General features: G+C 61.9%; 38 protein-coding genes, 1 pseudogene and 1 riboswitch. Of the genes and pseudogenes, 18 read left to right on the top strand and 21 right to left on the bottom strand.

Annotated features, from left to right (window positions below; all coding sequences use genetic code 11):
• Positions 1–652, top strand: a pseudogene (locus ABL914_RS08635) (hypothetical protein); the annotation flags it as partial.
• Positions 653–658: 6 nt separating this feature from the next.
• Here the strand turns inward: ABL914_RS08635 and ABL914_RS08630 are convergent.
• Both ABL914_RS08630 and ABL914_RS08625 read right to left on the bottom strand, forming a co-directional pair.
• A complete protein-coding gene (locus tag ABL914_RS08630; protein ID WP_391562778.1) occupies positions 659–1,633 on the bottom strand; it encodes a S1/P1 nuclease in 975 nt (324 codons plus the stop codon).
• Between the two features lie 3 nt (positions 1,634–1,636).
• Positions 1,637–2,296 carry a GcrA family cell cycle regulator gene (locus ABL914_RS08625; RefSeq protein ID WP_391562777.1) on the bottom strand — a complete coding sequence of 220 codons (660 nt, stop codon included), beginning with the start codon at positions 2,294–2,296 and terminating at the stop codon, positions 1,637–1,639.
• A 77-nt stretch (positions 2,297–2,373) separates the two neighbouring features.
• On the opposite strand from ABL914_RS08625, the gene ABL914_RS08620 reads away from it, so the two are divergent.
• Positions 2,374–3,258: an ABC transporter permease gene (locus ABL914_RS08620; RefSeq protein ID WP_391562776.1), complete on the top strand. Its 885-nt coding sequence runs from the start codon at positions 2,374–2,376 to the stop codon at positions 3,256–3,258.
• 2 nt (positions 3,259–3,260) lie between these two features.
• Here ABL914_RS08620 and ABL914_RS08615 read toward each other — a convergent pair whose 3' ends face one another.
• Positions 3,261–3,737, bottom strand: a complete 477-nt coding sequence (locus ABL914_RS08615) for an Lrp/AsnC family transcriptional regulator (protein WP_391562775.1) — start codon at positions 3,735–3,737, stop codon at positions 3,261–3,263.
• A 142-nt stretch (positions 3,738–3,879) separates the two neighbouring features.
• Between ABL914_RS08615 and ABL914_RS08610 the strand changes: the two genes are divergently transcribed.
• From ABL914_RS08610 to ABL914_RS08560, 11 genes are all read left to right on the top strand, one after another.
• On the top strand, positions 3,880–4,899 hold the full coding sequence (locus ABL914_RS08610; RefSeq protein WP_391562774.1) for a 1-aminocyclopropane-1-carboxylate deaminase: 1,020 nt from the start codon (positions 3,880–3,882) through the stop codon (positions 4,897–4,899).
• 93 nt (positions 4,900–4,992) lie between these two features.
• Positions 4,993–5,640: an acetyltransferase gene (locus ABL914_RS08605; RefSeq protein ID WP_391562773.1), complete on the top strand. Its 648-nt coding sequence runs from the start codon at positions 4,993–4,995 to the stop codon at positions 5,638–5,640.
• Positions 5,637–7,406: an AMP-binding protein gene (locus ABL914_RS08600; protein ID WP_391562772.1), complete on the top strand. Its 1,770-nt coding sequence runs from the start codon at positions 5,637–5,639 to the stop codon at positions 7,404–7,406. The genes ABL914_RS08605 and ABL914_RS08600 overlap by 4 nt, the downstream gene beginning before the upstream one ends.
• A gap of 2 nt (positions 7,407–7,408) precedes the next feature.
• Positions 7,409–8,203 carry a hypothetical protein gene (locus ABL914_RS08595; RefSeq protein ID WP_391562771.1) on the top strand — a complete coding sequence of 265 codons (795 nt, stop codon included), beginning with the start codon at positions 7,409–7,411 and terminating at the stop codon, positions 8,201–8,203.
• A complete protein-coding gene (locus ABL914_RS08590; RefSeq protein WP_391562770.1) occupies positions 8,200–9,273 on the top strand; it encodes an MBOAT family O-acyltransferase in 1,074 nt (357 codons plus the stop codon). The genes ABL914_RS08595 and ABL914_RS08590 overlap by 4 nt, the downstream gene beginning before the upstream one ends.
• Positions 9,270–9,425 carry a hypothetical protein gene (locus ABL914_RS08585; RefSeq protein ID WP_391562769.1) on the top strand — a complete coding sequence of 52 codons (156 nt, stop codon included), beginning with the start codon at positions 9,270–9,272 and terminating at the stop codon, positions 9,423–9,425. The genes ABL914_RS08590 and ABL914_RS08585 overlap by 4 nt, the downstream gene beginning before the upstream one ends.
• Positions 9,425–10,456, top strand: a complete 1,032-nt coding sequence (locus ABL914_RS08580; RefSeq protein ID WP_391562768.1) for a ketopantoate reductase family protein — start codon at positions 9,425–9,427, stop codon at positions 10,454–10,456. The genes ABL914_RS08585 and ABL914_RS08580 overlap by 1 nt, the downstream gene beginning before the upstream one ends.
• Positions 10,457–10,520: 64 nt before the next feature.
• Positions 10,521–11,498 (top strand): NAD(P)H-dependent flavin oxidoreductase, encoded by a 978-nt coding sequence (locus tag ABL914_RS08575; protein WP_391562767.1) that lies wholly within the window; start codon positions 10,521–10,523, stop codon positions 11,496–11,498.
• 13 nt (positions 11,499–11,511) lie between these two features.
• Positions 11,512–12,762 (top strand): acetyl-CoA C-acetyltransferase, encoded by a 1,251-nt coding sequence (locus ABL914_RS08570; RefSeq protein WP_391562766.1) that lies wholly within the window; start codon positions 11,512–11,514, stop codon positions 12,760–12,762.
• Between the two features lie 72 nt (positions 12,763–12,834).
• Complete coding sequence (locus tag ABL914_RS08565; RefSeq protein ID WP_391562765.1) at positions 12,835–14,217, top strand: FAD-binding oxidoreductase; 1,383 nt, start codon at positions 12,835–12,837, stop codon at positions 14,215–14,217.
• On the top strand, positions 14,214–15,002 hold the full coding sequence (locus tag ABL914_RS08560) for an enoyl-CoA hydratase/isomerase family protein (RefSeq protein ID WP_391562764.1): 789 nt from the start codon (positions 14,214–14,216) through the stop codon (positions 15,000–15,002). Before ABL914_RS08565 ends, ABL914_RS08560 begins: the two co-directional genes overlap by 4 nt.
• Positions 15,003–15,073: 71 nt before the next feature.
• Here ABL914_RS08560 and ABL914_RS08555 read toward each other — a convergent pair whose 3' ends face one another.
• Positions 15,074–16,621 (bottom strand): acetolactate synthase large subunit, encoded by a 1,548-nt coding sequence (locus ABL914_RS08555; RefSeq protein WP_391562763.1) that lies wholly within the window; start codon positions 16,619–16,621, stop codon positions 15,074–15,076.
• A gap of 114 nt (positions 16,622–16,735) precedes the next feature.
• On the opposite strand from ABL914_RS08555, the gene ABL914_RS08550 reads away from it, so the two are divergent.
• The gene (locus ABL914_RS08550; RefSeq protein ID WP_391562762.1) at positions 16,736–17,962 is read left to right on the top strand and encodes an NAD(P)/FAD-dependent oxidoreductase; all 1,227 of its coding nucleotides are present in this window, start codon (positions 16,736–16,738) and stop codon (positions 17,960–17,962) included.
• On the opposite strand, the gene ABL914_RS08545 is transcribed toward ABL914_RS08550, so the two are convergent.
• The 12 genes from ABL914_RS08545 to ABL914_RS08490 all read right to left on the bottom strand — a co-directional run bounded on the left by ABL914_RS08545 (position 17,959) and on the right by ABL914_RS08490 (position 30,333).
• Complete coding sequence (locus ABL914_RS08545; RefSeq protein WP_391562761.1) at positions 17,959–18,582, bottom strand: trimeric intracellular cation channel family protein; 624 nt, start codon at positions 18,580–18,582, stop codon at positions 17,959–17,961. The two genes, ABL914_RS08550 and ABL914_RS08545, sit on opposite strands and share 4 nt — an antisense overlap.
• Entirely contained in the window at positions 18,579–19,256 is a 678-nt protein-coding gene (locus tag ABL914_RS08540; RefSeq protein ID WP_391562760.1) for a PepSY domain-containing protein, read from the bottom strand. The genes ABL914_RS08545 and ABL914_RS08540 overlap by 4 nt, the downstream gene beginning before the upstream one ends.
• Before the next feature lie 179 nt (positions 19,257–19,435).
• Entirely contained in the window at positions 19,436–20,851 is a 1,416-nt protein-coding gene (gene lpdA / locus ABL914_RS08535; protein WP_391562759.1) for a dihydrolipoyl dehydrogenase, read from the bottom strand.
• A gap of 10 nt (positions 20,852–20,861) precedes the next feature.
• The gene (odhB, locus tag ABL914_RS08530) at positions 20,862–22,070 is read right to left on the bottom strand and encodes a 2-oxoglutarate dehydrogenase complex dihydrolipoyllysine-residue succinyltransferase (RefSeq protein WP_391562758.1); all 1,209 of its coding nucleotides are present in this window, start codon (positions 22,068–22,070) and stop codon (positions 20,862–20,864) included.
• An 11-nt stretch (positions 22,071–22,081) separates the two neighbouring features.
• Positions 22,082–24,907, bottom strand: a complete 2,826-nt coding sequence (locus ABL914_RS08525; RefSeq protein WP_391562757.1) for a 2-oxoglutarate dehydrogenase E1 component — start codon at positions 24,905–24,907, stop codon at positions 22,082–22,084.
• A 114-nt stretch (positions 24,908–25,021) separates the two neighbouring features.
• Entirely contained in the window at positions 25,022–25,912 is an 891-nt protein-coding gene (sucD, locus tag ABL914_RS08520) for a succinate--CoA ligase subunit alpha (protein ID WP_391562756.1), read from the bottom strand.
• Positions 25,913–25,964: 52 nt separating this feature from the next.
• Positions 25,965–26,474 carry a hypothetical protein gene (locus ABL914_RS08515; protein ID WP_391562755.1) on the bottom strand — a complete coding sequence of 170 codons (510 nt, stop codon included), beginning with the start codon at positions 26,472–26,474 and terminating at the stop codon, positions 25,965–25,967.
• 29 nt (positions 26,475–26,503) lie between these two features.
• The gene (locus ABL914_RS08510) at positions 26,504–27,016 is read right to left on the bottom strand and encodes a hypothetical protein (RefSeq protein ID WP_391562754.1); all 513 of its coding nucleotides are present in this window, start codon (positions 27,014–27,016) and stop codon (positions 26,504–26,506) included.
• Positions 27,017–27,054: 38 nt separating this feature from the next.
• Positions 27,055–27,504 carry a hypothetical protein gene (locus ABL914_RS08505; protein WP_391562753.1) on the bottom strand — a complete coding sequence of 150 codons (450 nt, stop codon included), beginning with the start codon at positions 27,502–27,504 and terminating at the stop codon, positions 27,055–27,057.
• Between the two features lie 29 nt (positions 27,505–27,533).
• Positions 27,534–28,496 (bottom strand): malate dehydrogenase, encoded by a 963-nt coding sequence (gene mdh / locus ABL914_RS08500; RefSeq protein ID WP_391562752.1) that lies wholly within the window; start codon positions 28,494–28,496, stop codon positions 27,534–27,536.
• A gap of 241 nt (positions 28,497–28,737) precedes the next feature.
• Positions 28,738–29,052, bottom strand: coding sequence for a hypothetical protein (locus ABL914_RS08495; protein ID WP_391562751.1), 315 nt, complete (start codon positions 29,050–29,052; stop codon positions 28,738–28,740).
• A gap of 129 nt (positions 29,053–29,181) precedes the next feature.
• Positions 29,182–30,333, bottom strand: coding sequence for a cell wall hydrolase (locus tag ABL914_RS08490; protein WP_391562750.1), 1,152 nt, complete (start codon positions 30,331–30,333; stop codon positions 29,182–29,184).
• A 182-nt stretch (positions 30,334–30,515) separates the two neighbouring features.
• Positions 30,516–30,730: riboswitch (cobalamin riboswitch) on the top strand.
• Positions 30,731–30,750: 20 nt separating this feature from the next.
• Between ABL914_RS08490 and ABL914_RS08485 the strand changes: the two genes are divergently transcribed.
• From ABL914_RS08485 to ABL914_RS08470, 4 genes are all read left to right on the top strand, one after another.
• Positions 30,751–32,694 carry a TonB-dependent receptor plug domain-containing protein gene (locus ABL914_RS08485; protein WP_391562749.1) on the top strand — a complete coding sequence of 648 codons (1,944 nt, stop codon included), beginning with the start codon at positions 30,751–30,753 and terminating at the stop codon, positions 32,692–32,694.
• A 242-nt stretch (positions 32,695–32,936) separates the two neighbouring features.
• Positions 32,937–33,665 carry an ABC transporter substrate-binding protein gene (locus tag ABL914_RS08480; RefSeq protein ID WP_391562748.1) on the top strand — a complete coding sequence of 243 codons (729 nt, stop codon included), beginning with the start codon at positions 32,937–32,939 and terminating at the stop codon, positions 33,663–33,665.
• Entirely contained in the window at positions 33,662–34,621 is a 960-nt protein-coding gene (locus ABL914_RS08475) for a FecCD family ABC transporter permease (protein WP_391562747.1), read from the top strand. The genes ABL914_RS08480 and ABL914_RS08475 overlap by 4 nt, the downstream gene beginning before the upstream one ends.
• Positions 34,618–35,352 (top strand): ABC transporter ATP-binding protein, encoded by a 735-nt coding sequence (locus tag ABL914_RS08470; RefSeq protein ID WP_391562746.1) that lies wholly within the window; start codon positions 34,618–34,620, stop codon positions 35,350–35,352. Before ABL914_RS08475 ends, ABL914_RS08470 begins: the two co-directional genes overlap by 4 nt.
• A gap of 69 nt (positions 35,353–35,421) precedes the next feature.
• Here ABL914_RS08470 and ABL914_RS08465 read toward each other — a convergent pair whose 3' ends face one another.
• The 5 genes from ABL914_RS08465 to ABL914_RS08445 all read right to left on the bottom strand — a co-directional run bounded on the left by ABL914_RS08465 (position 35,422) and on the right by ABL914_RS08445 (position 41,975).
• Positions 35,422–37,608, bottom strand: a complete 2,187-nt coding sequence (locus ABL914_RS08465; RefSeq protein WP_391562745.1) for a M3 family metallopeptidase — start codon at positions 37,606–37,608, stop codon at positions 35,422–35,424.
• A 72-nt stretch (positions 37,609–37,680) separates the two neighbouring features.
• Positions 37,681–39,705, bottom strand: coding sequence for a M13 family metallopeptidase (locus tag ABL914_RS08460; protein WP_391562744.1), 2,025 nt, complete (start codon positions 39,703–39,705; stop codon positions 37,681–37,683).
• Positions 39,706–39,847: 142 nt separating this feature from the next.
• Positions 39,848–41,035 (bottom strand): hypothetical protein, encoded by a 1,188-nt coding sequence (locus tag ABL914_RS08455; protein ID WP_391562743.1) that lies wholly within the window; start codon positions 41,033–41,035, stop codon positions 39,848–39,850.
• A gap of 4 nt (positions 41,036–41,039) precedes the next feature.
• Positions 41,040–41,450: a hypothetical protein gene (locus ABL914_RS08450; RefSeq protein ID WP_391562742.1), complete on the bottom strand. Its 411-nt coding sequence runs from the start codon at positions 41,448–41,450 to the stop codon at positions 41,040–41,042.
• A gap of 147 nt (positions 41,451–41,597) precedes the next feature.
• A complete protein-coding gene (locus ABL914_RS08445; RefSeq protein ID WP_391562741.1) occupies positions 41,598–41,975 on the bottom strand; it encodes a hypothetical protein in 378 nt (125 codons plus the stop codon).
• Positions 41,976–42,209: the final 234 nt, after the last annotated feature.

The raw sequence follows: 42,209 nt of genomic DNA, 5'->3' as shown, positions 1-42,209 counted from the left end.
GCCCGGCCCCGTGGGTTCCCAGCATCAAATTGGCATCATCGGGCGGGGATCGGGGCTTTCTGCGAGCCACACGATCAACGGCCACTCGGTCGCGTTTCGGCTGCGCTATGGCAATGTCCGGTTTCTGTTCACCGGCGATCTCAATCAGGAAGCTGGCGAGCGTTTGCGCAAAGCGCTGCCAAACGCGTCGCTGCGGTGCGAAATCCTGAAGGCCCCGCATCACGGATCAGCCGATTTCGATATGGAGTTCCTGAAAGAGGCCGGGCCAGTCGTCTCGCTGATCTCATCGGGTGATGAAAGCGCGCAAAAGGAATACATCCACCCGCGCGCGACGCTGATGTCGGCGCTGGGCAAGGCCAGCCGCACCACGCCCGGGGTAATCTTCTGCACAGAGCTGGCGGCGTTCTTCAGCTATATGGGCCGGATCGCGGTGCCGATCCCGGACAAGCCGGGGCAGACCCGGATGGTTGACAGTTTTGAACGGACCAACTTTGGGATCATTCACGTCCGCACCGATGGGGAACGGGTGCTGGCGTTCACCCATTCGGGACGCGAAGGAATGAACGAGGCTTATCGGTTTACCGTATCACCCAACGGTGAAGTGACCTTTGCCGATGAAGCCAGCAAAATCAGCGCGCCCAAAGCTGCCTGATCAAGGTTAAACCGGGCAGGACCAGTTGGCAGTTTTGGCCTGGCCAATCGCGCGGGCCAGCATATCGGCGATCCGGTAGCCGCCGGTCGCGATCCGGCGCTGCGCGATCCGGATCGCCAGCGCCTGTTCCGCTTCGCTGATCGGCGCGGCCCGATCCTTGTCGGGTGAGGCCAGCAGATAGCTGCCCTGATAGGCGACCTTGCCGGCAAGTTCCGCGCTTTCATCAAGAATGCTGGCAAACACGGTTTGGGGATCGCCCTGCCGTGATAGCTCGCGCGAAAGCCGCTGGCGCGGCCACAGCGCGGTTAGCGCCTCGGCCCAGCTGGGCGCGCCGGCAGGCAGAGCCGCGCCGCTATCGTCCAGGGTCATGTCCCAGTATTGATGCAGATCGGTGACGACCCCATTGGGCCGTTTGACCCAGGCCAGCCCGCCGGCGCGGTCGGTCATACTGAAATCGCCGGTCATCTGATGGCCGGCATGGAGCGGCTGCTGCACATCGCCAACGATGTGGATCAGCCAGCCGATCGCCTTGGCTCGCTCTGCCGCAGGGGCGCAGGGATTGGCCAGCTTGGCGTAATTATAGCCAAACCCAAACGCGGCATTGCCGTTTTCAAACGGCCACAGCCAGGTCCGGCCATGCACCACCCGCAGTTGATAGTGCCAATCGGGATGATCTTCCGGGCCGCCGCGCACATCATCAGGCCAGCGTGCCAGGGTTTCAAACAGCGCGCGTTCCTGCTGATCGGCGGGCAGGGCTGCAATCGCCGGGGCAAAGCGGGCAAAATCCGGATGTTGCCGGATCAGCGCCATCAGTTCGGTCAGTTCAGCCGGGTGGCTGCGCTTCAGATCTTGCCAGGCAATCGCCCCGGTGGTCTGATGGCCCAAATTGGACCAGGCCAGCGCCGAACCAGAAACCAAGGCAGCGCCAAGCGCGGCAAAGCCGGCCAGCGACTGCCATAGCAAGGCCCGGCGAGCCTTCACGGACTAGCGAACCCGCGGGCCGCCAAACGGCAGCGGCGGGGGAGGGCGGCGATGACCGCGCGGCAATTGCGCTTGATAGGCGCGCCCGCAGTGCTGGACGCAATAGGGGAAGCCGGGGTTCACTTTATCACCGCAGAAATGGAAATCAGGTTCACCAGGATGGCCCATTGGCCAGCGGCAAATTCGGTCATTCAGTTCCAGAAGGCTGGTCTTCTCAGCCATTTCCGGGCTGGGCTTGGCCGGAACCAGCCGGCGCGGCGGCGCTGGCGGGATCGGGGCCTGCTGATCGCCGGGGCCCTGACGCAGGAATCCACCCGGACCAACCGAAACAATCCGCGGCATATCGCTCTTGGGAATGGGCTGGCTGCCATCACCGCTGGGTGCAGCGGCGGGCGCGGCGGTGCGCGGCGCTGCCGGGGCAGCGCGCGGCGCGGCCGGCGCTGGCCGCGGCGCGGCGGCCTTGGGCGCTTTTGCGGCGGGCGAAGCGGCTTCCTTTTCGTTGGCTTTGACCGGGCTGGGGCGCGCCTTCAGGCCAAGCCGATGTGCCTTGCCGATCACGGCATTGCGGCTGACCCCGCCCAATTCATCGGCGATCTGGCTGGCGGTGGAGCCACCTTCCCACATCTTGGTCAGCTTTTCGATCCGTTCGTCGGTCCAGCTCATGTGCCCGTTTTCTCTTTCTACAGCGGCATTGCGCCGCGCTATTGCAAGGTGGCCGTGGCGGCGATAGTCGCACCAGCATGGCCAATCAACCCAAACCCGCTGCCGAACCCGCAAAGCCCGCTGCTGCTGCAGCGGTGGCTCCCGGATTTCCGACAAGGGGAGTGCCCGTTTTCAGCTCGATCAACCGGCTGGGGCTGTGGACCCTCTATATGAAGGAAGTGCGCCGGTTTTTCAAGGTCCAGACCCAGACGATCTGGGCCCCGGCGATGACCACGCTGCTTTACCTGATGATCTTTACCGTCGCGATGGGCGGCGGCGGTCGGCAAGTGCTGGGGGTTTCCTTTGCCAGCTTCATTGCGCCGGGGCTGATCGTGATGGGCATGATGGGCAATGCCTTTGCCAATACCAGCTTCAATTTTCTGGCCGGCAAGATCCAGGGCACGATCGTCGATTACCTGATGCCGCCGCTTTCGAACGGTGAACTGATCATCGGCCTGATCGGTGCAGCGGTAACCCGCGCGGTGCTGGTCGGCCTGGCGATCAGCGCGGCGATGCTGCTGTGGCCTGGCGTTCACCTGGCGGTTGCCCATCCGTGGGCGGTGGTATGGTTCGGCCTGATGGGATCGGTGCTGCTGGCCGTGATCGGGCTGATTACCTCGGTTTGGGCAGACAAATTTGATCACGCTGCAATGATCAGCAATTTCGTGATTACGCCGCTGACGATGCTTTCAGGCACGTTCTATGTGATCGACAATCTCTCACCAGCGTTTCAGGCAGTCAGCCGGGTCAACCCGTTCTTCTACGTGATCTCGGGCTTCCGTTTTGGTTTCCTGGGGCAAAGCGATATTGGTGCCACCAACGCGGCGGTGATGAACGGGGCGATCTATGTCGGTGTGCTCAACGTGGTGCTGGGCGCGGCACTTTACTGGCTGCTTAAAAGCGGGTGGAAGCTGAAGAGCTGACCCTAGAAATCCAGTGGGGCATTTTCCTTCACTTCCTTCATGACAAAGAAAGTCCGGGTCTGGCGTACGCCGGGCAGGGTCAGCAAGCGGCCGCCGTGGAGCGCGTTGAAATCGGCGATATCGCGCACCCGGATTTTCAGCAGGTAATCGAAATCCCCCGCGACCAGATTGCAATCGAGCACCTGTTTGAGTTTCAGCACCGCGCTTTCGAACGCGGCAAAGCTTTCTGGTGTTGAGCGATCGAGCACCACGCCGACCATCACCAGTGTTCCCAGGCCAACCACACCGGGCTCTATCGCGGCGCGAAACCCGCTGATTGCGCCGCTTTGGGTTAACCGCTGGACCCGGCGGTGGCAGGTGGCCGGGCTGATATTGGCCAATTCGGCCAGATCCTGATTCGATCGGCGGCCATCGATTTGCAGCAAGCGCAGAAGATTGCGATCGATCCGGTCAATTTCGTGATTGGATAATTGTTCCATTTTTGGCGCCAGTTTAAAAGTAAAATTCCGTCAAATTACTAATATCAGACCATATCGCGTTTTGAAATCGTCAATTTTGCAAGCACCTTTCGCATTGCATCGGCTAGCCTTGGGCCGAATCGTCAATGCTACGGAGCCTGCAATGTCCCTCCTCACCAAATTCGAACGCTATCCGCTGACTTATGGGCCGACCCCGATCGAGCACTTGCCACGGCTGTCTAAGGCGCTGGGCGGAAAGGTGGAGATCTGGGCCAAGCGCGATGACTGCAATTCGGGGCTGGCCTTTGGCGGCAACAAGCTGCGCAAGCTTGAATACATCGTCCCCGATGCGATTGCGAGCGGGGCCGATACGCTGGTCTCAATCGGGGGGGTGCAATCGAACCACACCCGGATGGTGGCCGCCACTGCCGCCAAGATCGGGATGAAATGCGTGGTGGTGCAAGAGAAATGGGTGCCCCACCATGATGCCGTCTATGATCGGGTGGGCAATATCCTGCTGACCAGATTGATGGGGGCCGACAGCCGGCTCGTCGATGAAGGCTTCGATATCGGGATCCGGCAAAGCTGGGAGGATGCGATCCAATCGGTGATTGACGCGGGCGGCAAGCCCTATCCAATCCCGGCCGGGGCCTCGGTCCACAAATTCGGTGCGCTAGGCTATGTTGGCTTTGCCGAAGAAGTTGCGAACCAAGAGGCCGAGCTGGGTTTCAAATTCGATTACATCGTGGTCTGTGTGGTCACCGGATCGACCCAGGGCGGGATGATCGTGGGCTTTGCGGCGCAAGACCGGGCAACCCAGGTGATCGGGATCGATGCATCGGGCACGCTGGAACAGACCCGCGCGCAGGTGCGCAGCATCGTTGATAACACCGCGCAGCTGGTCGGCCTGGGCCGAAAGGTTCGCGAGGACGAGATCGTGATCAATCCAGACTATGCCTACCCGGCTTACGGCGTTCCCTCTGACGAAACCAACGATGCGATCCGGCTGGCCGCGCAGACCGAGGCGATGATCACCGATCCGGTCTATGAAGGCAAATCGCTGCAGGGGATGATCGATCTGACGCGCAAGGGCTTTTTCCCAGATGGGGCCCGCGTGCTCTATGCGCATCTGGGTGGGGCGCCTGCGATCAACGGCTATTCTTACTACTACAAGGACGGCTAAAGCCGCTTTATGTCAGGTGCTTGCAAGGTCTTGGTGGATTAGTTCTTAAAGCGCCTTTCGCAGGCCGGATGAATGCACCACCTTTGGTGCACGATGATTCTGTTTGGGGCACGATCACCGCTGGTTGTCGATTTTGAAGAGACACTGGCGCGCAAGGGGATTGCGTTGGCGGCTAGCGTCAGCGTGGGCGGCGCTGCGCGGGTGATTGATCGAACGCGGCTGATCGATCTGGCCGAATTCGTGCCCGAAAGTGGCGCTGAATTTCTGGCCCCGGCATTCGCGCCGCTGCGCCGCGCCGCACTGATCGCCCAGGCCGAAGCGCTGGGGCTGATCAAGGCCGCTGCGCTGATTGATCCCACCGCAGTGCTGCCGCGATCGATCCGGATCGGGGCGGGCAGTTATATCAATGCCGGGGTTGTGATCGGGGCCATGTCGATGCTGGGCGAAGGCGTGCTGATCAACCGCGCGGCATCGCTGGGGCATCACACGGTGCTGGCCGATCTGGTCAGCGTGGGACCGGGGGCCACTCTGGCCGGGAACATCCATGTTGGTGCGGGATCGGTTATTGGCGCAGGCGCGGTTGTGCTGCCCAATGTCCGGATCGGTGCGGGAACGATTGTTTCGGCAGGCGCTGTGGTGCGCAAACACGTGCCCGATGGCGTGCTGGTGATTGGCAATCCGGCGGCCGAACGGCGTTTTAATCCGCGCCTTTCATCGCTTAATGTTGAAGACGGCGAATGACCTTGCGGGCGCTGTGGGACAATGCCCTGGCCGGCGGAAATGCCGATTGGATGGCGCTGCCCGATGGGCCGATCGGCTATGCCCAATTTGTCCAGATAGTGCGCCGCTGGTGCGCATGGTTCGATGCGGCGGGGCTTGCGCCGGGCGATCGGGTGCTGATCCGCACGGCAAATGATGTGGTGGCCGCCAGCGGCTTTATTGCGGCGATGCTGGATGGGCTGGTACCGGTACTTATGACCGGCGACACCCCCGATCTGCGCGCGCTGGCAGTGGCGCGCACGGTGGCCGCCAGGGGCTTTGCTGCCGATGCCGGGGCACTGCCGGAACTTGATCCAGGCTGCGGCGCAATCGAACTGGGCGGCGCTGCCGAAACGCGCGGCTGGTTTTCCCGCAAGGGCCCTGATCCGCTGCATGGCCTGCCCGATCCCGCTGCGCGCAATCCGCATTTGCCGGGTGATCCGGCGGGCCTTGCCTATATCCTGTTTACATCGGGCACCACCGCCAGCCCCAGCGGGGTGCAGATCACCCGCGGAAACCTGTTTGCCAATCTGGCCACGCTTTCGCGGCTGTTTGAATACGGGCCGCAATCGCGGATCTTCAACGATATGATTCTGGCCCATGCCGATGGGATGATCCAGGGCCCGGTGATGGCCTTGGCCAATCGCTGCGCAGTGATCCGATCGGGCGGGTTCACGATTGCCGGAATGGAAAGCTGGCTGGGCCGGGTGCGGCAAGCGCGCGCCAGCCATGTGATCACAGTGCCGACCATCTGGGCTATGATCGATGCCTATGCGGCCCATGATGATTATTTCGATGCACCGGAATGCACCAGCCTGCTGTCGGTTGCGGCCAAGCTGGACGCACATTTGTGGGAACGGCTGGAAACCCGGTTTTCCCGCCCGGTCTATAACCAGTACGGGCTGACCGAAACGGTTGCATCTGCGCTCTACGCCGGGCCGCAGGCAGAGATGGGGGCGTTTGGGACGGTGGGCAAGCCGGCCGATTGCGCGGCCCGGATCGATCCCGCGACAAGCGCAGCCGAGGGTGAGCTGCAACTGAAGGGAGCGCACATATTCGCAGGCTATTGGCAGGATCCGGATCGCACTGCGCAAAGCTTTACCGCTGATGGCTGGCTCAAGACCGGAGACCTGGCGCGGCTGAGCGCGGACGGCAGCTTTGAAGTGCTCGCCCGGATCAAATCGGTGATCATGATGGGCGGCTTCCTGATCCGCCCGGACGAAATCGACGAAGCGATGCTGCGCCACCCTGCGGTGCGCGAAAGCGTGACCGTGGGGATCGAAGACGCGATGTTTGATGAGGTGCCGGTTACCGCGGTGGTCTGTCATCATCCGATCGGCGAAGCCGCGCTCACCGCGCATGCCCGCACCTATCTGGAAGGGCAAAAGGTGCCCAAGCGGATCGTGGTGCTGGATGCGATCCCGCGCGGGGCAAGCGGCAAGGCGCAGCTGGCGGCATTGCGCGATCTGCTGGGCGCGGCCATCGGTATGCGCAGCGCTGCGCCGCCGCCGGATGGAAATCTGGAAAGCCAGGTTATCGCGCTTGCGGGTGAACTTTTTCGCACCGATCCGGCCGCAATCAGCCTGGCTTCGCGGCCCGGACAAGTGCCCGGATGGGACAGCTTTTCGCAGCTCAACTTTGTGATGGCGGCCGAAGACCGCTTTGGCGTGGCAGTGCCTGCTGCACTGGTCGCACAGATCGTCAGCATCGGCGATATGGTCAAGGCGATCCGGCAGTTGCAGGGATGACGTTGCGGCAGGTTATTCTGGCCTGGCTGCTCGTGCCAGCCGCGGTGCTGGCCGCATTGCTGGCCGAAGCCTGGCTGGCCCCGCACCCAGCCAGCCGGTTTGACGGCGCCGGGGTTGCGGTTATCGGATCTTCGCTGATGGCCCATGCGGTGCCCGAACGCGGCCAACTGCCCGATGGACGCAGGTTCCGCCGGTTTGGTATTGCGGTTCCGTCAGAAGAGCAGCTGCTGGCAGTGCTGAACGCCGCGATCGGCGAAAAGACCCCGCTGATCGTGATCGAGGTTGCCCCGTGGATTGTCGATTTCCGGTTTGAGGCTGAGCAGCAATGCACCGCGCCCGCCGCCGGGCTGCGCCGCGCGGTGCACAATGGGCAGGTGGCGCTGGTCGATCGGCTGCGCAATCTGTTTGGGCTGCGCGGCAGCCTGGATGGGATGGGAGAGCCGCATAATCTGGATCGCGGCCAGCTGATCAGCGAAGAATACATTGCCACTTTCTATCCACTGCGCTTCCATCCACCGTGCCAGCAAGGCGCTTTGCAATCCGCCGTGCAGCAGGCTCAGCGCCAGGGCAGCCAGATTGTGCTGGTGCTGATGCCGCGCGCGCGGGCAGGGGAAGCCGCGCTGGGCACGGCGCAGGCGCGGCAATTGGATGCGGCCGCGCAAACGCTGGCCAGATCGCTTGATGTGCGTTTGCTGGTTCCATCGGGCCCGTGGCGCGATACAGACTTTGCCGATCATGCGCATTTCGGCGCAGCTGGCCGGGCCCGGTTCATGGCGCAACTGGCGATGCTGCGATGATCACGCTGTCCACCATGATTGTCTTGGCCGCGCTGCTGGCGGTGCCGCTGGCCTGGCTGGTGCCGGGACCACGCGGGATCGATGCTGTGGCCGTTCTGGCGGCCATGGTGCTGGCCTGGGTATCGCCGCTTGGCGCGGCCTGGATCGCTGGATTTTCGATCCTGCTTCCCCCGGCGATGCGCTGGGCCGAACGGCACGGCGGACGCGGCTGGTTGGCGGCAGTGGCGGTTGGCCTGGCACTGGCCGTTTTCGCATCGGCGCAGCTCAGCCATGGCATCGCCTGGGTTGGGGGGGCATTTTTTACGCTGCGGCTGATCCATGTGATCGCCGAATGGTGGATGGAGAAAATCCCGGCGCCGGGCATCGCCGCACACTTGCGCTATCAACTGTTCCTTCCGGCATTGTTCGTTGGCCCGGTCCACCGCTTGCCGGCGTTTGAGCGGCAATGCGCCCGCCGCCGCTGGGATTGGCCGCAGTTTCTGAGCGGGGCCGAACGGGTGCTGCTGGGCGCCGTTTCGGCCGAGCTGATCGGCAATGTTCTGATCCAGCACGGGCGGGCGAATATTGATGCCGCGCTGCAGCAGGTATCGCCGTTCCTGCTCGATTGGGTGTTGTCCGCATTCGATTGGATCGCGCTCTATTTCACATTCGCCGGGATGAGCGCGATTGCGCTGGGCATCGCGGCGATGATGGGGATCGTGCTGGAGGAAAATTTTAACAAGCCATGGCGCGCGCGCGATCTGTTGGATTTCTGGTCACGCTGGCATATCAGCTTGACCAATTGGTGCCGCGATTATGTCTATCGGCCGATCATGGCGTTGACCCGCAACACCGCAATCGGGCTTGTCGCCGCGATGCTGGCAATTGGGTTGTGGCACGAGATTTCGGCCTATTATGTGCTGTGGTCGGTGTGGCAATCGCTGGGTGTGGTGCTAAGCCGCACTGTGCTGCCCAGATTGACCGTGCCGGTTTCGCCGCACCTGCGCGCAGTGCTTGCGCCTGTTGCAATCCTGGGCTGGCTGGCGCTGGCCCGGCCTGTGATCACCCTGCTGTTTAAGGCTGTGCAATGACCCCGCTGGCCAGGATCTTCGCCCGGTATCTGCCTGCGTCGCTGGTCGGCCCAGCGCTGGCACTGGCCTATGGGGCGATGACGATTGCCGTTCTGGTCGCCAGCAGCAATGGCACCGCGCCGATTATCTATATCGATGTCAGGGGCCAGTGATGGCGCGTTTGCTGGTTCTTGGTGCCAGTTATGGCTTGCTGCCGGGGGTCCGGCTGGCGCTGACCGGGCATCATGTGACCTTTGTTGGAAAGGCCGATGAAATTGCCGCAATGGCCAGGGCGCCGCTGCGGCTGCTGGTGCCCGATCGGCGCGGCCGGGCAGGTTTCGATCTGGAAGCTCCCGCGCCAAACATCACGCTGACAACGCCTGAACAGGCCGATCCTGTGGCTGCCGATCTGGTGCTGCTGGCGATGCAGGAACCGCACTATGCCGATCCAGCTATCGCAGCGCTGCTCAGCCGGATCGGGCAGACCGGGCGGCCCTGCCTGTCAATCATGAACCTTCCCCCGCCGCCATTCCTGGCCCGGCTGGGGATTGCCGCAGAGGCGCTGGACGGGGTCTTTTCCAGCGCGCTGGCCTGGACCCGGCTTGATCCCGATCAGCTTACCCTGGCCTGCCCGGATGCGCAGGCGCTGCGGCTTGATCCGGCCCGGCCCGGGGAACTTACGGTGACGCTGCCATCAAACTTCAAGGCTGCGCCGTTCGCCCGCGCGGCCGATCAGGCGCTGCTTGAAACGCTGGCGCGCGATTGGGCCGGGTTCAAGCATCACGATCTGCGTCCGCCGGTGCAATTGCTGGCCCAGCACAGCATCCATGCTCCGCTGGCCAAATGGCCGATGCTGATCGCCGGGAACTGCCGCTGCCTGACCGATCAGGGGCTGCGCTCAATCGGAGCGGCGGTGCACGGCGATCTGGCTGCCAGCGAAGCGCTTTACGAGGTGGTCTATAATCTGGCGCTTGCCTTGGGCGCGCGCGCGGCTGATCTGGTGCCGTTCAGCGCCTATGCCAAGGCCGCCCATGGGCTGACCCGGCCCAGCTCGTTGGCGCGCGCACTGGCGGGCGGGGCGATCCGGGTAGAACGGATTGATCTGCTGGTCTTGCGGCTGCTGGAACGCTGCGGGCTTGATCCTGCGCAATTGATCCCGATTGTCAGGGCAATCGATGCACGGCTGGCCGCAAACGCGCGTTAGCGATTGCACAATTTAATCGAACGGTTAAACAAGCTGGCGAGTCAATTGGCGAGGGAGCTTGCGTATGGCAATCAGGACGCGGATCACCGAAATGCTGGGGATCGAACACCCGGTGGTGCAAGGCGGCATGCAATGGGTGGGCGTAGCCGAAATGGCCAGCGCGGTATCCAATGCCGGCGGGCTTGGCATCCTGACCGGGCTGACCCAGCCCAACGCCGGGGCACTCGCCGCCGAAATCGAACGCTGCCGGGGGATGACCGACAAGCCGTTTGGCGTGAACATGACCGTTTTCCCAACGATCAATCCGCCCGATTACAAGGCCTATGCCCAGGCAATCATCGATTCAGGCGTAAAGATTGTCGAAACCGCGGGAACGCCTGCGGTGCGCGAGCTGTGGGAAATGATGCAGCCCCACGGCATCATGATCCTGCACAAATGCACCGCGGTGCGCCACGCGCTTTCGGCCGAACGCGCCGGGGTTGATGTGATCAGTATCGATGGGTTCGAATGCGCCGGGCACCCGGGAGAGGATGATATCCCAGGCCTGATCCTGATCCCGGCTGCGGCCGACAAGGTGAAAATCCCGATGCTGGCCAGCGGCGGGTTTGGCGATGGCCGGGGGCTTGCTGCGGCGTTGGCGCTGGGGGCCGATGGGATCAACATGGGCACACGCTTTACCGCGACGGTGGAGGCGCCGATCCATCAGGCCTTCAAGGATGCGATGGTGGCCGGCGATGAACGCTCTACCGATTTGATTTTCCGCACGTTCCGCAACACTGCGCGGGTCGCCCGAAACGCGATTTCGCAGGCGGTCGTTGCCGCCGAAGCCGAGGGCAAGGATTTTGCTGCCGTGGCCGATCTGGTCAAGGGTGTGCGCGGCCGCGAAGGTTTGCAAAGCGGCGATACCCAGCACGGGGTCTGGTCAGCCGGCATGATCCAGGGCCTGATCCACGATATCCCAACCTGCGAAGTATTGATCAGCCGGATTGTGGCTGACGCTGAAAGCATCATCCGCCAGCGCCTTGCCGGCATGCTGGCTTAACCGGAGAAAACCAATGGCCGAAGCCTATATCATCGATGCAGTCCGCACCCCGCGCGGGGTGGGCAAGCCCGGCAAGGGCGCGCTTTCGCACCTTCACCCGCAGCACCTTGCCGCAACCGTGCTGAAAGCGCTGAAAGATCGCAACAATCTTGATACCACCACAGTTGACGATGTGATCTGGTCAACCTCTACCCAAAAGGGCAAGCAGGGCGGCGATCTGGGCCGGATGGCCGCGCTGGCCGCCGGGTTCGATACCAGCGCCAGCGGAATGACGCTGGATCGGTTCTGCGGCGGCGGGATTACTTCGGTCAACCTCGCCACTGCGGCGGTGATGAGCGGCATGGAAGATTGCGTGATCGCCGGCGGCACCGAAATGATGAGCTACACCTCGGCAATGGGCGCAGAAGAAGCCAATGCCGGGATCAGGCCGCTGGGCATGGGTTCGGGCAATGCCGAGCTTGATGCGCTGCATCCGCAAAGCCATCAGGGTGTTTGCGGCGATGCGATCGCGGCGATGGAAGGGATTGACCGGCAGGCGCTCGACGCGCTGGCGCTGGTCAGCCAGGAACGTGCCGATCGCGCAATCCGCGAAGGCCGCTTCGATAAGTCGTTGATCACTGTTTACAACGAAGACGGCTCGGTCGCGCTCGATCATGAAGAATTTCCGCGCCCCGAAACCACCGCAGAGGGCCTTGCCGGGCTGCGCGCCAGCTTTGATGCGATCGCCGATTTCGATCTGGGCGGGACCACCTTCCGCAAGCAGATCCAGCGCCGCTATCCTGATCTTGAATGGAAGGGTGTGCATCACGCCGGCAATTCATCGGGCGTGGTTGATGGCGCGGGCGCGGTTCTGATCACCAGCAAAGGCTATGCCGATCAGCACGGGCTGAAGCCCCGCGGCAAGATCGTTGCCTATGTCAACTGCGGCGATGATCCCACCCTGATGCTCAACGCCCCGGTGCCGGCCGCGAAAAAGGTCCTGGCGAAAGCCGGGTTGAAGGTTGAGGATATCGACGTTTTCGAAATCAACGAAGCCTTCGCTGTGGTCACTGAAAAGTTTATCCGTGACCTCAATCTTGATCGCACCAAGGTGAACCCAAATGGCGGCGCAATGGCGCTGGGCCATCCGATTGGCGCAACCGGATCGATGCTAATTGGCACCGCGCTGGATGAGCTGGAACGGACGGGTGGCCGCTATGGCCTGATTACGATGTGCGCTGCGGGCGGGATGGCCCCGGCAATTATCATCGAACGGCTGGGCTGAATCACTTAACTTTGCGCTTTTCGCCCCGGCCGTAGCTGATACGGTCGGGGTGATTTGATTGGGGAGCGCGCGATGACCGATCTGATTGCGCAGATTGCCGGAATTGTCGGACCTCAGGGCTTGCTCACTGGCGCGGACGTTTCCGGCCGGGCCGCCGATTTCATGGGCTTCACCCACTGCCAGGCCAAGGCGATTGTTCGCCCGGCGAGCGCCCAGGAATTGAGCGCGGTGATGAAGCTGTGCCATGCGGCAGGCCAGACGGTTGTGGCAGCAGGCGGCAACACCGGGTTGGTCCAGGGCACGGTCTGCACCGCCGATGATCTCCAGATCTCGCTGGAACGGATGCGGGCCATTGGCGATATTGATCCGGTTGGCCGGACCATGGTGGTCGATGCCGGCTGCGTGGTCCAGACCGTGCAGGACGCCGCCGTGGAGCACGGGCTGAAGTTCGCGGTCGATTGGGGCGCGCGCGGCAGTGCCACGATTGGCGGCGGCATCGCAACCAATGCGGGCGGCAATTCCGTGGTTCGCTATGGCATGATGCGTGACAATGTGCTGGGCCTCGAAGCCGTGCTGGCCGACGGCACGATCATATCGAGCATGAATGTGCTGCTGAAGAACAATGCAGCCTATGATCTCAAGCAGCTGTTCATTGGCAGCGAGGGGACCCTGGGGATTGTGACCCGCGCCGTACTGAAACTGCAAAGCGCGCCGCTGACAACCCAGACCGCGATGCTGGCCTGCGCGGATTTTGCCGCGGTCCAGCGTTTGTTTGTTGAAATCGGGCGCCGGTTCGGTCCGGGGCTGACCGCGTTCGAAGTGATGTGGTCCAGCTTTTACGAGCCAATGGTCGCATCTGGAAAGCACACTGCGCCGCTGCCAGCTGGGCATGGCTGCTATGTGATCGCCGAAATGAGCGGCACCGATCCAGAGGGCGATCCGGTGCGGTTCGAAGAGGTTCTTGGCAGCTTGATCGAAGCCGGGGTTGTGGCCGATGCAGTGATCGCCGCCAGCCAGGCCCAGGCCGATCAGATCTGGGCAATCCGCGATGATATTCCCGGGCTGATGGCTTTCACCATGCCCAGCGTCACGTTTGATATCAGCCTGCCGGTCCGCGATATGGACCACTATGTTGCCGCGTTGACCAAGGCCGCCGAGGCCGAATTTGGCGAGACGCTGAAGCTGGTGGTGTTTGGCCATATCGGCGATGGCAATCTGCACATTTTGATGGGCGCGCAGCCCTTTACGCCCGAAACCAAGCACCGGATCGAGGATCTGGTCTATACCCCGCTCAAGGCACTGAACGGATCAGTCTCGGCCGAACACGGGATCGGCATCGACAAGCGCGATTGGCTGGCGATCAGCCGTTCCGCCCAGGAGATAGCCCTGATGAAAACCATTAAGGCGGCGCTTGATCCCAAGGGCATCCTCAACCCCGGAAAGGTCCTGCTATGAGCGATATGACCTATGCAGTGGCCGATCACATCGCCACGATTACCTTCAATCGGCCCGAACGGTTGAACACGATCTCGTCGGCGATGCTCGATGAATTGACCCGAACCCTGGTGCGGGCAAATGAAGACCGCGATGTGCGGGTGGTGGTGCTGACCGGCACCGGCCGTGCGTTTTGCGCCGGGCTTGATCTCAATGAAGCATCAAGCGGCACCGGGATCAGCGGCAAGGATCGCCGCCCGCCCGAAACGATTGACCTGCGCAACACCCCGCCAACCGTGCTCAATGCGATGGACAAGCCGGTGATCTGCGCCTTGAATGGTTCGGCGGCGGGCTATGGGATGGATCTGGCGCTGGGCTGCGATATCCGGATTATGGCTGACAATGCCAAGCTGGCCGCCGCCTTCGTCAAGCGCGGAGTAGTGCCCGAAAGCGGCGGAACCTGGTTTCTGCCGCGGATGCTGGGCTGGGCCAAGGCGGCGGAAATCATCTTCACCGGCCGCACGCTCAGCGCAGCGGAATGCCTGGCCGAAGGGCTGACCAACACGGTGGTTCCGGCCGATCAGGTGGCCGAAGCGGCCCGCGCGATGGCGCTGGAAATTGCGGCCAACGCCCCGCTGGCGGTGCGCGCATCAAAGCGGTTGATGCGGATGGGCCTTGAAGAAACTTTCGAAACCCACGTCCAGCACGTCTACCTGCAATTGCTGCCGCTGTTCGCCAGCGATGATTTCAAGGAGGGCGTAAACTCGTTCCTTGAAAAGCGCCCGGCCGAATTTTCAGGGCGTTAGATCAGAGCCGCCGACCCTGCGGACAAGGCGGCCCTGCACACACCGATCTTGCCCATGGCTTCAGGCGATAATCAAAGCATTGCTTCGATCAGCATCGGGCCCTTCTGGGCCATCGCAGTTTCCAGTGCCGCGCGAAATTCCTCTGCGGTTTCGCAGCGCGTTGCCGCAACGCCCATCCCTTCGGAAATCTGCGACCAGTTGATCGCCGGGTTGGTAAGATCGAGCATCGACAAGGCTTTGGGGCCCGGGTTCTGCACACCCACCCGCATCAGTTCGATGTTGAGGATCGCGTAAGATCCGTTGTTGAGGATGATGGTGGTCACATCCAGCTTTTCGCGGGCCATCGTCCACAGTGCCTGGTTGGTGTACATCGCCCCGCCATCGCCGTGCAGCGCGATCACCTTGCGGTCCGGGCAGGCTACCGCCGCACCCACTGCCAGCGGCAGACCCTGGCCGATCGAACCGCCGGTCAATTGCAGCCAATCATGCTTGGCCGCGCCCGCGCACATCAGCATCGAAGCACCGCCCTGGGTTGCACCTTCATCAGATACAATTGCATTTGCGGGAAGAAGCGCCGCCAGGATCGCGCCGACGCTGGCAGAGTTAAGTTTGCCGGGGGTAGCCTCGAAACTGGTCGGCTGCTGGACCAGCGCGGGTTCGGCCGGCGCGCCAAGCGCGCTGGCAAGGCCGGACAGTGCGTGGTTTGCATCCTCGCGCATGGACGCCAACCGCACCAGATTAGCCCCGTCAGGCGATAGCCAGCTGGGCTTGTCCGGATAGGCGAAGAACGAAACCGGCGGCTCGGTTCCGCAAAACACGATCGTCTTGAATTCGGCCAGAAAGGCCTGCGCCTGTTCGCCAAAATAGGGCAGCTTTTCCACCGCCACCCGGCCTGCGCCGCGCTGATGGCGGGTCGCAAAGGTTTCGGCGACAAGCCGGCAACCGGTGGCAGCGGCAATCCGCCCAGCTTCGCGCAGGGCATCCGCGCGCAGCGCCCGTCCGCCCAGGAACAGGCATATGGGCCCATCGCCGTTCAGCAGCACTTCGGCGGCCGCGGCGATTGCATCGGCTGAAACCTTGGGAGCGGGCGACAGGGCAAGCGGGGGAACTGCGGCAGAACCTTCGGTCCAGGCGTGGTTGGCCGGCACGATCACGGTGGCAACTTTGCCGGGATAGCTTTGCGCCACAGCAAACGCTTCGGCCCCGGCCTGGGCCAGATCGCGCTCTGAGGCAGAGGTTCGGACCCAGTCTGACATCGGCCGGGCCACGCCTTCGGTGTCCGAGGTTAGCGGGGCGTTGAAATGCTTGTGATAGGTGGCGTGCTCTCCCACCATGTTGACGATCGGCGATCCGGCTTTGCGGGCATTGTGCAGATTGGCCAAGCCATTGCCCAGTCCCGGACCCAGATGCAAAAGCGTCACCGCCGGCTTGTCAGCCATCCGGCCATATCCATCGGCTGCACCTGTCACCACGCCTTCAAACAGGCCCAGGATCGCGCGCATCCCGTGCTGGCGATCAACCGCGGCAACCAGCTGCATTTCAGATGTGCCGGGGTTGGCAAAGCAGACCTCTACGCCTGATGCCGCCAGCGTTTCGATGAAAGCTTCCGCACCGTTCATTGCAATTGATCCTCCGTTGTCTGCTGGTGGTAACGCGGCCTCTCGTTGGCGCAACAGGATTGTGCAGCGGCAGGCCTGCGCTATGGCAAAAATGCAGGAACAGGAGCGAATCGCGTGATCCATTACGATGCACTGATTGTTGGCGCTGGGCAGGGCGGTGCCTATGCCGCGATCCAGCTGCGCCAATTGGGCTTTGCAGGCAGCGTGGCTCTGATCGGGCGTGAGGGTGAGCCGCCCTATGAACGCCCGCCGCTGTCAAAGGAATATATGCTGGGCGACAAGGCCTGGGAACGCCTGCTGATCCGTCCGGCCGATTTCTGGGCCGGAAAGGGGATCGAACTTTTGCTGAATGCGGAAGTCGTCTCGGTTGATCCCAATGGACGTTCGGTCAGCCTGCATGATGGCCGCGTGATCGGTTTTGGCGAACTGATCTGGGCGACCGGCGGCGATCCACGCCCGCTGTCTTGCCCCGGGGCAGAACTCAACGGGGTACACGGCGTGCGAACCCGCGCCGATGCCGATGCGATCCTGGCCGAGCTGGCCGGCGTGGAGCGCGTGGCGATTGTGGGCGGCGGTTATATCGGGCTGGAAGCGGCCGCTGTGCTGCGCAAGCTGGGCAAGGAAGTTACCCTGCTGGAAGTGCTGCCGCGGGTGCTGGCACGGGTCGCAGGGCCACAATTGTCTGAATTCTATGAAAACGAACACCGCGAAAAAGGGGTCGATCTGCGCACCGGAACCGGGGTGGTCGAAATTCTGGGCAAAGATAAAGTCAGCGGCGTTCGGCTTTCGGATGATAGCGTCGTCGAATGCCAGATGGTGATCGTGGGGATTGGCATTATCCCGGCAGTCGGCCCCTTGCTGGCGGCTGGGGCTGCGGGCGGCAATGGGCTCGATGTCGATGAATACTGCCGCACGATCCTTCCGCATGTCTGGGCAATCGGCGATTGCGCCGCGCATTCAAACCGGTTTGCCGATGGCGCGGTAATCCGGCTGGAATCGGTCCAGAATGCCAACGACATGGCGAGCTGCGCCGCCAAGGCGATCACCGGCGATCCGGTGGCTTACGCGGCAACGCCCTGGTTCTGGTCGAACCAGTATGATCTGAAGCTGCAAACCGTGGGCCTTTCGGCAGGCCATGACCAAGCCGTGCTGCGCGGCGATCCGGCCGCGCGCAGCTTTTCGGTGTTGTACTTGCGGCAGGGCAAGCTGATCGCGTGTGATGCGGTCAATATGATCAAGGACTATGTCCAGGCCCGCAAACTGGTGGAGGAAGGCGCTATGATCGCGCCCGAAGATCTGGCCGATGCCAGCCGTCCGCTGAAAGAACTGGACCGGCTCTAGCCGCCCGCCCGCTGATAGCCGGGCAATGCCAGCCCGGTTGCAATCGCATATCCGCGCAGCGAAAATCCGCCCAGCATTGCCGCGCTCCAGGCAATCTCGCGCGGAAGGCCCAGCCATGCCCCTGCTGCGCAAAGCCCGGCGGCAAGCGCAGCGGCCGTAACATAGATTTCCGGCCGCATGATGATCGATGGTCGGCCCGCCAGGACATCGCGGATCACCCCGCCGACGCAGCCGGTGATCACTCCCATCAGCACCGCAGGGACTGGCGCGATGCCAAACGCCAGTGCCTTGGCCGTTCCCAGCACCGCATAGGCTGCAAGGCCTGCCGCATCGGCCCAGTCAAGCAACCGGCCCTCCCACCATTTGTGCGGGGTGAACCAGGCCAGCAGCGCCACCGCCATGCAGACCGGCGCCACCCACGGATCGCGCACCCAGAACACCGGCGCGCCGATCAGCAAATCGCGCACAGATCCGCCGCCAACCCCGGTGATCAGCGCGAAGAAAGCCATCGTCACGAAGGTCTGCCTAAGCCGCGAGGCCAGCACTGCGCCGGTCAGGGCGAAAACCGCAGTGCCGATCAGATCCAGCGCTGCCGGGATTTGGGGGAGGGTAACACTCATCGTGCAGCCTTGCGGCGGCGCAGCAGCAACGCAGTGCCGAACAGACTGGTGATCAGCGACAGCCCGCCCAGCAGCCAAAGCAGCGGGTGGCTGGTATCCTCGCGCCCGGCCGGGTCCATGATGTGCAGCCCCCACATGAAATCATAGGCCCGCCACCATTTGGTCCGCAGCGCCAGCACTTCGCCGGTTTCGGCATCAATATAGATATGGGTGCCATCTTCGAATGCGGCTTGCCAGCTGGGCCGCGGACGGCGCAGATCGAGCGGGGCCTGATCGGCGGTAAAGCGCCTGATCGCGGTCAGCCGCGCCGACCCGGCATAGGCTAGTTCAGCGAGCACCCGCGCCTCGGTCACGCCCACCGGGCCGAGCAGAGTGCCGCTGTCTGCGGAATAGCGCGACTGGACCTTGTCCGCCCCGGTCACCGCCCAGACCGCACGCGGTCCTTGCGGCACCAGCATCACGCGGGTGGCCGGGGCGTCGAGCCTGGGTGCGATCAATACTTGCGGCGCGAAGGGGGCGGGCTCGCGGCGCAGATCACCCCCGCGCACGTCCTCTATCGGGCGCAGCGTCATGAAGACACCGCTGATGATCCACAGCAACAAGGGGATCGCCACCAGCCAGCCCAGCCAGATATGCCAGCGCGCCAGGTTTTGCATTGGGGTTAGTTTGGCCATCTTCCAGATCCTCTCCATTTTTGGCGAAGGCCACAAATGGGGAGGTGGATGGGCCGTCAGGCCCAGACGGAGGGGCATAGACGCTGGCGTCCAGACCCCTCCGTCAGCCGCCTTTGGCGTCTGCCACCTCCCCATTTGCGCTAACGCGAAAATGGGGAGGATCAAGCAGTATCAAGCGATCAAATATGGATTGCTTTGCCGGTAACGCCCATCGCCGCTTCCTTCATCGCTTCGCTGTGCGTGGGATGGGCGTGGCAGGTGTAGGCGATGTCTTCCGATGTCGCGCCAAATTCCATGGCCAGTGCTGCCTCGGCGATCATCGTGCCGGCCACCGTGGCAATGGCCCAGACGCCCAGCACCTTGTCGGTCTTGGCGTCCGCAATCACTTTGACGAAGCCATCGGGCTCGTGATTGGTCTTGGCGCGGCTGTTGGCCATCATCGGGAACTTGCCGACCTTGATCTCGCCGCGCTCTTTTGCCTGTTCTTCGGTCAGGCCGACCCCGGCGAATTCGGGATTGGTATAGACCACGCCGGGGATCACTGCATGATTGACGATGCCAACCCCAGTGGCGATGTATTCGGCCACCGCGATGCCTTCGTCCTCGGCCTTGTGGGCCAGCATTGGCCCCGGAATGCAATCGCCGATTGCGCGCACGCCATCGACCGTGGTGCGAAAATCATGGCCGGTTTCGATCTGGCCGCGCGCATTAAGCCCCAGTCCGATTGCTTCGATATTGAGCCCTGCAACGTTCGGGCGCCGACCAATCGCGACCAACACGCAATCGGCCTCCAGCGTTTCTGCAGCGCCGCCCTTGGCGGGTTCCAGCGTCAGCGTGGCTTTCTTACCCTTGACGCTTGCGCCAGTGACTTTGGTGCCCAGCCGGATCTCCATTCCCTGCTTCCTGAAGATCTTGGCGGCGTCCCTGCGCACGTCCATGTCCATGCCCGGCAGCAGCGCATCGAGGAATTCCACCACGGTTACCCTGGCCCCCAGACGGCGCCAGACCGAGCCGAGCTCTAGCCCGATCACCCCGCCGCCGATCACCACCATGTGGGCAGGAACTTTGGCCAGCGCCAGCGCGCCGGTGGAATCGACAATGATGCCCCCATTCTTGTTATTTGGGTCGTTATCAACCTCAACGCCGGGCAGGGGCGTGACGCTGGACCCGGTGGCAATGACCACTTCCTTGGCAGTATAGGCCTTGCCCGCAACTTCAACCGTATGGGCATCCTTGAAACTGCCCTGGCCCTTCAGCCAATCGACCTTGTTCTTCTTGAACAGGAATTCGATCCCGCCGGTCAGGCCCTTGACCGCTTCGTCCTTGTCCGCCTGCAAGACAGCCAGATCAAGCTCAACCTTGCCAAGCTCTACCCCGTAGCGGGCCAGCGTGCCATCCGCCGCCTCGGCAAACTTTTCCGAACCATGCAGCAGCGCCTTGGAAGGAATGCAGCCAACGTTAAGGCAAGTCCCGCCCAGCGTTTCGCGGCTTTCCACGCAGGCCGTCTTCAGCCCCAGCTGCGCCGCGCGGATCGCGCCGACATAGCCGCCGGGACCGGCGCCGATGAAGATCACGTCATAATCGTATTCAGCCATCTTGCATTCCTTAGAGGTCGATGAGGAGCCGCGTCGGATCCTCGATCGCTTCCTTGATCGTCTTCAGCGCGGTCACCGCTTCGCGCCCGTCGATCAGGCGGTGGTCATAGCTGAGTGCCAGGTACATCATCGGGCGGATCACGATCTGGCCGTCGCGAACGACCGGGCGGTCTTCGATCCGGTGCAGGCCGAGCACGGCGCTCTGCGGGGGATTGATGATCGGGGTGGACATCAACCCGCCGAACACGCCGCCGTTGGAAATGGTGAAGGTGCCGCCCTGCATATCGGCCATGGTCAGGCTGCCGTCCTTGGCCTTTTTGCCCAGGCCTGCGATCGCCTTTTCGATGTCAGCAAAACCCATCGCCTGCACATCGCGAACCACCGGCACGACGAGGCCATTGGGGGCCGAAACCGCAACCGAAAGATCGACGTAGGGATGATAGACGATCTCATCGCCCTCAATCCGGGCGTTTACCGCGGGGAAATCCTTCAGCGCAAGGCAGGCCGCCTTGGCGAAAAAACTCATGAAGCCAAGCCGCACACCATGCTTTTTCTCAAAGCTTTCGCGGAAGGTATCGCGCGCTTTCATCACCGCGCTCATATCGCAATCGTTGAATGTGGTGAGCAAAGCAGCGGTATTCTGCGCCTCTTTCAGGCGGCGGGCGACAGTCTGGCGCAGGCGGGTCATCTTGACGCGTTCTTCGCCGCGCGAACCCGGCGCTGCAGCAGCGGCGGCGGCAGGCGCGGCGACTGCGGCGATCGCGGCCGGCGCGGCGCTTTTGGCGGCGGCTGCGGCCACCACATCTTCCTTGGTGATCCGGCCATCCTTGCCGGTGCCCGCGATCACGGCCGGATCGATCCCGTGCTCCAAAACAGCCCGGCGCACTGCGGGTGACAGGCTGGATGCTTCGGCGGGAACTGCTGCGGCAGCGGGGGCTGCTGCCGGGGTGGAGGCCACAGCCGGAGCGGCAGCTGCGCCCGATCCGGCTTCAATCGTGCCGATCACTGCGCCAACCAGTACTGTATCGCCCAGCTTGGCGATGTGCTGGCCCATCACACCGGCCACTGGCGCGGTCACTTCGATCGCAACCTTGTCAGTTTCCAGGCTGCACAACGGTTCATCCGCGGCAACGGCTTCCCCGGGCTGCTTGAGCCACTCACCGATGCTGGCTTCTGCTACCGATTCACCCAGAATGGGGACTTTAACTTCAGTTGACATCTATTTGTTCCTCAAGCCTTTTTACGGCGACGAATTTCATTGCGGATCGATGTGCCCAGCGCGTGGCTGATCAGCGCGCCCTGTTCGCTGGCGTGGCGGCTGGCCAGGCCGGTGGCCGGCGAAGCACTGGCCACGCGGCCGGCATAGCGGGCCCGCGTAACCCCGTTGGTTTTGGGCAGTTTGGCCGCGATCAGGGCTTCCTCGATCAAGCTTTCCACGAAGAACCACGATCCGTTGTTCTTGGGTTCTTCCTGGCACCAGACCACTTCTTCAAGCCCCGGCATGCGCGAAAAACGCAGCGCCAATGGCTCACCCGGGAAGGGATAAAGCTGCTCAAGCCGGATTACTTGGGTGTCAGTAATTCCGGCGGCATCGCGCGCTTCCATCAGATCATAGGCAACTTTGCCCGAACACAGGATCACACGCTTTGTATCCTTGTCCTCGGCGCCGCCGCGATCAGACAGGATCCGCTTGAAATGGGCGGCACCGATGAACTCGCTGCCATCGCTTTTGGCCATCGCGTGGCGCAGCAGCGATTTGGGGGTCATGATGACCAGCGGTTTGCGGAAGCCCCGGTGCATCTGGCGGCGCAACACGTGGAAATAATTGGCCGGGCTGGTGATGTTGCAGACCTGGATATTGTCCTGCGCGCAAAGCTGCAAAAAGCGTTCGGGCCGCGCAGAGGAGTGTTCCGGACCCTGGCCTTCATAGCCATGAGGCAGCAGCAGCACGAGGCCATTGGCGCGCAGCCATTTGGATTCCGAACTGGCGATATACTGATCGATCACGATCTGCGCGCCATTGGCAAAATCGCCAAACTGCGCTTCCCACAAGACCAGGCATTTGGGATCGGCGCTGGCATAGCCGTATTCGAAGCCCAGCACGCCATATTCGCTTAGCGTGCTGTCATGCACTTCAAACTTGCCGTGGGGCAGGGTGGTCAGCGGAATGTATTTGCGCTCGTCGGTTTGATCGACCCACACCGCATGACGCTGGCTGAATGTGCCGCGCCCCGAATCCTGACCTGACAGGCGCACCCCGAAACCTTCGGATACCAGGCTGCCATAGGCCAGTGCTTCGGCGGTGGCCCAATCGAAACCCTTGCCGCTGGCGAACATTTCGCGCTTGGCATCCAGCACGCGGGCCAGCGTCTTGTGGATCGTAAGATCGGCCGGAACCGTCGTCAGTGTCCGGCCCAGGCTGTCAAACAGCTTGGCCTCAATCCCGGTCGGCACATTGCGCCGTGCGGTTTCCGGGTCTGCGGGCGCGTGCAAGCCTTGCCAGCGGCCCCCAAACCAGTCGGCGTGGTTGCTTTTGTAACTCTTGGAAGCTTCAAATTCCTGTTCGAGCGCGGCGACGAACCGCATTTCGCTCTCTCCGGTCCAATCCTTGTCGATCACACCTTCGGCTTCGAGCCGGTTCGCAAAGACCCGGCTGACTGGCGGGTGCGCGCGGATTTTCTGGTACATCAGTGGCTGGGTAAAGCCGGGCTCATCGCCCTCGTTGTGGCCAAAGCGGCGATAGCACCACATATCGACCACCACATCGCGGCCAAAGGTCTGGCGGTAATCGGTGGCCAATTTGCAGGCGAACGTCACCGCTTCGGGATCATCGCCGTTAACGTGGATGATCGGTGCCTGGACGCCTTTGGCGACGTCTGAAGGATAGGGCGAACCACGGCTGAACTGCGGGCTGGTGGTAAAGCCGATCTGGTTGTTGATGATAAAGTGGATGCAGCCGCCGGTATTGTAACCGCGTACGCCTGAAAAGCCGAAGCATTCCCAGACGATCCCTTGCCCGGCAAAGGCCGCATCGCCGTGGATCAGCACCGGCAGCACGGTCTTGTGCTTGCCCGGACCAATATCGTCGCGGAAGGCCTGGTATGCGCGCACTTTGCCCAGCACCACCGGATCAACCGTTTCAAGGTGGCTTGGGTTGGGCATCAGGCTCATGTGGACCTTGGTGCCATCGAATTCGCGATCGGTGGAAGAACCAAGGTGATATTTCACATCGCCCGATCCGCCGACATCCTCAGGATTGGCGGTGCCGCCTGAAAATTCGTGGAAGATCACCCGGTATGGCTTGGCCATCACATTGGCGAGCACGTTCAGGCGGCCGCGATGGGCCATCCCGTAGACGATTTCCTTCACGCCGCGGCTGCCGCCATATTTGATCACGGCTTCCAGCGCCGGAATCATCGCTTCGCCGCCATCAAGCCCAAAGCGCTTTGTGCCGACATATTTGCGGCCGAGGAATTTTTCGTACTGTTCACCGCGGATCACCGCGCCAAGGATTGCCTTCTTGCCTTCAGGGGTGAAATCGATCGATTTGTCACCGCCTTCGATCCGGTCCTGGATAAAGCGGCGCTCCTCGACATCGGCAATGTGCATGTATTCATAGCCAAGCCTGCCGCAATAATTGCGCTTCAGCACATCGACCAGTTCGCGCACCGTGGCCCATTCAAGGCCGAGCGTGCCGCCAAGATATACCTTGCGGTCCAGCGCGGCGCCGGAAAATCCGTGATAGGCGGGATCAAGATCGGCTGGCAGATTCTGGTGCGAAAGGCCCAGCGGATCAAGGTCTGCACCCAGGTGCCCACGCACCCGGTAGGTGCGCACCAGCATCATCGCCCGGATCGAATCCGCGGCCGCTTCCTCAATCGCGCGCGGATCCATCGCCGCACCAGACTTGGCGGCAGCCGCCTTGACCGCCGCCTGCATCTGGGTGGGATCAAGCGCTGCTGTCAGGTCGTCGCTGGCGCTGCGCCAATCACCCCGTGCCCAGCTGGGGCCGGGTTGCTGTTCCTCAGAGAGGAAATCGTGGCTCTCGCTGCCCATTGTTGCAGCCCTTTCCGCTTCGTCTTTACCTGGGCCTTGAAGCGCTCCCGGGGAGGATAGCGCATGGCCCGAACATGGTTAGGGGCAGCATAGCGCGCCCCCACGCAATTCTACCTAGGCGAGCTGTTTGAGCACCGCGTCGAGGGTGACGCCCAATTCGCTGGGCGAAGGGGAAACGCGGATGCCCGCGGCTTCCATTGCTGCGATCTTGTCTTCGGCGCCGCCCTGTCCGCCCGATACAATTGCGCCGGCATGGCCCATCCGCCGACCCGGAGGGGCGGTCAGCCCGGCGATGAAGCCAACCATCGGCTTCTTGCGGCCGCGCCTTGCTTCGTCTGCGATGAACTGGGCGGCTTCTTCTTCAGCGCTGCCGCCGATTTCACCGATCATGATGATCGATTTGGTCGCATCATCGGCCAGGAACAGTTCAAGCATATCGATGAAATTGGTCCCGTTGACTGGATCGCCGCCGATCCCGACAGCCGTGGTCTGGCCCAGACCGATCTGGGTAGTCTGGAAGACCGCCTCATAAGTCAGGGTGCCCGAGCGGCTGACCACACCGACGCTCCCAGCCTTGAAGATGCTGCCGGGCATGATCCCGATCTTGCATTCATTTGGCGTCAGCACGCCGGGGCAGTTGGGGCCGATCAAGCGGCTGTTGGTGCCCGAAAGCGCGCGCTTCACGCGGACCATGTCAAGCACAGGGATGCCTTCGGTTATGCACACGATCAGTTCGATCCCGGCATCAATCGCCTCAAGGATCGCATCGGCTGCGCCCGGCGGCGGAACATAGATGCACGAAGCGGTGGCACCGGTTGCCGCTTTGGCTTCGGCCACACTGTCAAACTGCGGCAGGCCGATATGGGTGATTCCGCCCTTGCCGGGGGTGACGCCGGCCACCATCTGCGTGCCATAGGCCAGCGCCTGTTCGGTGTGGAACGTGCCGGTTGCACCGGTCATCCCTTGGGTGATGACCTTGGTATTCTTGTTGATCAGGATCGACATCGCGTGATGGCCTTAAGTTAATGATATGGATAAATAAAACGGGAAATTGCAGCTACCAGGATAGGCCGTAGCTGATGACAGTCAGCGGATTGCCCTCGTTTTCAAAGGTCTGCATCTGATAAAGCACCAGATATTCCAGTCCGCCGTTCTTGAAGGTCCATGAAAAGCCGCCTTCTTCATTCTCGATGTCGGCGGGGCGCGGGCTTAGCACCTTGATTGCAGCGGTGCGGGCCTGGGCATCGGAAGTTTCGCCGGGCGCACCTGTGGTGACGGCACAGATGTGCAGACCGGATTCGGTTTTGGTCAGCGTAACCTGCCAGGGAAACTTGTCATAATAGACCCGCTTGTCATCAGAATCCTTGCTTTTGACCAAGCTCCATGGGGCCGAAGTTGCGATCCGGGCCTGGGTCTTTTGATCGCCGGGATTGTCCAGACAGATAACCTTGAACGCGCGGGCGGTTTCCTCTGGTGTCGGCCAGGTTTGCTCAGCCAAAGCAGGTTGGGCGAGCGCCAGCATGGCTGCACCGGACAGCGCAATTGAAAGGGTGCGCAAAATGGACATCGATTGTCTCCTCAGCAAAGCCGTGCGGCCTATTTCATATCCACGCCGGAACCGATCAGGGCGCCGGGAATGCCGTCCTTGGTATTGCCGCTGCCATAGCCAACTGTGAACTTGTGATCAGGCTTGTCCAGCTCCCAGAACATGCGCTCGCCTTCGGTTTCGCTGGGCTTGCCGATCAGCGGCACCAACAGCGCTTCGCCATCGGCAGTGGTGACGGCCTGGGTCAGGTTTCCGGCTACCGCGCAGTAATGGTTCTTGGCCCCGCCAGAGATCCATACGAGCATTGCTTCGCCTTTGAACTCGCGGGTTCCATCTTCATCAGGTTCCCCCTCAACCACGCCGAACGGCGCGGATTTGGCAATCCGGATCTGGGCATCGGTATCAAACCTGTTGTCATAGCAGATTGCCTTCCAGGCGCTGAACAGTTCGGTCAGCGGTACCGGCCTGGTCGGCAGGACTTGCGCCTGTGCGGGGACGGTGATTGCACAAAGCGCCAGCATTGCGGCAGCGGCTCCGGCCTTCAGGTTTTGCATAGGCAGCATCTTGCGTTCTCCCAAGTTGTCCATTTGGCCGGGGGATACTAGTCCCGGTCCAGTCCAGATGCGAACAATACGAAAGCTTGGCCATCGGCGGCCGTGTTGCCGATAAAGGCAAAATGAACCTTGCCGTTTTCCCAGAACAGCCGCGTGCCATCTTGCTTGGATGGTGCGCCCGCGGTGGGTTCCAGCAACGCCTGTCCCGCTTCAAGATCAAGCGCGCCATCGATCGGGCCGCCAACCCCGCAATAGATCAGCTTTGGCTGATCCCTGACGATAATCACCATACCGCCGCTGTGCAGCCTGATCGTGCCATCTTCGCGCGTTGGCAATTCCTCCGCTTCAAAGGGCGCCGATTTCGCGGCGGCCAATTGCGCATCGGGATCGTTCAGGTGATCGAGGCAAATCGCCTTGAAGGCGCTGTGCAAGCTTTCCAGCGCTGCCGGTTGCCCGGCGCCTTCAGGCGCGGCGAGGGCGGGGGCGGCCCCCGCCATCAGCACAAGCAAGGCAAGCGCGGTGCGCATCAGCCCAGGCTCGGCTCGATGCCCTTGCAGGCCACCAGCAGTTCCTTGACTGCATCGACCGATACCGTGAAATTGGCCTGGGCTTCATCATCCAGCGCGATTTCGATCACTTCTTCGGCGCCGGCTGCGCCGATCATCACCGGCACGCCAACATAAAGCCCGTTCAGCCCATACTTGCCATCGACATACACCGCGCAGGGCATGATCCGCTTCTGGTCACCCAGATAGGCTTCGGCCATTGCGATCGCGCTGGTGGCGGGGGCGTAATAGGCTGAGCCCGTCTTGAGCAAGCCAACGATTTCACCGCCGCCGGCGCGGGTCCGGGCGACGATTTCGTCAAGCCGGGCCTTGCTGCTCTTGCCCAGCTTGACCAGATCGGTAACCGGAATGCCGCTGATGGTCGAATATTCGAGCACCGGCACCATGGTATCGCCGTGGCCGCCCAGCACGAAGGCGTTGACGTCTTTGACCGAGACGCCGAATTCCCAGGCCAGGAACGTGGCAAAGCGGGCACTATCGAGCACGCCGGCCATGCCGACCACCTTGTTGTGGGGGAGGCCCGAAAATTCGCGCAGCGCCCAGACCATCGCATCAAGCGGGTTGGTGATGCAGATCACGAACGCACCGGGTGCGTGGTTCTTGATACCTTCGCCCACGGCCTTCATCACGCTGAGGTTGATGCCCAGCAGATCGTCGCGGCTCATCCCGGGTTTGCGCGGCACCCCGGCGGTAACGATGATAACATCGGCCCCGGCGATATCGGCATAATCATTGGTGCCCTTGATGTTGCAATCAAAGCCTTCAACCGGGCCACACTGAGCCAGATCCAGCGCCTTGCCCTGGGGAATGCCTTCAGCGATGTCGAACAGGACGATATCGCCCAGTTCCTTCTTCGCGGCGAGGTGAGCCAGAGTGCCACCGATCATGCCGGCGCCAATGAGGGCGATCTTCTTGCGAGCCATAGAGCCTGGATGTCCTTTGCCTGGGTAAAGCGGGATCGATCGTTGGCTGTGGGTGAGGCCCTTCCATCCCGCGCAAAACGGGGCCGCCCAGTGTTCAACACCGGCCCTAAGCGTCTATTTTTGCGATTGCAAGGTGGTAAAAGGCCGTAGCGCCAACTATTTGCTGATAATAGTTCGCAATTGCAATAATGGTTTCAGCGAGGTGGATTCATCGCTCCGCGCCAGGGATAAGCCAAGCCATCTAGCGCGGCAGCGTGGCCAGCTTGCGGTGCATCGCAGCGGCGCGGCGCGGGTCTAGCGCGGCGCAAATCTGCAGCCAGTGGCGCAAATCCGCAGCATCGCCGCGGCCGTGCGCGATCCGTGCACGTTTTGCTGCGTCCTCAGCCGCGTTCAAGCCATAGGCGGCGAAGTGGCGTAGCGCCTCGCGCACCACCTGGTCCTGCCGGGCAAGGTCTGCGTTGTCATTGGCGGCGCGCGCTGCGATCCGTCCCAAGGCGCTGCGGGTCAGATGGACCGGGGTGCTGATGGGGCGGGCAGTGGCGAAACGGACTGTCATTCTGATTGCGACCCTTTGCGTCGTTGCGCTGTTAGGGACCTTCTAGGGATGCGCCGCTAAGCGTTGGTGTCGCTCTATGGTTGCCGGGAATTTAAGGATGATTTGGTCCGCACGGCAAACCGCAACGGGTTAGCCACCCGGCTGCTGGATCCACTGGCCCGATTGCTGGTATTCGGGCTTAACCCCCTGCGTGGTCGGCAGATTTTCACCCGAATATTGCTTGTCTCCGCCGCGCTGGCGCACTTCGGGGGCATAGTTGGGCGGCGGGGCGGCGCGCGCCGGGGCCTGGTCTGGTTCCGTTGGCTGCGCGCCGGTTTGAGCCTGGCTGAGCCCGGCATCGTATGAGCGTTGCAGGGCGAGCGGATCGAGCACCGGATCGGGCAATTTGTCTGCCGCCGGATTGCGGGCATGCGGCACGGCCATTGGCTCGCCAGCGGCATAGGCAAACCGGTATGTTCCGGCCTCCCCAGCGCGGCCTTTGAACCGGTAGAATCGGTGTGCGCCCACGGTGGTGATGTAATTCAGGCTGGGTGCCCAATAAGGGTGGATCGCCACCGTATGGTAGTGTGTCGCAAGGCCCACACTAGGTTCGACATAGCCAGAAAGCGCAGATTCGGCGACGCGCCGGGCGCGCTCCCAGAAGAATGGATTGGGCCGCCGGCCCAGCGCGCCATCGCAGGTAAAGCTGAACTGGCACCCGGTGATGCGTTCGCTGCCCTGATAGACCACGCCGCAAACGGTGTTTGGATAGCTGGGATGGGCCACCCGGTTCAGCACAACTTGTGCCACCGAACGCTGGCCCTGATCGGGTTCTGACGCGGCTTCATAGTATACCGCCGCGGTCAGGCATTCGATCGCGCGGGTCCGGTCAACGCCAGAAATGTCCATCCGCATCGCCCGCGCCACTGGCCCACCCGAAAAATCGGCCAGCTGCGCGCCGGCTGCATCGCTGGGGATGCCCGATGGATCGAGGCCAGCTGCAAGCTCTTCGGTTGCCGCAAGGTAATAGAAGGCGGATCCGGGGAAACTATCACCCGGGCGCTCAAACGGCATCGGATCCAGGGCAAAGCCATTGCCGGCCGCATCGCCGATGCCCAGCCGATCCCAGCCTTGCGGCGCAGCCAAAGCCGGAACCGCAACTGCCGCCAGCAGGATCAGCACGCGGCGGCCGCGGTGCTTGCGTTTGGCCCGCAGCCCTACCGTACTTGCCCGCGCGCGTCTGTACCGCGCGGCAAAATCGCGCGGTCTTGGCTCGAAGGGAAGGGTCAGGCTTTGGATCATGCTTTCTCTTGCTCTGCGCGGTACGCGCCTTCGCGCGTAAGCCCGAAGGGGTGCACAGCGCCAGCGCGGCTTCAGCGCCGTGCCGAAGCGGGACGGATCAAGGTCTTAGTCTTGAAGCCCTCAAAAAATGCTTACGCTGCATGAAAAAGCTGGAACTTGTGTATCAGCCCAGCTGCTCCTAAGGCGCTCATCGAGTCATAGGTTGTCTCGCCAATTCTCCGCGCAAGCGGAAAAGAACGCGGGGCCTAAGAGGGAAGCAGGTTCAACGCCTGCGCTGCCCCCGCAACTGTGACCGGGGAGTGAAGTGTCCCATATGCCACTGGTGTTACAACCGGGAAGGCGGGCACAAAGCATTGATCCGGGAGCCAGTAGACCTGCCCATGGCCGTCGTTCCGCAGCCGGGCGGGGTGTACCGGAATGCAGCGCAAGGCCCGCAATGGTGCGGGCGCTTTCGCCATGGACGGCTTGTTCATGACGGGAGAATTGCGCGTGAAATATCTGTTTTTGCTTGGAGCTTCGCTGGCTGTTGCAACGCCGGCGGTTGCGCAGGATGAGATGGAAGGTGATCCGACCAACGATATCGTTGGGGTCATGGCTCGGCTGCCTGATATCACCAGCGATGAGACGTTGACCGTTACCGCGACCGGTAATGACGCGCTGATAGCCGAAACCGGCCAGTCGATCTCGGTCCTCACGGTTTTGCAGATCGAATCAATCCAGGGCGCCGATCCGGTGCGCCTGCTTGAACGCTTTCCAGGCGTATCACTCTCACGCAGCGGCGGTTTGGGCAGCCAGACCGCGCTGTTCGTGCGCGGGGCCAATTCGCAGCAATTGCTGGTGATGATCGATGGCGTGCGGGTGGACGATCAGGCCGCGCCTTCGGGCGGGTTTGATTTTGGTACGCTGCTGAACGGCGGCGTGGGCCGGATTGAACTGCTGCGCGGTTCGAACAGCCTGGCCTGGGGATCTGACGCAATGGGCGGGGTGCTGGCCATCACCAGCGATGACCGGCCCGGTCTGCGCGCCGCCGCAGAATACGGCGCGAACAACACGGTTAGCGCCGAAGCTGGATACGGGCTCAATGGCCGGGGCTACTCGCTTGGCCTCTCGGGCGGATACCTGAACACCGATGGCATTTCGGCCAAGGCCGGCGGGGCAGAGGCTGATCCGTTCCGCCAGTGGCATCTGGGCGGGCGCGGCTCGTTTGCCCTGATGGATGGTCTGCGGCTAAGCGCGGTGGGCCGCTATGCCGATAGCGAAGTTCACTTCGATGGCTATCTGCCGCCGTTTTACGATGTATTCTCTGATACGCCTGAATATCAGACGACCAAACAGGGTTCGGGCCGGGCCGCGTTGGACTATTCCAGCGATGGCTTCGATCTGGGCGCAGGCATCGCCTTGTCGAGCACCAAGCGGGCCTATTTCGATCCGACTTATGGCGCTGCCCCCAATTTTGAAACCGACGGCCGCGGGGTTCATGCCGATCTTAAAGGGCGGGCCGGGCTTGGCGGCGCTTTCCGGCTTGATTTCGGGGCCGATGGCGATTGGGCGCGGTTTTCAACCAGTTTCGATCCGCGCCAGACCAGCCGCACGGTGGGCGCGCACGCCTTGCTCGGCTATCACGGAGACCGGTTGAGCCTGACTGCGGGCGGACGCGTGGATGATCATGACCGGTTCGGTAGCCACACCACACTTGGCGCCAATGCCAGCTTCAATCTCAGCGATGATTGGCGGCTGCGCGGATCGTGGGGACAGGGCTTCAAGGCTCCGTCGCTCAGCCAGCTTTATGGCTATGGCGGCAACACTGCGTTGCAGCCTGAACAGAGCGAGGCGTATGATCTTGGGCTGGAATACGGCAATCGCAGTGGTGGGCATTTTGGCGTAACACTGTTCCGGCGCAGTTCGACCAACCTGATCGATTACGTTTATCCCACCGGCTATTTCAATGTGGGCCGCGCCCGCGCACAAGGGATTGAGTTGGAAGGCGGGGTTTCGCTGGATGGCAATTTCACCGTCAGCGGCAACTACACCTACCTTGATGCCACCAATCTGGTGACCGGCAAGCAATTGCCACGCCGCGCTGGGCATTCGCTCAGCGCTTCGATTGATTGGACTACGCCGGCAGCCGGGTTAAAGCTGGGGGCCGATTTCCGCCTGGCTGGTGATCGGTTCGACGATGCTGGAAACTTCACAGCGCTGGATGGTTACGGCCTGATCACCTTGCGCGCTTCGGTGCCGATTGGCGATCGGTTCGAACTTTACGGGCGGGTCGAAAACGTCACCGATGCACGGTATGAAACTGTGTCCGGATACGGCACTTATGGCCGCTCGGCCTATGCCGGGGTCCGGCTTAAGTGGTGACAGACCTAAAGATCCTTCCCGTTTTGCGAAGCCAAATGGGGAGGTGGCGCGCCGAAGGCGTGACGGAGGGGTATCGACGTGAGCGTCCAAACCCCTCCGTCAGCGGCTTTGCGCCGCTGCCACCTCCCCATTTGTGGCCTTCGCCAAAAATGGGGAGGATCCTAGCTCTCGGTCTCACCCTCGTGCTCCCCGCTTGCGCCGCCCCATTCCCGAGCGCGGCCGCAAGCCCCACCATTGTCAGCATGAACCCTTGCACCGATGCGATCCTGGCCGAAGTGGCCGATCCGCAGCAATTGCTGGCCATATCAACCTATAGTCAGGATCCGGCATCCAGCTCGATGGATCTGGCCCGCGCGCAGGCCATCCGGGGCGTAAGCGGGACGGTTGAAGAAGTGCTGGCGCTGCATCCCGATGTGGTGGTCGGATCAAGCTTTACCGCGCCCGCCACGCAGATCGCGCTCCAGCGGTTGGGCTATCGGTTTGAAGCCTTCGGACTTGCTGGAACGGTTGCTGAAAGCAAAGCGCAAGTGCTTGCGCTGGCCGCCATTGCCGGCCACCCAGATCGCGGCGAGGCGATGGTAGCGCGGATCGATGCGGCGCTGGCAGCCGCTGCGCCGCCGCCGGGTCCGCCGGTGCCCACGGTGGTGTGGCAATCGGGTGGAATCGTGCCAGGCCAGGGAACCCTGATTACCGAACTTCTGGCCCGCACCGGCTTTATCAATTTTGCCGCCGCGCGCGGAATGCAGCAGGCCGATATGCTGCCGCTGGAAGTGATGCTGGCCGATCCGCCGCGCCTGATCTTGGCTGCCGGAAATCCGTATTCTGATGAAGATCGGCTGCTTTCCCATCCTGCGCTGTCCGGCTTGAAAAATACCCGGCGGGCGCGGCTTGATCCGGTGTTGCTGTGGTGCGGCGGCCCCAGCATTGTGAAGACGGCCGCTCGTTTGGCCCAAGTGCGGCGCGCGCTGTGAACCGCACCAACCTGTTTCTGCTGATCGGCATTGCAGTGGCCGTGCCGCTATCGCTTTTGGCCGGCCGGGTGTGGCTCGATCCGTTTGCAGATCTTTCCCCCAATGCGCTGATTATACTCACCGAACTGCGGCTGCCGCGCGCCGTTCTGGCAGTGGTTCTGGGCGGCGGGCTGGGCGCTGCCGGGGCGGCGATGCAAGGCTATTTGCGCAATCCGCTGGCCGATCCGGGCCTGTTCGGGATCGCACCCGGCGCGGCGCTGGGTGCGGTGCTCAGCTTTTGGACAGGCCTGGCCGGCACGCCCTGGATCCTGCCGCTGTTCGCGCTGTTTGGCGCGGCTGGGGCGATGGCACTGCTTGGGCTGATTGCCGGGCGGACCGGCTCGGCATTGCTGTTCACGCTGGCGGGTATGATTATTGCCAGCCTGGCCGGGGCCTTGATGAGCCTTGCGATCAGTCTATCGCCAACCCCCTTTGCGATGAGTGAAATCGTGACCTGGCTGATGGGGGCGCTAAGCGACCGATCATGGCGCGAGGTGTGGTTTGCCGCGCCGCTGACAATGGCGGGAATTTTGCTGCTGCTGCGCGCTGGAAAGGCGCTGGATGCGATGACTTTGGGAGAGGGCGCAGCGCGCTCGCTTGGGGTCGATCCGCGCCGCCTGCAATGGCTGATGATCGGCGGGGTTGGGCTTACCGTGGGCGCAGGCGTGGCGGCGGCCGGGATCATTGGTTTTGTCGGCCTGATCGTGCCGCATTTGCTGCGCCGCTATACCGACCGGCGGCCATCGCAGTTGATCGTGCCCAGTGCCTTGGCGGGCGCGCTGCTGTTGCTGGTGGCTGATTGCCTGTGCCGGGTGCTGCCACTGCAAAGCGAACTGCGGCTTGGGATCGCGCTGTCGCTGCTTGGCGCGCCGTTCTTTATGGCGCTGCTGATCGGCCTGCGCAAGGAACTGGCATGACCATCGCCGCACAAAACCTGCAACTAGGCGATCGTCTGCGCGGGGTTTCGCTGACCCTGCGGCAAGGAGAAGTCACGGCAATATGCGGCCCGAATGGCGCCGGCAAAAGCAGCCTGTTGACCGCACTGGCAGGGATCCTGGCGCCTGCCAGCGGGGCGGTGCGGCTTGATGGTGATCTGCTGGCTTCGCTGGCCCATGCAGACCGCGCACAGCGGCTGGGCTATTTGCCCCAGCAATCAGAGCTGGCCTGGGATCTTTCGGTTGAAGTGCTGGCCGGGCTGGGCCGCTTGCCATGGAACGCGGGCGCTGCGGCTGATCGTGCCGCGATTGACCGGGCATTGGCTGATATGCAGCTGATCGAACACCGCCAGCGGCCGCTTTCGCGCCTGTCTGGCGGCGAACGCGCCCGCGCGATGCTGGCGCGGGTTCTGGCTGGGGAGCCATGCTGGCTGCTGGCCGATGAACCACTGGCCAACCTTGATCTGGCCCACCAGCTGACTTTGCTGGCGCACTTTCGCAAGTTGGCCGGGCAAGGGCTGGGCGTTGCGCTGGTGCTGCACGATCTGGCCCAGGCTATGAACCATGCTGATCGGGTTGTGGTGCTGGAAAACGGCCAGATTGCCGCCGATGGCCCGCCGCAGCTGGCGCTTTCGGCTGAAGTGATCGCGCGGGTCTGGGGTGTCAAGGCGCGCTGGCTGGGAGAGGACCGCGCGCGCGCGCTGGTGGTTTGATCGGGCGGTCCTAAAACCGATCCTCCCCATTTGTGGCAGTCGCCAAAAATGGGGAGGACCTTTGTTTTCCTATTTCAGACCGCGGGCTTTCAGCATCGGCTCCACGCTGGGATTGCGCCCGGCGAAGCTGCGATACATCACGCTGTAATCCTGCGAGTGCCCCTTTGAGAGGATCGTATCGCGGATATGCTGGCCGTTGGCGCGGGTCATCCCGCCGTTTTCGGTGAACCAGGCATAGGCATCGTGATCGAGCATTTCGGTCCAGCTATAGGCATAATAGCCCGAAGCATAACCGCCGCCCCAGATGTGGCGGAAATAGCTGGTGCGATAACGGCTGGGAACGTGATCGACTTGCAGCCCCTTGGCAGCCATGCCGGCCATGATCGCGCCTTCATAGCCACCAACCGTGCCGAAATCGGTTCCGGCCGGGGCCGCGTGCCATTTCATATCCAGCATCGCCGCGGTCATCACTTCGCCCAGCGCATAGCCCTGGTTGAACTTGCTGGCCTTGTCGATCTTGGCGATCAGGCTGGCAGGCATCGCTGCGCCGGTTTTGTAATGCTTGGCAAAGTTGGCCAGCACTTTGGGCTCGGTCATGAAGTTTTCCATGAACTGGCTGGGGAATTCCACGAAATCGCGCGCCGTATTGGTGCCCGAGATCGAGGGATAGCGCTGGTTGGAAAGCATCCCGTGGAGCGCGTGGCCAAATTCGTGGAACATCGTGTTGGCATCGCTCCAGGTGATCAGCGCGGGCTGGCCGGGGGCGGGCTTGGTGTAATTTTCGACGTTGAAGATCACCGGCTTGGTCCCGGTCAGGCCGTTCTGGTCGATGAAGTTTGACATCCATGCCCCGCCCGACTTGTTATCGCGCTTCCACGGATCGAAATAGAACAGCGCCAGTTCGCTGCCGTCCTTGTCAAACACGGTGTAGACCGTCACGTCCGGGTGATAGACCGGGATATCGGTGCGCTTCTTGAAGGTCAGTCCGTAAAGCTCGCCCGCGGCAAAGAACACACCATTTTCGAGCACATTGGTGATCTCAAGATAGGGCTTCACCGCGTTCTGATCGAGCGCATATTTTTTGCGGCGCAGCTTTTCAGCATAGAAATCCCAATCGGCCGGGGTGACGGTGAATTGACCGCCTTCGGCCTTGATCATCGCGTTGATTTCAGCCGCATCGCGCTTTTGTGCGGCACCCAGCGCCGGGATGAAGCCTTCAAGCAGGCCCAGCGCGGCTTCGGGAGTCTTGGCCATCTGATCTGACAGGGCATAGGCACCAAAGCTGTCAAAACCCAGAAGCTTGGCCTTTTCAGCGCGCAGCGCGGCCAGTTGCAGGATGATGCTGCGGGTATCATTGGCATCGCCACGTTCGCTGCGGTTCCAGCTCTTTTCGAACAAGGCCTGGCGCGTCGCGCGGTTGGTCAACGAAGGCAACAACGGCTGCTGGGTGGTGTTCTGCAATGACAGTACATAGCTACCCTTGGGCAATCCGCGATCGGCTGCGGCCTTTTCCGCGGCCGCGATTGCCGCTGCATCAAGCCCGGCCAGCGCCGCCTTGCTTTTCACAACCAGCGCGCCGTCCTTGGTGCCCTTGGTCAGCTTCTGGCCGAATTCGGTTTGCAGGCTGGAAATCTGGCCGTTGATTTCAACCAGCCGGGCCTTGGCTGCGCCATCAAGATTGGCCCCGTTGCGCGCCATATCTTCGTATTGAATGGTCAACAGTTGCAGCTGATCGGGGGCCAGGTTCAGGCTGGCGCGGCTGTCATACAGCGCCTTGACGCGTGCAAAAAGTTTGGGGTTAAGTGTGAACGCATCGTTCATCGCGGTGATTTTGGGGCCGGTGCGGGTATCGATCCCGTCAAGATTGTCGTTGGTGTTGGCCGATGTCAGCGCGCTGAACACATAGATCACGCGGGTCAGCATCGCGCCCGAATTTTCCAGCGCAACCATGGTGTTTTCAAACGTCGGCGCAGCCGGGTTGTTGGCGATTGCCTCTGTTTCGGCCAGCTGGATGGCGATGCCTTGCTCGATTGCAGGCTCGTAATCGCTTTCACGGATCTTGCTGAAATCGGGGGCCTGGAACGGCAGGGTGGATGGCTGGGCGAAAATCCCGGTGCCCACCGGAATGACCGGCGCATAGGGGACTGGCGCGGGGGCAACGGTTTCAGCTGCGGGCATTTCTTCAACCTTGGCGGCAGATGCGGCGCAGCCGGCCAGCGCCAGCGCGGTCAGCGAAACCATAACGGTGTTACGCATGGGGGACGACTCCTTGAAAACAATCGGGGGCAGCGTTGCCGCTGCCCCCTGAGTAATGGCTGAACGCGATGCTTACCAGAGCCGCGCGCGTTGTTCGGGTGCGATGTAAAGTTTCTGGCCCGGCTGCACGTTGAAGGCGGCGTACCAGCCATCGATGTTGCGCAGCGGACCATAGGTGCGGAACCGGCCCGGGCTGTGCGGATCGGTGGTTACCTGGTTCTTCAGTGCATCATCACGCATCTTGATCCGCCAGACCTGGGCATAGGCCAGGAAGAAGCGCTGATCGCCGGTCAGCCCGTCGATCACCGGGGCTTCCTTGCCGCCCAGCGATGCGTGATAGGCATCCAGCGCCACCGCCACACCGGCCAGATCGGCGATGTTTTCGCCCATGGTCAGCTTTGGATTGACGAACATGCCCGGCACAACTTCAAACTTGGCATATTGCGATCCGAACAGTTCAGCCTGCTGTTCAAACCGCTTGCTGTCTTCGGGGGTCCACCAATCGCGAACTGCGCCGGTGGAATCGATCTTGCGGCCCTGATCATCGAAACCATGGCTGATTTCGTGCCCGATAACCGCGCCGATCGCGCCATAGTTGGCAGCATCATCGGCATTGGCATCAAAGAACGGGGCCTGCAGGATGCCGGCCGGGAACACGATCTTGTTTTCCAGCCCGCCATTATAGGCGTTCACCGTTTGCGGGTTCATCCCCCACAGCTTGCGGTCAACCGGCTTGCCCAGAAAGCTCATGGCGTAGGCAGCATTGAACGCGCCGGCGCGCTTTGCATTGCCGTAAAGATCGTTCGGATCAACCTTGAGCCCGGCGTAATCGCGCCACTTATCGGGATAGCCCACCATCACATCCATCTTGGACAGCTTTTCAAGCGCGGCAGACTTGGTGGCTTCGGCCATCCAGGCGTTGCCCTTGATCCGCCCGGCCATCGCGATTTTGAGATTGCCGACCAGCACTTCCATCTTGGCCTTGGAATTGGCGGGGAAGAAGCGGGCGACATAGTCCTGCCCGACCAGCTCGCCCAGTGAACCATCAACCATGCCCAGCGCCCGCTTCCAGCGCGGCCGCATCTGGGTGACGCCCGAAAGCTGCTTGGTATATTCAAACTGGCTATCGACCATCGCCTTGGTCAGGAAGCCTGAAGCCTGGCTGGAGATATGGAACGCCTGCCACAGCTTCAGCGTTTCCAGCGGGGTTTCGGCGAAGATCGCAGCGATGCCCTTTACGGCGGTGTTTTCACCCACGATCATCCGCTTTTGCACCGGGATCCGGGCACCTTGCCAATAGGCCTTCCAATCAATCCCAGGGGCATAGGCGGCCAACTGGGCCGTGCTCATCGGGTTGTTGACCTTGTCGATATCGCGGCGGGCATCGGCATCCCAGCTCTTGATTGCCAGGTTGGTTTCAAAATTGATGATCGTGGTGGCGGCGGCGGCTGGATCAGCATAGCCGATCGCCTTCATCGTCCGTTCGATATAGGCGCGATAGGCTTCGCGCTGCTTCTTGAAACTGTCCTCAAGATAATATTTGCGATCGGGCAGGCCCAGGCCCGATTGGCCCACATAGAGGATATTGATATTCGGATTGGCGGTATCGGGCCCCACCCCGAAATCAACCACCGAGCTGCCGAACTTGCCACTGGTATCGCCCATCAGGCGGGCAAACTGGCTTTTGGTCTTGATTGCTTTCAGCTTGGCCAGATCGGCCACCAGCGGGGCCAGGCCAACCTTTTCAACCTGATCTTCGTTCATGTAACTGGCATAAAGCGCGCCATACTTGCTGCCAGCCGGGGCATCGGTGATCAGCGATTTGCCCTGATCCTGGGTGCGTTCACGCAGATCGGAAAATGCGCCAACCGAGGTGCGATCATCGGGGATCGTGGTTGCGGCGAACCATTTGCCGCCGGCGTAGTCGAAGAAATCGTCGCCTGGCTTGATCGCGCTGTCACCGCCGGTCAGATCAACCCCCCAGGTGCCGATCTGGGCCTTGGCAGCAGCAACAGCCTGCGCGGCCAGCTGGCTGCCAGCAAACGGCGCGGCCAGCAGTGCAAGCGCAGCACTGGCAACAAGAAAACGGCTTTTCATCAGGCAAACTCCCTCAGCAAATCTGCGCAGGAGCTAAGCAAAACCAGCCCGCCCCCGCGCGCAAAACAGTGCAATCTGCCTCGCGCGCAGGGGCGGTTTAGTCAATGCCGTTCGCCGATGGGCGTGGGGTGTTGGTGGATGGCTAGCCGCCAAGGAAAGTAAATGGCGTGCCCACGAAGATTCCAAACTGGAAATCGCCCTTCTTGGAGTCATATGCCGCCCGCAATCCGCCGATCAATTTTCCATCTTTGGACGGGATCAAATAGATCGGGACTTCGACACCCCACGACCGATCATGGAAGTCGTAAGCTCCTGCAATTTCAATGCCGATCGGAAGAAGGTCGCCATGGCTTGTCGGGCTGATGCGAATCTTGCCTGAGACCTTGTAGTCGAGCTCTTCCTGTGGAGGGGCAAACACGCCGGTAGTGCATTTGACCGCTGGCAGCGTGGTGCTTGTGGGGCAGTAAGTCTCGATATCCGCCTCCGAATAGTCGCGCTTTGCCTGAAATGAGAGAATGAAGACCGTGGCCGAGTCAAGGTGAGGAAGGTAAGTAACCGATATTCCTCCAGAAAATGAGGATTTGGTCTGGCTCTGGGATGCGAGAGTTGAAGTGTCGAAATAGTCAAACTTCTGGACACCTATGGAGCCGGACACTCCGATCAGGGTGTATGACCGTTTTTTGATCTGATCGTAGGGGCTATTGAGAAGACCGTCCAATTCCACCAGTTCTGAACCCTCCAGGAAGGCGCGCGCGGGCTGCCCGGTCAGGCCTGCGCACTTCGATTCGCGTGCATCGGCGGTCAATGCCTGTGTAGAACTGGCGGTGCGGCAGGCCGTCTTTGCCTTGGTGAGCAATTCGCTAGCTCTGGCATCGGCCCACTCTCCGCCAGCCAGATTTATGAGGCTGTGATCGATCTTGAAACCAAGCGAATATTGCGAAGGCAAACCATCAACCGTGATGAATTGCGCACGCTTTGTCTTCTTTGACATTGGCGCCGAGAATGTCAGCGAAAGGTCGGTATTGGAAAATTCCGGCTGTCCGGCAATTGCCGTTCCTCCGTTGGCGTCTCGAGCTGATTCCAAGTGAAATGACAGCGTCAATTGCGCGGACGTATCGTCGGTACTCGCCAGAAACCTCGCCGAACTTTGTAGTCGCCCCCCATCGCTGGTCGAACTTTGGCTATCCAATCCGCGATCCTGTTTGACGCTAAGATCTTCTGCCTGATCGGCTGTGAGCGGCAGGACTTGCCCGAGAGCGGGGGTGGCCGAGGCGACAAGACCGATAGTGATTGCCGCCAGCAAGGGGCGATTGAAGTTGGGAAAAGTCATGTCGTTATCCTTGGATTTGGCCGAAGTTGTGCCAGAGAAGGCCGGACTGTTCTTGCTTTGAGCTGCCGGGATTTGGGCCCGGAGCAGGAATTTTGTCTTTGAATTTGGAAGAAAAGGTGACGCTGCCGTGCGCGTCGTACTGCCCTAAGAGGTATTCGACGCTTGCATCTTGATCGCCCAACATACGCCAGCTAAGCAAATAGGTGGCGCCGGGGACCAATTGGACCCTGGCAACCTGCCGAGTGACAGAGATTACTTGACCGGAATCTTGAACTTCACGGATCTTTGCGTCGACGAATTCAGGAAAAAGGACGATGTTGATCTCGATTCCCTGCGCATCGATGGCAGGGCCGTAGAATCGCGTCCCGATACTGCTTTTCCCGGACTTGTCGCGGCGTAGAAGTATCTCAGTCATGGTGTCACTCCAAAAGTACCACCGCCTTCATGGAGTTCATCCGCTTCCCCCGCCGTGACATCCGTCACGCCCCCCAAAGAAAACCGCCCGTCCCTTGCGGAACAGGCGGCCTATCGATCAAAACCAAACTAAATCAGCGACAAAAACCTATTTCGGCTTGCCGCACTTGCTGGTGTCACCAGCTTTGCAGGCCGCTGTATCGGCGCGCCATTGGGCCATGGCGGCATCGTATTCGGCTTTTTCGCGAGCAACTTTTGCGGCGTTGTCGCGGATTGACTGATCGTAGGCGGCCTGGGCGGCGGCGTTTTCGGCGGCTTGCTTTTGCGCGGCGGCGGCTTGTTCGGCGTTAAGCCGGGCCCGGGCCGCTTCGCTGCTTTCTTCTGTTGGCACAGGGCTGGGCGCTGCGGTTTGGACGGCAGCGGGCCTGGCCTTGCGCTTGCCTTTGGCATCGGCCGGTGCGGTGGCCATCGCGGCCGTCAAAAGCGCCAGCGCGGCCATGCCCGCGGCGTTGCGGATCCAATTCATCACAGCTCTCCTTTGCTCATCCAGCGGCCCCGGCCACAGCATAGCGCCGCAATCTGCGCCGGGGAAGGGTGCAGGCCTACTCAACACTGAGTGTCGTTGAATCGACCCGCTCTGGTGGAGGCGGAGGCGGCGTTTCAACCGCTGGCGCAGCAACCGGAGCCGGTGGCGGCGGCGGTGGCGGTGCCGGAGGAGGCGGTGGCGGAACCGGCGGGACCTCATACACCGGTGCAGCAA

It is taken from the genome of Novosphingobium sp. (assembly GCF_040079535.1).
Lineage (GTDB): Bacteria > Pseudomonadota > Alphaproteobacteria > Sphingomonadales > Sphingomonadaceae > Novosphingobium.
The sequence above is the reverse complement of the archived record's forward strand: the minus strand, read 5'-3'. Positions and strand labels throughout refer to the sequence as shown.

Bases quoted from the DNA above. Each gene is read 5' to 3' on its own strand.
- ABL914_RS08485 (WP_391562749.1), top strand. From the start codon at position 30,751: ATGCAGCGCAAGGCCCGCAATGGTGCGGGCGCTTTCGCCATGGACGGC.
- ABL914_RS08570 (WP_391562766.1), top strand. From the start codon at position 11,512: ATGGCCGAAGCCTATATCATCGATGCAGTCCGCACCCCGCGCGGGGTG.
- ABL914_RS08575 (WP_391562767.1), top strand. From the start codon at position 10,521: ATGGCAATCAGGACGCGGATCACCGAAATGCTGGGGATCGAACACCCG.
- ABL914_RS08605 (WP_391562773.1), top strand. From the start codon at position 4,993: ATGATTCTGTTTGGGGCACGATCACCGCTGGTTGTCGATTTTGAAGAG.
- mdh (WP_391562752.1), bottom strand. From the start codon at position 28,496: ATGGCTCGCAAGAAGATCGCCCTCATTGGCGCCGGCATGATCGGTGGC.
- odhB (WP_391562758.1), bottom strand. From the start codon at position 22,070: ATGTCAACTGAAGTTAAAGTCCCCATTCTGGGTGAATCGGTAGCAGAA.
- ABL914_RS08560 (WP_391562764.1), top strand. From the start codon at position 14,214: ATGAGCGATATGACCTATGCAGTGGCCGATCACATCGCCACGATTACC.
- ABL914_RS08525 (WP_391562757.1), bottom strand. From the start codon at position 24,907: ATGGGCAGCGAGAGCCACGATTTCCTCTCTGAGGAACAGCAACCCGGC.
- ABL914_RS08590 (WP_391562770.1), top strand. From the start codon at position 8,200: ATGATCACGCTGTCCACCATGATTGTCTTGGCCGCGCTGCTGGCGGTG.
- ABL914_RS08445 (WP_391562741.1), bottom strand. From the start codon at position 41,975: ATGAATTGGATCCGCAACGCCGCGGGCATGGCCGCGCTGGCGCTTTTG.
- ABL914_RS08505 (WP_391562753.1), bottom strand. From the start codon at position 27,504: ATGGCGGGGGCCGCCCCCGCCCTCGCCGCGCCTGAAGGCGCCGGGCAA.
- ABL914_RS08620 (WP_391562776.1), top strand. From the start codon at position 2,374: ATGGCCAATCAACCCAAACCCGCTGCCGAACCCGCAAAGCCCGCTGCT.
- ABL914_RS08600 (WP_391562772.1), top strand. From the start codon at position 5,637: ATGACCTTGCGGGCGCTGTGGGACAATGCCCTGGCCGGCGGAAATGCC.
- ABL914_RS08455 (WP_391562743.1), bottom strand. From the start codon at position 41,035: ATGACTTTTCCCAACTTCAATCGCCCCTTGCTGGCGGCAATCACTATC.
- ABL914_RS08465 (WP_391562745.1), bottom strand. From the start codon at position 37,608: ATGCGTAACACCGTTATGGTTTCGCTGACCGCGCTGGCGCTGGCCGGC.
- ABL914_RS08510 (WP_391562754.1), bottom strand. From the start codon at position 27,016: ATGCTGCCTATGCAAAACCTGAAGGCCGGAGCCGCTGCCGCAATGCTG.
- lpdA (WP_391562759.1), bottom strand. From the start codon at position 20,851: ATGGCTGAATACGATTATGACGTGATCTTCATCGGCGCCGGTCCCGGC.
- ABL914_RS08585 (WP_391562769.1), top strand. From the start codon at position 9,270: ATGACCCCGCTGGCCAGGATCTTCGCCCGGTATCTGCCTGCGTCGCTG.
- ABL914_RS08545 (WP_391562761.1), bottom strand. From the start codon at position 18,582: ATGAGTGTTACCCTCCCCCAAATCCCGGCAGCGCTGGATCTGATCGGC.
- ABL914_RS08460 (WP_391562744.1), bottom strand. From the start codon at position 39,705: ATGAAAAGCCGTTTTCTTGTTGCCAGTGCTGCGCTTGCACTGCTGGCC.
- ABL914_RS08580 (WP_391562768.1), top strand. From the start codon at position 9,425: ATGGCGCGTTTGCTGGTTCTTGGTGCCAGTTATGGCTTGCTGCCGGGG.
- ABL914_RS08450 (WP_391562742.1), bottom strand. From the start codon at position 41,450: ATGACTGAGATACTTCTACGCCGCGACAAGTCCGGGAAAAGCAGTATC.
- ABL914_RS08615 (WP_391562775.1), bottom strand. From the start codon at position 3,737: ATGGAACAATTATCCAATCACGAAATTGACCGGATCGATCGCAATCTT.
- sucD (WP_391562756.1), bottom strand. From the start codon at position 25,912: ATGTCGATCCTGATCAACAAGAATACCAAGGTCATCACCCAAGGGATG.
- ABL914_RS08555 (WP_391562763.1), bottom strand. From the start codon at position 16,621: ATGAACGGTGCGGAAGCTTTCATCGAAACGCTGGCGGCATCAGGCGTA.
- ABL914_RS08495 (WP_391562751.1), bottom strand. From the start codon at position 29,052: ATGACAGTCCGTTTCGCCACTGCCCGCCCCATCAGCACCCCGGTCCAT.
- ABL914_RS08490 (WP_391562750.1), bottom strand. From the start codon at position 30,333: ATGATCCAAAGCCTGACCCTTCCCTTCGAGCCAAGACCGCGCGATTTT.
- ABL914_RS08625 (WP_391562777.1), bottom strand. From the start codon at position 2,296: ATGAGCTGGACCGACGAACGGATCGAAAAGCTGACCAAGATGTGGGAA.
- ABL914_RS08565 (WP_391562765.1), top strand. From the start codon at position 12,835: ATGACCGATCTGATTGCGCAGATTGCCGGAATTGTCGGACCTCAGGGC.
- ABL914_RS08480 (WP_391562748.1), top strand. From the start codon at position 32,937: ATGAACCCTTGCACCGATGCGATCCTGGCCGAAGTGGCCGATCCGCAG.
- ABL914_RS08610 (WP_391562774.1), top strand. From the start codon at position 3,880: ATGTCCCTCCTCACCAAATTCGAACGCTATCCGCTGACTTATGGGCCG.
- ABL914_RS08515 (WP_391562755.1), bottom strand. From the start codon at position 26,474: ATGTCCATTTTGCGCACCCTTTCAATTGCGCTGTCCGGTGCAGCCATG.
- ABL914_RS08470 (WP_391562746.1), top strand. From the start codon at position 34,618: ATGACCATCGCCGCACAAAACCTGCAACTAGGCGATCGTCTGCGCGGG.
- ABL914_RS08540 (WP_391562760.1), bottom strand. From the start codon at position 19,256: ATGGCCAAACTAACCCCAATGCAAAACCTGGCGCGCTGGCATATCTGG.